This window comes from Nonomuraea maritima (assembly GCF_900100395.1).
Classification (GTDB): domain Bacteria; phylum Actinomycetota; class Actinomycetes; order Streptosporangiales; family Streptosporangiaceae; genus Nonomuraea; species Nonomuraea maritima.
The window spans coordinates 55,876-111,376 of sequence record NZ_FNFB01000022.1 but is presented as its reverse complement, the minus strand read 5'-3'; the positions used below and the strand labels follow the sequence as shown (position 1 = coordinate 111,376).

Genomic DNA, 55,501 nt, shown 5'->3' with positions numbered 1-55,501 from the left:
CCAGGCGCAGCGCGGTCGGCCCGTCGTCGGGCGCGGCCAGGGCCAGGTCGGTACGGGTGCCGAACCTCTGGGGAGAGTGGCTCCACGGATCGGCGGGGGCTTTGGCCAGGATCTCGGCCGGGATGGCCCAGGATTCCAGTCGCTCCCGCCAGCGTGCGGCGAGTTCTTCGGCGTCCATGAGGACGAGCATGCCATGCATGCCCGTGGTTACCCGCGGGTAGCATTCGAGAGTAAGGTTACTCGCCGGTACAAACCCCTCGGTTCAAGGAGATCGACGCCCATGGGCCACTACAAGAGCAACCTGCGCGACCTTGAGTTCAACCTGTTCGAGGTGTTCGGCAGACGCGAGATCCTCGGCACCGGGCCCTTCGCGGACGTGGACGAGGACGTCGCCCGCACGATCCTGGACGAGGTCAACCGGCTGGCGACCGGCGTGCTCGCCGACTCCTTCGAGGAGGGCGACCGCAACCCGCCCGTGTTCGACCCGGCGACCAGCTCGGTGAAGGTGCCCGAGGGCTTCAAGAAGTCGTACCAGGCGCTGGTTGAGGGCGGCTGGGCGCACCTCGACCTCCCCGTCGGCCTCGGCGGCCCCGGCATCCCCCGCAGCCTCGCCTGGGCCGCCGCCGAGATGGTGCTCGGCGCGAACCCCGCCCTGTACATGTACGCGGCCGGCCCCAACTTCGCGTACACGCTGTGGCGGCTCGGCACCCCCGAGCAGAAGCGCTTCGCCGAGCTGGCCATCGAGCGTGACTGGGGCGCCACGATGGTGCTGACCGAGCCTGACGCCGGCTCCGACGTCGGCGCCGGCCGGGCCAAGGCCGTGCGGCAGCCCGACGGCACCTGGCACATCGAGGGCGTCAAGCGCTTCATCACCAGCGCCGAGCACGACATGACCGAGAACATCTTCCACCTCGTGCTGGCCCGCCCCGAGGGCCACGGCCCCGGCACCAAGGGCCTGTCGATGTTCCTGGTGCCGAAGTACCACGTCGACCTCGAGACCGGCGAGCTCGGCGAGCGCAACGGCGTCTACGTCACCAACGTCGAGAAGAAGATGGGCCTGAAGGTCTCCACGACCTGCGAGCTGACCTTCGGCGACAAGCACCCGGCGGTCGGCTGGCTCGTCGGCGACGTGCACGAGGGCATCAAGCAGATGTTCATGGTCATCGAGCACGCCCGCATGATGGTCGGCACGAAGGCCATCGCCACGCTGTCCACCGGCTACCTCAACGCCCTCGAGTACGCCAAGGCCCGCGTGCAGGGCGCCGACCTGACCCGCATGACCGACAAGGCCGCCCCGCGGGTGACGGTGACCCACCACCCGGACGTGCGGCGCGAGCTCATGCTGCAGAAGGCGTACGTCGAGGGCATGCGAGCCCTGGTGCTCTACACCGCCACGTTCCAGGACACCCTGCTGGTCGACCCGGACGACCGTGACGCCCACGAGATGAACGACCTGCTGCTGCCGTTGATCAAGGGCGTCGGCTCGGAGCGGTCGTACGAGCTGCTCTCGCGCTCGCTGCAGACGCTGGGCGGCTCGGGCTACCTGCAGGACTACCCGATCGAGCAGTACATCCGCGACGCCAAGATCGACTCCCTGTACGAGGGCACGACGGCGATCCAGGGCATGGACCTGTTCTTCAGGAAGATCCTGCGCAACCAGGGGGCCGCGGTCGGCCGGCTGCTGGCCGAGATCGGCGCTTTCGCCGGGTCGGACGCGGGCAACGGCCGGCTGAAGGAGGAGCGCAAGCTGCTCGCCGAGGCCGCCGCCGAGGTGAAGGCCATGGGCGACACCATGGCGGGCTGGGCGCTCGGTTCGCTGGAGGCGCCGGCCGAGGTCCACAAGGTCGGCCTGAACACGACCCGGTTCCTGCTCGCGCTGGGCGACCTGGTGATCGGCTGGCTGCTGCTGCGCCAGGCCGAGGTGGCGCTGGCCCGGCTGGCCGAGCGCGAGGACCCGTTCTACCAGGGCAAGGTCGGCGCGGCGTCGTTCTTCGCGAAGACCGTGCTGCCCCGGCTGGCCGCCGAGCGGCAGGTGCTCGCCTCCACCGGCCTGGAGCTCATGGAGCTCCCTGAGGAGGCCTTCTAGGGGGAACGTCGGCAGGACGCCCGCCCACAGGGGCGGGCGTTTTGTCATGAAAAGTGGGGACTCGACGGAATAGCGGGCGGCTGGGTCTTGTAGCGTCCCGGCCATGAGTTCGTCTACCCACGACCACCCGCTGCCTCCGCCGCGGATCGAAGAGGTGTCCGACGGCGTCTACGCCTACCTGCAGCCCGACGGGAGCTGGTGGATCAACAACACCGGCTTCCTCGCCGGGCGGCGCGGCGTCATCTGCGTCGACGCCTGCTCGACCGAGCGCCGTACGCGGGCGTTCCGCGAGGCCGTCGGCACGGTCAGCGACCGGCCGATCACCACGCTGATCAACACCCACCACCACGGCGACCACACCTTCGGCAACTGGCTGTTCCCCGAGGCCACGATCGTGGGCCACGAGGGCGTCCGCGAGCAGATCATCGCCGACGGCGTCCCGAGCTACCTCGGCGCCTGGTCGCCGGACGTCGACTGGGGCCACCAGGACCCGGTGCCGCCGTTCCTGACCTACACCGAGGGCGTCACCGTCCACTCCGACGACCTGCGCTGCGAGGTCCGGCACGTCGGCGTCGCCGCCCACACGACCAACGACTCGTACGTGTGGATCCCCGAGCGGCAGCTGCTGTTCTCCGGCGACCTCGTCTTCAACGGCGGCACGCCGTTCGTCATGATGGGCTCCGTCGCGGGCGCGATCCAGGCTGTCGAGCACCTCAGGGGGCTCGGCGCGCAGACCATCGTGCCCGGGCACGGCGGCGTGTGCGGGCCGGAGGTGTACGACCGGGTCGAGGGTTATCTGCGGTTCGTCCAGGAGACCGCGCGGCGCGGCAAGGAGGCGGGGCTGACCCCGCTGGAGACGGCCCGCGAGACCGACCTCGGCGAATGGGCCGGCCTGCTCGACTCGGAGCGCATCGTGGGCAACCTGCACCGCGCGTACGCCGAGCTCGACGGGCAGCCGCTCGGGGCGCCGATCGACCTGGCCGCCGCGGTGTTCGACATGATCACCTACAACGGCGGCAGGCCGTTGTCCTGCCTGGCGTGAACACCGCCCTGACCCGGGTATGACCCTGGCTGTACTCGCCGTTTGCCTGGAGGCAGCCCATGGGTGTCGGGGTCAGCATCTTCTTTCTCACGCTCGGCGCCATCCTGAGGTTCGCGATCGAACCCGACGTGTTCGGAGAGGCCGTCCACATGGATATCGTGGGCCTCATTTTCATGATCGTCGGAGGGGTCGGCGTCGTGCTGAGCATCGTGCTGGCCCCGAGGCGGGGCCAGACGTCGGACGGCCGGCTCATGCACCGCGAGAACCGGCCGCCGGAGGTCTAGAGGCGAAGCTGCGCGGCCGCGCGCGAGGCCAGGATCGGCTTGATGCGCTCGGCGATGACGGCCTGGTGCCGGGGGTCGTCGCGGTAGACGAGGTAGTCGTCCTCGCTGTCGAAGTCGGCCACCACCGCGAAGTCGGCGTTGCCCTGGTTGATGCCCGCGTCGGCCGAGGCGGTGAAGGCGCGGATCTGCGGGATGAGACCGGGCAGCTCGGCGAGCCCGGCGGCCACGGCGGCCTTCTGCTCGTCGGTCGCTTCGTCGGTCCAGGTGAACAGCACGATGTGGCGGATCATGCGGTCACTTTATCGACGTGCCGAGGTATTCGAGCGAGCGGCCCGCACTCCGGCCGGGGGCGGGAGTAACGACCCCCCGCGCTCTCGGTGGGGACGGGATGTATTCGAAGCGGCCGCCCCGCGCTCTGGGAGGGCGGGTGCGGGTGTCCCGCCACGGCGGCCGCGCGGAAGAGGGGTCCTTCCGCGCGGCCGCCGGTGCCGGGTTCAGCTCCAGGCGATCATGCGCAGCGGGTCCTCCAGCATGGCGCCGACGTCACGCAGGAAGAACGAGCCGAGGTCGCCGTCCACGATCCGGTGGTCGAACGAGAGCGACAGGGTCGCCACCTTGCGCACCGCGAGCTCGCCGTCGACCACCCACGGCATGTCCCTGATCTGGCCGAAGGCAAGAATGGCCGCCTCGCCGGGGTTGATGATCGGGGTGCCGCCGTCGACGCCGAACACGCCGACGTTGGTGATCGTGATCGTGCCGCCCGCCATCTCGGCCGGCTGCGTACGTCCGGCCCTGGCCGTCTCCGTGAGCTCGGCCAGCGCCTGGGCCAGCTCGGGCAGCGACAGCAGGTGAGCGTCCTTGATGTTGGGCACCACCAGGCCACGCGGGGTGGCGGCGGCGATTCCCAGGTTCACGTAGTGCTTGACCACGATCTCGGGGTTCTTCTCGTCCCACTCCGAGTTGATCATCGGGTGGCGGCGCGCCGCGATCAGCACCGCCCTGGCCACCAGCAGCAGCGGCGAGACCTTGACCTCGGCGAACTCGGGCAGCTGCCGCAGGCGCCGCACCGCCTCCATCGTCTCGGTCATGTCGACCTGCAGGAACTCGGTCACGTGCGGGGCCGTGAACGCGCTGGTGACCATGGCCGTGGCGGTCATCTTGCGCACGCCCTTGACCGGGACGCGCTCCTCCCCCTCCGACCGGGGGACGGTCGTGCGGGGAGCGGCCGTGCCGCGCTGCGCCGCGGCGTGCACGTCGTCACGGGTGATCGAACCCGAGGGGCCCGTGCCCGTGACGGACGACAGGTCGACGCCCATGTCCTTGGCCAGCTTGCGTACCGGGGGCTTGGCCAGGACGGACGGGCGCGGCGGCGCGGGCGGCGGGGTGGCGACCTCGACCCGCGACGGGTTGGCCACCGGGGTGGCCGGGATGCCGCGCGCGGCCTCCTTGCGGGGACGCCGCCTGGTGGCGCCGGTCTTGACGCCGTAGCCGACGAGGACCGACTGGCGTTCCTCCTTCGGCGCCGGGCTGCCGTAGGCGCCCGGTTCGACCGCGCCCTCCGCCGGCGGGTTGGGCACCAGGTCCTCGACCCGCGCGGCCGTCTCCTCGGCCGGGCTCACCGGCTCGCCGCCCGGCTCCGAGGTCTCGACGGCGATGATCGGCGTGCCCACGTCGACCGTGCGGCCCTCGTCGGCGAGCAGGCCCGCGACCACGCCGTCCCACGGGATCGGCAGCTCGACGATGGACTTCGCCGTCTCGATGTCGACGACGATCTGGTTGACCTTGACCTCGTCACCCGGCTTGACGTGCCAGCGGACGATCTCGGCCTCCGTCAGGCCCTCCCCGACGTCGGGGAGCTTGAACTCACGTCGCATCGTCATCCCCTCAGTAGCCGAAGGCACGGTCGACGGCGTCGAGCACGCGGTCAAGGTCGGGCAGGTAGTGCTCCTCCAGCTTCGACGGGGGGTAGGGGGTGGAGAACCCGCCGACGCGCAGCACCGGCGCCTCCAGGTGGTAGAAGCACTGCTCGGTGATCCGGGCCGCGAGCTCCGCGCCGAAGCCGCTGTTGACCGGCGCCTCGTGCACGACCACGGCCCGCCCGGTACGGCGTACCGACTCCATGACGGCGGGCTCGTCCAGCGGGTTGAGCGAGCGCAGGTCGATGACCTCCAGCGAGCGCCCGTCCTCTGCCGCGGCCGCCGCGGCCTCCAGGCAGGTCTTGACCATGGGGCCGTACGCCAGCAGCGTGACGTCGGACCCCGCGCGTACGGTCGTGGCCGTGTGCAGCGGCTTCCACCACTCGGTGGAGGCGGTGTCGATGTCGGCCTTCTCCCAGTAACGCCGCTTCGGCTCGAAGAAGATCACCGGATCGTCGCTGCGGATCGCCTGCTGGATCATGGAGTACGCGTCGGCCGGGTTGGAGCAGGACACGACGCGCAGACCGGCCGTGTGGGTGAAGTACGCCTCGGGCGACTCGCTGTGGTGCTCGACCGCGCCGATGCCGCCGCCGCAGGGGATGCGGACGACGACCGGCAGCTTGATCGCGCCGAGCGAGCGCATCGGCATCTTGGCCAGCTGCGTGATGATCTGGTCGGCGGCCGGGAAGACGAAGCCGTCGAACTGGATCTCGCACACCGGACGGTAGCCGCGCAGCGCGAGACCGATCGCGGTGCCGATGATGCCCGACTCGGCCAGCGGCGTGTCGATGACGCGGTCCTCGCCGAAGTCCTTCTGCAGCCCGTCGGTGACCCGGAAGACGCCGCCGAGCTTGCCGACGTCCTCTCCCATGATGAGGACCTTGGGGTCGTCCTCCATGGCCTTGCGCATGCCCTCGTTGAGCGCCTTGGACAGGGTCATCACGGTCATGACGCCGCTCCCTCGGGGGTAAGGGCGAGTCGGCTTCGCTCAGTCACGGAACCCCTCCAAGTACGTGGCGAACTGGGCGCGCTCCTGCTCGATGAGGGCGTGGGGCTCGCTGTAGACGTGGTCGAAGATGGCGAGCGGCTCAGGGTCGGGCATCGCCAGGCAGCGTCTGCGCAGGTCAGCGCCGAGCTGGTCGGCCTCGGCCTCCACGGCGTCGATGAACTCCTGGTCGGCCAGCTCGTTCTTGAACAGGTAGGCCTTGACCCGCTCGATCGGGTCCTTGAGCTTCCATGCCTCGAGCTCGCTCGCCACGCGGTAGCGCGTCGGGTCGTCGGTGGTGGTGTGCGCCCCCATGCGGTACGTGAACGCCTCGACGAGCGTCGGCCCCTGCCCGGTGCGGGCCGCTTCGAGCGCCTTGCGCGTCACGGCGAGGCAGGCGAAGACGTCGTTGCCGTCGACGCGGACGCCGGGGAACCCGAAACCGGAGGCGCGGCGGTAGAGGGGGATGCGGGTCTGCTTCTCCAGCGGCTCGGAGATGGCCCACTGGTTGTTCTGGCAGAAGAACACGATCGGCGCGTTGGTGACGCTCGCCCAGATGAACGACTCGTTGACGTCGCCCTGGGAGGTGGCGCCGTCGCCGAAGTAGACGATGGTGGCGGCGTTCGCGTCGTCGCGCTGGACGCCCATGGCATAGCCGACGGCGTGCAGCGTCTGGCTGCCGATCACGATCGTGTAGAGGTGGAAGTTGTGCTCCTTGGGGTCCCACCCGCCGTGGTTCACACCCCTGAACAGGCCGAGCAGCTTCACCGGGTCGACCCCGCGGCACCAGGCCACGCCGTGCTCGCGGTAGGTGGGGAAGGCCATGTCGGAGTCGGTGAGCGCGCGGCCAGAACCGATCTGGGCCGCCTCCTGGCCCAGCAGTGAGGCCCAGATGCCGAGTTCGCCCTGGCGCTGCAGGGCCACGGCCTCCAGGTCGACGCGCCGGACGAGCACCAGGTCGCGGTAGAGCGACCGGACCTCCTCGGGCGTCAGGTCGATGTCGTAGTCGGGATGCTCGACCCGCTCCCCTTCGGGGGTTAGCAGCTGGACGAGATCCGGGGGTGCCTCAGCACCTCGAGAGGCGTCGATTGTCACGTGCCACTCCTGCTGGTCAGGGCCGGTCGTCGATGGGGTTGCCACCTTAGCCAGGCCGCCTTCGCGACGAACCTCAAGGTGGGGGTTCGTACGCTATTGGGGCCATCGTGGCAGACATCACAGCCCGGTGCGCAAGCCCCATGTCCTCCCCGTTCCCGATGTGCAGTCGGCCACACGCGCCTCCATCGCGTCCTTCCGCGCCGGTAGGCTGTCTTTCCCAACATCCCGCCATTCCAGGAGGAACGCAGTGGCCCGCGTCATCGTGGACGTCATGCTCAAGCCGGAGATCCTCGACCCGCAGGGTCAGGCGATCGCCAGGGCGCTGCCCCGGCTCGGTTTCTCCGGTGTGTCGTCCGTGCGCCAGGGCAAGCGCTTCGAGATCGACCTGGAGGGCCCGGCCGACGACGCCGCGCTCGCCGAGGTGCGCAAGATGGCGGAGACGCTGCTGGCGAACACTGTGATTGAGGACTACACCGTCCGGGTTCAGGGGTAGAAGTCACTTTTGGGGCACTGATTTCCCCGTGGGTGGTTAAAGTGGGATTCTGGCGTGCCACAATCCCACGGGCTTGCCAACACTAAATAACAACAACGTGATTTTGCGGTTAGCCCCGATTTCACAGGGAAACCTACTCCAGGTGACATTCCGGAGCCCGGAGGAGTCCGGTGGATATTGAGTTCTCGTTGGCCCTGCCTCGGGATGCGATCGGCATACCGATGGTCAGGCGGGTGCTGGGCGACGCCATGCGTTCACTCAACGTGAGTGAGACCTGCATCGCCGACATGCTGCTCGCCGTGTCCGAGGCTTGCTCCAACGCGGTCCGGCACGGAGGGCCGGCCAACCGCTACGAGGTGTCGGCGTCGATCGGCTACGGCCAGTGCGACGTCCGCGTCGCCGACAACGGCGACGGCGTGCCGACGATGCCGCCGTGCTTCCCGCCGCCCGACACCGAGAACGGCCGCGGCCTGCTGATCATGCGATCGGTGGTCGACGAGATCTCCTTCGGCATCACGCCCGGCCGGGGCACCACGGTCCACCTGCGCAAGCTGCTCGCCTGGGACGACGAGGCCGAGGCCCGCCCCCGCGAGCTGGCCGCCGTCTGACCCCGCGCCCCTTCTGACCTGCGTCTCCTCGGGCGCCCCGAGTCGATACGGACCACGGCGCCGTACCCGTTAGGCTGATGAGACCGCCGCTGACCACCGTCCACCCCGAGTGACGGTGGCGCGTGCGCGCGCATCCTCGGAGGGGACGACTGTCATGAGCGCTGCCCGTGTGGGCGTAGTCACGTTTCCAGGAACTCTCGACGACCAGGACGCCGCCAGAGCCGTACGCCTCGTCGGCGCTCAGGCGGTCCCGCTGTGGCACGCCGACCGCGACCTGAAGGGAGTCGACGCCGTCTTCCTGCCCGGCGGCTTCTCCTACGGCGACTACCTGCGCTGCGGAGCCATCTCGCGGTTCGCGCCGCTCATGGAGGAGCTCGTCCCGGCCGCCCAGGCCGGCCTGCCGGTGATCGGCACGTGCAACGGGTTCCAGATCCTGTGCGAGGCGCACCTGCTGCCCGGCGCGCTGGTCCGCAACGCCTCGCTCCACTACGTCTGCCGCGACCAGAAGATCCGCGTCGAGCAGACCGCGACCGCCTGGACCAACTCCTTCGCCTCCGGCCAGGAGATCGTGCTGCCGGTCAAGCACGGTGAGGGCCGCTACGTGGCCTCCGCCGACACGCTGGCCGCGCTCGAGGCCGGCGGCCACGTCGTCTTCCGCTACGTCGACGGCAACCCCAACGGTTCGCTCAACGACATCGCCGGCATCCGCAACGAGGCCGGCAACGTCGTCGGGCTCATGCCCCACCCCGAGCACGCGGTGGAAGAGCTGGTCGGCGCCCCGAGCACCGATGGCCTGGGCTTCTTCACGTCCATCCTCAAGAACCTGGTGAACGCATGACAGACAGTGTCCAGCGGGCAGCGGAGACCCCTGACGAGCCGATGCCCTTCGCCGAGCTGGGGATGAAGCAGGACGAGTACGACCGGGTCAAGCAGATCCTGGGCCGTCGTCCGACGGGCGCCGAGCTGGCCATCTACAGCGTCATGTGGTCCGAGCACTGCTCCTACAAGTCGTCGAAGGTGCACCTGCGCCAGTTCGCCACCAAGGCGCCGAAGTCCGAGGCGCTGCTCGTCGGCATGGGCGAGAACGCCGGCGTGGTCGACATCGGCGACGGCTGGGCGGCCACGTTCAAGATCGAGTCGCACAACCACCCGTCCTACGTCGAGCCGCACCAGGGCGCGGCCACCGGCGTCGGCGGCATCGTCCGCGACATCATGTCGATGGGCGCGCGCCCGATCGCCGTCATGGACGCCCTGCGCTTCGGCGCGGCCGACGCGGTCGACACCCGCCGGGTGCTGCCGGGCGTGGTCGAGGGCATCAGCCACTACGGCAACTGCCTGGGCCTGCCCAACATCGGCGGCGAGGTCGTGTTCGACCCCTGCTACATCGGCAACCCGCTGGTCAACGCGCTGTGCGTGGGCCTGCTGCGCAAGGACCAGATCAAGCTGGCCACCGCGCCAGGCCCCGGCAACAAGGTCGTGCTGTTCGGCGCCTCCACCGGCCCCGACGGCATCGGCGGCGCGTCCGTGCTGGCGAGCGCGACGTTCGAGGATGAGTCGCAGGCCAAGCGGCCCGCCGTGCAGGTGGGCGACCCGTTCATGGAGAAGCTGCTCATCGAGTGCTGCCTGGAGCTGTACGCCGCCGACGTCGTCGTCGGCATCCAGGACCTCGGCGCGGCCGGCGTCTCCTGCGCCACCACCGAGCTGGCCGCCAAGGGCACCGGCGGCATGGACGTCGACCTCAACCTGGTTCCGCTGCGTGACCCCTCGCTCAGGCCCGAGGAGATCCTCATGAGCGAGTCGCAGGAGCGGATGATGGCCGTGGTCCGGCCCGACGACATCCCGGCGTTCATGGCGATCTGCGCCAAGTGGGACGTCCCTGCCACCGTCATCGGCGAGGTGACCGACACCGGCCGCCTGGTGATGACGTGGGACGGCGAGGTCATCGTCGACATCCCGCCGGGCACCGCCGCCGACGAGGGCCCGGTCTACGAGCGGCCGTTCCACGAGCCCGCCGGGCAGGCCGCGCTCAACGCCGACACTCCCGACCACCTGGAGCGCCCGGCCGATCTGCGCGAGACGCTGCTGAAGCTGCTCGGCTCGCCCAACCTGGCCTCCAAGGAGTGGGTGACCTCCCAGTACGACCGCTACGTCCGGTCCAACACTGTGCTGGCGCAGCCGGCCGACTCCGGCATGCTGCGCATCTCCGAGGCCATCGCCGGGGCCGAGCCGACGACCCGCGGCATCGCGCTGTCCACCGACGGCAACGGCCGCTACGCCAGGCTCGACCCGTACGCGGGGGCGCAGCTGGCGCTGGCGGAGGCGTACCGGAACGTGGCGGTGACCGGGGCCAAGCCGCTCGCCGTCACCAACTGCCTCAACTTCGGCTCCCCCGAGGACCCCGAGGTCATGTGGCAGTTCGCCGAGGCCGTACGCGGGCTGGCCGACGCCTGCAAGACGCTCGGTGTGCCGGTGACCGGCGGCAACGTCTCCTTCTACAACCAGACGGGTTCGACGGCCATCCACCCGACGCCCGTCGTGGGCGTGCTCGGCGTCATCGACGACGTCGCCAAGCGGGTGCCGACCGGGTTCACCGCCGAGGGGCTGCGGGTCGTGCTGCTGGGCGACACGCACGACGAGTTCGGCGGCTCGGAGTGGGCGCACGTCGTCCACGGTCACCTGGGCGGGCTGCCGCCGCGGGCCGACCTGGAGGCCGAGCAGGCGCTCTCGACCGTGCTCGTCGAGGCGGCCGCCCGTGGGCTGCTGGAGGGCTCGCACGACCTGTCCGACGGCGGTCTCGCCCTCGCGCTCGCCGAGTCCTGCCTGGCGCAGGGCGTCGGGGCGTCCGTCGAGCTGTGCGGTGACGCGTTCACCGAGCTGTTCAGCGAGTCGGCGGCACGCGCGCTCGTCGCGGTGCGGCCGGAGGCGTACGACGAGTTCGCCGCGCTGTGCGCCCGCCACGACGTGCCCTGCTACGGGCTGGGCGTCACCGGCGGGGCTTCGCTGGTCGTGAAGGACAGGTTCGAGGTGCCTGTCGAAGAACTGCGGGCGAAGCACACGGCGACGCTGCCCGCACTGTTCGGCTGATGATCCACCGAAGGACCGGTACGGGGTTCGTACCGGTCCTTCGGCATTTGACCAGCTATTGGTAAGCAATTGAGTAAAAGTACGCATTGGTAGGTACTTGGTCTTAGGGATAATCAGGTTTGTGTCAACCCCTGATCAAGCCCCGTACCTGCCGTCGGCCACCCAACCCGTACGAGGTGTGGTCTGGCTCATCCATCTGGCACTACCGCTCCTCGGGTTGTGGCTGCTGCTGGCGCAACCCTCGGTCAACATCTTCTGGCAGCACAACCCCAGCCACTTCTGGATGATCCTCGTGGTCGCCGGCATCAGCGTCGTGCTCGGCTTCCAGGTCAGCGAGGCGTCGCGCAGGCGGCGGGACGCGCGGCTGATGCTCGTGTCCATGGTGTTCCTGAGCAGCGCCGGGTTCCTGTTCCTGCACGGCCTGGCCACGCCGAAGATCATCCTGCCCGCGGGTTCCGTCGGGTTCGATCTCGACCACCAGGTGGGGCTCACGGTCGCGGCCGCGTTCGCGTTCGCCTCGGCGCTGCCGCTCGGCGAGCGGGCCGCCAAGGCGGTGCTCGACTCCCAGCACATCATCCGCGCCGCGCTCATCGGATTCATGGTGCTCTGGGGCGTCGTGTCGCTGGTGCCGGGCCTGACGCCGCTCAGCGACCCGCCCTCGATCTCGCCGATCCACTGGGTGCCGTGGGCGTCGGCGCCCGCCCTCGTGCTGTTCGTCGCGGCCGGCGTGATGATGTTCATGCTGCACCGGCGGCGGCCCTCGGCCATGCTGGTCAGCCTCATGACCGCGTACGCGCTGCTGGCCGAGGCGGTCGTCGCGGGCATGTCGCAGCTCAACTGGCACCTGTCGTGGTGGGAGTGGCACCTCCTGCTCACGCTGGCCTTCGTCTTCGTCGCCTACAGCGCCTACCTGCAGTTCAGGCGCGAGGGGTCGAGCGCCGGCCTGTTCGACTCGGTGGCGCTGTCGAGCACCGTACGGCGCATCCGGCGCGACTACGACGAGGCGCTGGAGGAGATGGTCGAGCACGTACGCCGGGGCGAGCCGCTCGCCGCGCAGCGGCTGTCGGGCAAGTTCCGGCTCAACGAGGGCCAGGCCGCGGTGCTCGACCGGGCGGGCGAGGCGCTCGCCCGCGAACGCGAGCTGACGGAACGGCTCTCGGCGCTCGTCGAGGTGAGCGCGCAGACCAGGGTCGGCCTGCCCGAGGACGAGCTGCTGACCTCGTCGCTCGACCGGGTGCGGCAGGCGTACGGCGACGTCAAGATCGCTCTTGTGTCGGAGGGCAAGGCGCAGGTCGGGTCGCGCGAGTACACGTTCAAGGACACGAACCCGATCCGCCGCGGCGAGCTGCTCGCCTTCCCGCTCACCGTCAAGGGCAACCTGGCCGGCGTGCTGGAGGTGCCCGTGGGCGGCACGCGCCAGGACGAGGCGCTGGCGGCGACGCTGGCCGGCCAGCTGTCCATCTCGCTGGAGAACGCCCGGCTCTACCGCGAGCTGGACACCCTGTTCCACCAGTACATGTCACCCGACGTGGCGCACGCCCTGCTCGCCGACCCGTCGCAGGCGGCGCTCGGCGGCGAGCTCAAGGAGCTGACCGCGCTCTTCGCCGACCTCAAGGGCTTCACGACGTTCTCGGAGAAGGTCACGCCCGCCGAGATCGTCGAGATGCTGAACCGCTACCACACGGCCGCCGTGCCGTGCATCCTCAACAACGGCGGCACGATCGTGCAGTTCGTCGGCGACGCGCTGCTGGCCCTGTTCAACGCGCCCGCCACGCAGCCCGGCCACGCGCGGGCGGCCTGCCAGGCGGCCCTCGAGATGCAGCGGGCCGCCGAGCAGGTGGCCGAGGAGATGGCCTGGAAGCGCGACGACATCGAGTGGCCACGGTTCCGCGTGGGCATCAACACCGGCCCGGCGCTGGTCGGCAACATCGGCAGCCCCGAGCTGCGCGGATTCAACGCGATGGGTGACTGCGTGAACGTGGCCGCCCGGCTGGAGGGCATCGCCGAGCCCGGCACGGTCGTCATCGGCCAGACGACGCTGCGGCAACTGGGCGACGGCGCTCAGGTGCAGTCGCTCGGGCCGCTGAGCCTGAAGGGCAAGGAGGAGCTGGTCACCGCGTACGTTCTAACCGACCTGCAATAAAAGAACAATGTCCGGCTTGCCATAATCGGGCGCATGGTTCCAGAGCCTGGAGAGTTCCTGTCCCTGTTGACCGCCGAGGAGGTCGCGGCTCTGCGCGCGGCCGGGCACGTCCGAAAGTGGGAGCGGGGCACCACCGTCATCCAGGAAGGTGACACGTCCGACTGGGTGATCGTGTTGTTGGAGGGCCGGGTCAAGGTGTCCTCGCACACCGACAGCGGCACCGAGGTCGTGCTGGCCGTACGCGGTCCCGGCGGCATCCTGGGTGAGCTGTCGGCCATCGACGGGTCGCCCCGTTCCGCCACGGTCACCGCGTTGGAGCCGGTCGCCGGCCTCGTCGTGCGCGACTTCGCCACCTTCCTGGAAGGGCACGGCCGCATCGCCGTGCTCCTCATGCAGTACGTCAGCTTCCGGCTGCGCGACTCCGACCGCAAGCGCATCGAGTACGGCGCGTACGACACCACCGGCCGGGTCGCCACCCGGCTGCTGGAGCTGGCCGAGCGCTACGGCGAGCAGACCAGCGCCGGGGTGCGGGTCGCACTGCCCCTGTCGCAGGACGAGCTGGCCGGCTGGACGGGATCGTCGCGCGAGGCGGTCAGCAAGGCGCTGCGCATGCTGCGCGACCGAGGCCTGATCGAGACCGGCCGCCGCCGCGTCATCATCCACGACATCGAGGGCCTCAGGCAGCGCGCCCGGTAACCCCCGTCACAAACCGGTCGTACGTCGTACGTCATAGTGGAGGTCATGGTCGCGGTCACCCCCAGAGAAGGCAGCAACCTCCGCTATGCCTGGCAGGTCTGCGCGGTCACCAGTCTGGGCCTCGTCCTCATCGGCATCGCCGGCAGCACGCTGAACGTGGCGCTGCCCGCGGTGGTCCGGCACTTCCACGCCGACGCGACCCAGTCGAGCTGGATCCTGCTGTCGTTCCTGCTCGTCAACACCGCCAGTGTGGTGTTCTTCGGCCGGGTGGCCGACCTGCTCGGCAGGCGGGAGGTCTACCTCGCCGGCTTCGCGCTGTTCACCGTGGCCTCGCTGCTCGCGGGCCTGTCGCCGGACGTGTGGTTCCTCGTCGCCATGCGCGTGCTGCAGGCCGTCGGGGCGGCCATGATCCTGGCGAACGGCACCGTGATCATCACCGACGCCTTCCCCCCGGAGAAGCTGAGCCAGGGCATGGGCGTCTACTTCGGCGTGATGTCGGTGGCGCAGCTGGCCGGACCCACGGTCGGCGGCCTCATCGCCGACACCGCGGGCTGGCAGTGGATCTTCTGGGTGAACGTGCCCGCCGGGCTGCTCGCCCTCGTCGTGGGCGCGCTGATCCTGCACAAGACACCGAGGCAGCCGAAGCTGCCGGTGGACGGGCTCGGCAACCTCCTGCTGTTCGCCGCGATGTCGGCGGCGCTGCTGGCCCTGTCGGAGACGGGTACGAGCGGGCTGACCAGCCCGGTGGTGCTGGCAGGAGCGGCGGTGTTCCTGGCGCTGGTGCCGCTCATCGTGCTGGTGGAGCGGCGGGCGGCGAACCCCGTGCTGCGGCTGCAGCTGTTCGCCGGGCGGCTGCTCGCCTGCGCGAACCTGGCCTCGTTCTGCAACTCGCTCGCCCGCTCGGCGCTGGTGCTCGTGGTGGCGCTGTACTTCCAGGCCGCCCGCGGCGTCGACGCCTTCGAGGCGGGGCTGAGCGTACTGCCGGTGCCGATCGGGCTCGGGCTGGCCTCGCCGCTGGTGGGCGTCCTCGGGCGGTGGGTGTCGCCGTACGCGCTGTCGATCGGTGGCGCGGCGCTCAGCGCGGCCGGGCTCGGCACGCTGATGCTGACGGCCGATCCGGCGACGCCGTACTGGGTGATCGCGATCGGGCTGTTCGTGGCGGGCTGCGGCAGCGGAACGTTCCTCACCGGCAACACCACCCAGGTCATGCAGGCGCTGCCGAGCGGCAGTCTCGGCGTGGTCAACGGCTTCCGCGTCATGATCATGAACGTGGGCATCGTGATCAGCGTCGGCCTGTCGTTCAGCGTGCTGTCGAGCTCGGTGAGCCCGGAACTGCGTGCCCAGGTGTACGCGGGCACGCTGTCCACGCTGTCGCCGGTCGCGGTCGAGCAGCTGATGGGCGGGTTCCAGCGGACGTACGGGATGCTCTTCGCCGTCGCGGTGGCGGGCGCCGTGCTGGCCGCGTGCGCACGCACCCGGCCGGCCCGGCGGTCAGCCGGCCTGGAGGACGCCCGCCAGGCGTGACTCCACGTCGCGGTAACGCGCCACCGGCACGAGATGCACCCCCGCGAACGCGCCCGAGTCGCGCAGCGCGAGGACCTGCTCGCAGGCGGCCTGCACGCCCGCCATGCGGTCGGCGGCCACCTTGCGCACGAGGTCGTCAGGGATGTCGATGTCGGGGATGGCGGCGGCCAGGCCGCGCGCGTGGTTCTCGCTGGCCAGCACCATGACCCCGGCGTAGACCGGCAGGTCGACCGGGTGCTCCTCGCGCCAGCGCAGCTGCGCCTCCACCGAGAAGCTGACCTGCGAGAACAGGAAGTCGGCCGTACGCTTCCACGCGGGCACGGCCCGCAGCGCGGTCGCCGCCCCGAGCCGGAAACCGGGCGAGAACTCCCGTGCCTCCTCGATCATCGACCGGACCGTGAGGTCGCTCGTCCGGTTGCCGCTCCTCGGCTTGTCGCCGTACACGAAGAGGAACCGCTCGACGCCGTACGCGGCAGCCGTCAGCAGGTCGCGCTGGAAGCCCAGCAGGTTGCGGTCGCGCGAGTTGAGGCAGGCGATGCCGCGCCCGCCCATCTGCTCGACCTCGTGCGCCACGGCCACGCTGGAGACCGTCGCGCGCCCGATGTGGTTGTCGGGGATGAGGAACGCGTCGGCGATCGTGGTCAGCGTGCCGATCTGGTGGCGTACGCGCTTCAGGTCGGGCTTGGTGGGGGGCTCGATCTCGCAGATCACCTCGAAAGACATGATCGCGACTCTAACCCGCGCCGCCTCGGCGGCGGGCCGCCAGGGCCTCGATACCGGCCAGCACCAGATCGACGCCGAACGTGTCGTACGTCGTCGCCGACCCTCCCGTCAGCGGGCCGGCCATCTCCACCAGGTGGGGGTAGCGCTGCGGGTCGAGCGACTCCAGGCCGAGCCGCTTGGCCCGCCTGATCTGCGCGACCTCCTCGTCGGTGTGGCCGGCCAGGTGGTGGACGGGCGCGTCGGCGATGGCGACGGCGCTGTTCAGCAGGTATTTCGCGAGCAGGCAGCTCTCGTCGGCGTCGAAGCCCGCCTCCTTGGCCAGCCCCAGGGTGCCGTCCCAGACGACCAGGAAGCTGGGCACCTCGGAGGGGTCGATCTGGTCGAGCACCTGCCTGGCGCACGGGTGGGCGCGCAGGGTGCGGATGAGCCCTTCGGTCAGGTCGCGCAGCCGCTCCTGCCAGGGCCGCTCGTCGGCGGGCTTGAGCGCGAAACCGCTGACGAGGTGGTCGGCCATGCCGACGAGCAGGCGTTCCTTGTTCTTGTAGTGCCAGTAGAGCGCCATCGGCGTCACGCCGAGGTCGGTGGCCAGGCGGCGGATGGTCAGGGCGTCGATGCCTTCCGCGTCGCCGATCTCCACGGCCCGCTCGGCGATGGCCTGTGCCGTCAGTTTCCCCATCACGGTTGACAACTATACGGCGTACAAGAAACTATACGGCGTACAAGTACGGTGTATAGGAGGCTCCGGCATGCGTTGGTGGATCCTGGCCGCGGTGACCGCGGGCAGTTTCATGACTTTTCTCGACAACAACGTCGGCAATGTGGCGTTGCCGACCATCCAGCGAGACCTCGGGCTGACCATTTCGGGGCTGGAATGGATCACGAGCTCGTACATTTTGGTGTTCGCCGGATTGATGTTGGCGGGCGGGCGGCTGGCCGACGTGTTCGGCGCCCGCAGGACGTTCCTCACCGGGCTGGCCGTCTTCACCGTCGCGTCCCTGGCCGCCGGGCTGGCGCAGTCGGGCGGCATGCTCGTCGCCGCCCGCGCGGTGCAGGGGCTCGGCGCCGCTTTGCTCACCCCGACCGCCCTCGTCCTGATCCGCGAGGTCTTCCCCGACCCGAGCGAGCGCGGCAGGGCCGTCGGCATCTGGAGCGCCGCCGGGCCGCTGTCGATGGCGCTCGGCCCGGTCACGGGCGGCTTCATCAGCGAGTACCTGCACTGGAGCTGGATCTACCTGATCAACGTGCCGATCGGCGTGGTCACGTTCGTGCTGGCACTCCGGACGCTGCCCGCGTTCACCCGCGCCCGCCGTGACCTCGACCTGCCCGGCCTCGCGACCTCGGCCCTGGCCCTGTTCGCCCTCACGTACGCGCTGATCGAGGGCGAGTCGGCGGGCTGGACCTCCCCCGGCATCCTGGCCGCGTTCGGCGTGTCCGCGGCGGCCGGGGTGGCGTTCCTGCTGGCCGAGCGGCGGGCCGGCGAGCCGATGGCCGACATCTCACTGTTCCGGTCGCGCGTGTTCAGCGGCGGGCTGCTCACCAGCGGGCTGTGGTCGTTCGGCGTGTTCGGCATCTACTTCTTCAGCGCCCTGTGGCTGCAGAACGTGCTCGGCTTCTCCCCCACCCAGGCGGGCGCGTCCTTCGTGCCGATGGCGCTGGTCATGGGCGTGGTGGCGGTCCTGTCGCAGCGGATCAGCGGGTGGCTCGGCATCGGCCGCACGGTCGCGCTCGGCATGGCGCTCATGGGCGTCGCGATCTTCCTGCTCTCCCGGGTCGGCGCCGACGGCACGTACGCCGCCGTCGCCCCCTGGTTCGTGCTGTACGGCCTCGGCGCCGGCCTGCTCGTGCCGCTGACGGCCGCGGTGCTCGGCAGCATGCCCGTCGGCCGGACGGGCGTCGCCTCGGGCATGCTCAACGTCTCCCGTGAGGTCTTCGGGCTGCTCGGCATCACGGTGCTGGGCGCGTTCCTGACGTCCGCGCAGAGCGGCAGCGACCAGCCGCCGCTGCTCGCCTTCCTCGACGCGTACGGCTTCACCCTCGTCATCGCGTCCGCCGTGGTGCTGGCAGGCATCCCTCTGGCCCTCTGGGCGCTGCGCCCGGAAGCCCCCAGAGGCGAGAAGGAGCCTCAGGCGGCCGCGACCGTCGGCTCGTCGAACTGAGTGCGGTACAGCTCCTCGTAGCGGCCCCCCGCGGCGAGCAGGTCGGCGTGGGTGCCGCGCTCGACGACCCGGCCGTCCTCGATCACCAGGATGAGGTCGGCGGCCCGGACGGTGGAGAGCCGGTGGGCGATCACCACGGCGGTCCTGCCCGCCAGCGCCTCGCCGAGCGCCGCCTGCACGGCCGCCTCGGAGGTGGAGTCGAGCGCCGCCGTGGCCTCGTCCAGGATGACCACCCTGGGCCTGGCCAGCAGCAGCCGGGCGATGGTGAGCCGCTGGCGCTCGCCGCCGGACAGCCGGTAGCCGCGCTCGCCCACCACGGTGTCGAGCCCGTCCGGCAGCGACTCCATCAGCGGGGCCAGGCGGGCGCGGACGACCGCGTCCCACAGCTCCTCCTCGCCGGCGTCCGGCCTGGCCAGCAGCAGGTTCGCCCGGATCGTGTCGTGGAACAGGTGGCCGTCCTGGGTGACCATGCCGAGCGTGGCGCGGATCGACGCGGCGCTCAGGTCGCGTACGTCCGCCCCGCCGAGCCGTACGGCGCCGGAGTCGACGTCGTACAGGCGGGGCAGGAGCTGGGCGATCGTGGACTTGCCCGCTCCCGACGAGCCGACCAGGGCCACCATCTGCCCCGGTTCGGCCCGGAACGACACCCCGTGCAGCACCTCGGAACCACCGCGTGAGTCGAGCGTCGCGACCTCCTCCAGCGAGGCCAGCGACACCTTGTCGGCCGCCGGGTACGAGAAGCGCACGTCGTCGAACTCCACCGACACCGGCCCGTCCGGCACCGGGCGCGCGTCCGGCTTCTCCTTGATGAGCGGTTCCAGGTCGAGCACCTCGAACACCCGCTCGAAGCTCACGATGGCGCTCATCACGTCCACGCGGGCGCTGGCGAGGGCGGTCAGCGGGGCGTACAGGCGGGTGAGCAGCATGGCCATCGCCACCACCGCGCCCGGCGCGAGCTGGCCGCTCAGGGCGTAGAAGCCGCCGAGACCGTACACGAGGGCCAGCGCGAGGGCCGAGACGAGCGTCAGCGCGGTCACGAAGGCGTACTGGGTCATGGCCGAGCGCACGCCGATGTCGCGCACCCGGCGGGCCCGGCGGGCGAACTCGGCCGACTCGCTCGCGGGGCTGCCGAACAGCTTCACCAGCGTCGCGCCAGGCGCGGAGAACCGTTCCGTCATCTGCGAGCCCATGGCCGCGTTGTGGTCGGCCGCCTCGCGCCGCAGCCGGGCGATCCTGGTGCCCATCCGCCGAGCGGGCAGGACGAACACCGGCAGGAGCAGCAGCGCGAGCAGCGTGATCTGCCACGAGATGCTGATCATGGCGGTGAGCGTCAGCACGAGCGTCACGACGTTGCCCGACACACCCGACAGGGTGTCGGTGAAGGCCCGCTGCGCCCCGATCACGTCGTTGTTGAGGCGGCTGACCAGCGCGCCGGTGCGGGTCCTCGTGAAGAACGCCACCGGCAGGCGCTGTACGTGGTCGAAGACGGCCGTGCGCAGGTCGAGGATGAGGTTCTCGCCGAGGCCCGCCGACAGCCACCGGGCCAGGAACCCGAGCCCCGCCTCGGCGACCGCCAGCACCGCGATGAGCCCCGCCACGCTCACCACGACGCCGAACGGCTCGCCGTTGAAGATGGCGTCCACCACGCGGCCGGCGAGCAGCGGGGCGGCCACCGCCAGGCCGGCCAGCACCACGCTCAGCAGCAGGAACAGCGCCAGCTTGCGCCGGTGCGGCCGCGCGAAACCCAGGATGCGCCGGACGGTTTCCCGGGAGACGCGGCGGCGGTCCGGCTGGTTGTTCATCGCGTACAACTGGTGCCAGGCGGTCATCTCCATGCTCATGACATGGACGGTAGAGGCTCAACTTAACTTGAGGTCAACTGCCGATCCGCTCGCCGCCCTCGTGCCACACCACCGCGACCGACGGGCGCGGCTGCCGGTCGTCGGGCCAGCGGCTGGCCGGACGGTCGGGGGTGGCGCCGCTGACCTCGCCCGGGTGCTGCACCGCCACGAAGACGCTGAGCTGGTCCTCGGTCACCATCGGGCCGCACGTCTCGGCGCCGACCGGGACGCTCAGGAACTGCCGCAGGTGACCGCGCTCCTCGCCCCGCACCGGCATCACGAACAGGCCGTCGTTGGCGCCGAGCGCGTTGCCGTCCGTGGAGATCCACAGGTTGCCGTCGCGGTCGAACGCGAGGTTGTCCGGGCAGGAGATCGGCGAGACCTTCGACTTGTCGTAGCCGGCGAAGTAGGTGGCCGGGTCCTTCGGGTCACCGCACACCAGCGGCAGCGACCAGGCGAAGGACGTCGCGGCCGCGTCGCCGTCCCGCTCGACGATCTCCAGGACGTGGCCGTGCTTGTTCGCCGCGCGCGGGTTGGCCGCGTCGACCTCCGCCGGTGTCCGGCGGGTGTTGTTGGTCAGCGCCACGTACACGCCGCCGGTGACCGGGTTGCGCTCCACGTCCTCGGGACGGTCCATCTTGGTGGCGCCCGCCCTGTCGGCCGCGACCCGCGTGTGGACCAGCACCTCCACGGCCGACATGCCCTCCACGTACGACCTGTCGCCCGACACCAGCCGGATCCACTCGCCGGCCGGGCCCGTGAATCTGGCGGCGTACAGGGTGCCCTCGTCCAGCAGCGTGCGGTTGTGCCGGTCGAAGCCCTGGATGTAGCGGTCGTTCGAGACGTACTTGTAGACGTACTCGTGGCGTGAGTCGTCACCCATGTAGACGACCAGGCGGCCGTCACGGGAGAGCGTCGTGTTGGCGGCCTCGTGCTTGAACCGGCCGAGCGCGGTGCGCTTGACCGGCGTCGAGCCGGGGTCGAACGGGTCGATCTCCACGATCCACCCGAACCGGTTGGCCTCGTTCGGGTGCTTGGCGAGGTCGAAGCGCTCGTCCACCCGGTCGAACCGGCGGCTGTCGGCCGGGACGCCCGAGGGGATCGTGTACCGGGCGATGTACGACCGCTGCGCCTCCGGCACCTTCCTGCCGTTGACGAAGTACTGGTCGATGTTCTCCTCGGCGGTCAGCACCGTGCCCCACGGGGTCGTGCCCCCCGCGCAGTTGTTCAGCATGCCGACGGGCCTGACGCCCTCGGGGTCGGCGGCCGTCCGCAGCAGGTCGCCGCCCGCGGCCGGCCCGCTGAAGCGCATCGGGGTGTGCGCGGTGATCCGCCGGTTGTAGCGCCGGGCGCCCTTCGTGACCAGCTGCCACCGGCCGGTCGCGCCGGCACGCTCGATCTCCACGACCGAGCCGCCGTGCGCGGCCATCGCGATCCTGATCTGCTCCTCGGTCGCGGACGTCCCGTTCGTGTACCCGCGGAACATCAGACTCTCGGCCGTGTACTCGTGGTTCACCCACAGCAGCGCACGGTCGCGGCCCATCGGGAACATCGTCACGAAGTCGCAGTTGTAACCGAACTGCTTGCCCTGCGCCTCGGCGCTCTGGTCGTCGAAGTCGAACGCGGGAGCGCCGGGCAGCACCGGGTCGCCCCAGCGCACCACGACGGACGACCGGTAGCCGTCGGGGACGCGCAGCGCGTCCTCCGTGTTCGGCGGAACCGGCTCGAAGCTCAGGCCGCCGTCGGCGGGCGCACCCGCCTCGTGTTCCGCGGCCGGCACCGGGTCGGCGCACGCCCTCGCCGTGCCCGCCACGAGCGCGCCCAGGACGCCCGCGCGCAGCACGCCGCGGCGCGACAGCGCCTCCTCGACCACGTCGCAGAAGTAGGCGTTGCCCGAGGTGTTGGCCACCTCGTGCGCGCAGGCGTTGCCGCAGCGGAATCTGCAGGTCAGCGCCGAACGGCCGGTTGTGTGAGGGAGCCACCGCCTGCCCTCGGTGGGGTTCGTCACAGGTCCTCCATCGTCGCGCCGAAGACGACACTCCTCGTCCTGATGAACGATTGCCGCGACACAATGGTGGCGTGCCACCACGCAAGATGGATGAGGAAAAGTTGAGGTCGGCGCTCGACGCCCAGCTCGTCGCCCTGGAGGAGCCGCCCTACGACGGCCCCGCCGCCGCCCTTCCCGGCGCGCTCGTCGCCGCCGTGCTGACCGCCTACGAGCGGGGGCTGCGCCCCGAGCGCGACGCCGCCAGGTTCGCCGTGCGTCACCTGCTCGACCGGCTCGCCACCGCGGCCCCCGGCCGCACCGTCGAGGTGCGCGTGCCGCCGTACGCCGCCGTCCAGGCCATCGCGGGCCCCCGCCACACGCGCGGCACCCCGCCCAACGTCGTGGAGATGGACGGCCACACCTGGATCGCGCTGGCGCTCGGCCGCATGACGTGGGACGAGGCCATGGCCAAGGGCGCGGTCTCCGCCAGCGGATCGCGCGCCGACCTGTCGGAGCATCTCCCCCTCTAGCGACTCTCCGTCCAGGGCAACCGCTCCTGGACGCACCGGTCGGCCTCCGGCGTCGGCAGATGGGCGCAGGCCTCCACCACGTTCCAGAACCAGATCGCCACGATCGCGAACAGCACCAGCGACAGCGCGCTGATCACGATGCCGGCGATGGCGCGGCCCCTGCCGACGCGCTTGGCCAGCGCCACGCAGCCGAAGATGATCGACAGGATCGCCGTGATCACCCCGGTGAAGCAGACGAACACCAGGAACGGGCTCGCCACACCGAGGACGAGCGAGGCGGTCGCGAGGCCGCTGCCCTGCCGGGGCGGTCCGTAGCCGCCGCCCGGCCCGCCGTAGGGCGATCCAGGAGGCGGCGGGGGCGGGTAGCCGGGCGCGCCTCCGTACGGGCTGGAGGGGGTCGTCCCCGGCACCGCCGGCCCCTCGTCGCGCGGCGCGCTCCCGTACGGCGGGACACCTCCCCCGCCCTCCCCCTGGCCCGGCGTGTCGTGCGCCGCGGCCTCCGGCTCCTCGAACCGCGACGGCCCCTGGCGAACGGGTCCCTCGTCCTGCGGCGGGTGGTTCTCCCAGCCGGGGTAGGGCGGCGTGCCACCCGGGACCTGGAACACCTGGGTGGCCTCCTCGTCGCCACCGGCAGGCGGCCGGGTCTCCGGCGCGGTGGGCAGATCCGGATGAGCCGACTCTGCCGGACGCGGCTCGACAGGCGGCTCCGCTGGTTCGTCCCCGGATCCGCCCGCGTCGGGGCGGCTCTCGGCGTCGCCACCGGGGCGGTCCTCGGGGCGGTTCTCGTCGCGCGGGCTGGGCGAGTTCGGATCCCCAGGTGTGGTCACGTCTGCGTCTCCCGACGGGTTTGCATACCGGATGATTCACCCTTACGCGGAAGGCCCCCGTTAAACCGCATGACACGGTAAGACCCTGCCGAAACTTCGGTCGCCTTGTGCCAAAACACCAGGCGACCGGCAAGATGAGGGCATGCTGGACGAGACCCTGATGTACGCCTTGATCAAGGTTGTCAGGACGAGCCGCAAGCGGCCGGCCGCCGCGATGGTCCGCTCGGACTCCACCCGGGTCAGGAGATGCTGCTCAACCAGCTGTGGAAAGAGGACGACCTCACCAGGGCGAGCTGATCGCCCGGCTGGGCGTCGAGCCGCCGACGAACGCGCCCTGCTCGCCCGCCTCGTCCGGGCCACGCCGTTCTCGCCGGGGGCGAACGAGCCTTGCCGGCACGACAGCGACTCCAGTCAGCTGCCTCTTCCTCGGCTCGGCCGCCAACCGCGACCTCACGGGAGAGATCGTCCGCGACGGATCGAACGCCGGGAGGTCCGCTCACGCACAGTGATCATCGGCCCTGGTGCGCGAGCATGGAATCGGGCAACCTAAACTGAGCATGTGCTGAAGGGCGACGGCCGGCTCGGCCATGACCTGGACCCCCACGACCGCGCACCAAAAGACGCCTGTGGCGTCTTCGGCGTCTGGGCTCCGGGCGAGGAAGTTTCCAAGCTCACCTACTACGGGCTGTACGCGTTGCAGCACCGCGGCCAGGAGTCCGCGGGCATCGCGGTCAGCGAGGGTAGCCGCATTCTCGTCTACAAGGACATGGGCCTCGTGGCCCAGGTCTTCGACGAGTCCGTGCTCGGCACCCTGCGCGGACATCTGGCCATCGGCCACTGCCGCTACTCCACCACGGGGTCCAGCGTGTGGGAGAACGCGCAGCCGACCCTGAGCTCCACCGAGGTCGGCGGGCTCGCGCTGGCCCACAACGGCAACCTCATCAACACTCCAGAACTGGCCGAGCGGGTCAACCCCGACACCATCCGCGCCACCACCGACACCGAGGTCCTCACCTCGCTGCTCGCGCAGGACCGCAGCCGTTCCATCGAGGACGCCGCCGCGGAGCTGCTCCCGCAGGTCAAGGGCGCCTACACGCTCGTGTTCATGGACGAGAAGACGCTGTACGCGGCCCGCGACCCGCAGGGCATCCGCCCGCTGGTCCTCGGCCGGCTCGAGCGCGGCTGGGTGGTGGCCTCCGAGACGGCCGCCCTCGACATCGTGGGCGCCACGTTCGTCCGCGAGGTCGAGCCGGGCGAGCTGCTCACGATCGACGAGCGTGGCGTCCGTTCGCGGCGCTTCGCCCTCGCCGAGCCGAAGGGCTGCCTGTTCGAGTACGTCTACCTCGCCCGCCCCGACACCACCATCGCCGGGCGTGGCGTGCAGGTCACCCGGGTCGAGGTCGGCCGCGTGCTGGCCCGCGAACACCCGGTCGAGGCCGACCTGGTCATCCCCACGCCCGAGTCCGGCACCCCGGCGGCCGTGGGATACGCCGAGGAGAGCGGCATCCCGTACGGGCAGGGCCTGGTGAAGAACTCCTACGTCGGCCGCACGTTCATCCAGCCGTCGCAGACGATCCGCCAGCTCGGCATCCGGCTCAAGCTCAACCCGCTGCGCGAGGTCGTGGAGGGCAAGCGGCTGGTCGTCGTCGACGACTCCATCGTGCGCGGCAACACCCAGCGGGCGATCGTCCGGATGCTGCGCGAGGCGGGGGCCCGCGAGGTGCACGTCCGCATCTCGTCGCCGCCGGTCGCCTGGCCGTGCTTCTACGGCATCGACTTCGCCACGCGGGCCGAGCTGATCGCCGGTTCGCTGTCGGTCGAGGAGATCCGAGCCTCGCTGGGCGCCGACTCCCTCGGCTACATCTCCCTGGAGGGCCTGACGCAGGCCACCACCATTCCGTCCGACCGGCTGTGCCGCGCCTGCTTCACGGGCGAGTACCCGATCGCGATCGACCAGGACAACGTCGGCAAGTTCGTGCTGGAGAGCAAGGCGTGACCAACCAGAGCAGCACCTACGAGGCCGCCGGCGTCGACATCGCGGCGGGCGAGCGGGCCGTCGACCTGATGAAGGACAAGGTCGCGCGGTCGCGGCGCCCCGAGGTGGTCGACGACGCCAGCGGCTTCGCCGGCCTGTTCGACGCCTCGGCCCTGCTGCGTTACCGGCGTCCGCTGCTGGCCACCTCGACCGACGGCGTCGGCACCAAGGTCATGATCGCCCAGCGGTACGGCAAGCACGACACGATCGGCATCGACCTGGTCGGCATGGTCCTCGACGACCTCGTGGTCTGCGGGGCCGAGCCGCTGTTCATGACCGACTACATCGCCTGCGGCAAGGTGGTGCCCGAGCGCGTCGCCGAGATCGTCGGCGGGGTCGCCGAGGGCTGCCGCCTGGCCGGCGCCGCGCTCGTGGGCGGCGAGACCGCCGAGCACCCGGGCGCGATGGGCCCCGACGAGTACGACCTCGCGGGGGCCGGAACCGGCGTGGTGGAGGCGTCCGACATGCTCGGGCCCGAGCGGGTCGCCGAGGGTGACGTCGTGCTGGGGCTGGCCTCCTCAGGCGTCCACTCCAACGGCTACTCCCTGGTGCGTCACGTGCTGCGTGAGGCTGAGCTGTCGCTCGACGCGGTGCTGCCCGAGCTGGGCCGTCCGCTCGGCGAGGAGCTGCTGGAGCCGACGCGCATCTACTCGCTCGACTGCCTCGAGCTGGCGCGCGCGGTCGAGGTGCACGCCTACGCGCACATCACCGGTGGCGGCATCGAGGGCAACCTGTCGCGGTCGCTGCCCGGCCACCTCGACGCGGTGCTCGACCGCTCGTCCTGGACACCGCCCGCGATCTTCGAGGTGCTCGCCGGGCACGGGCGCATCGCCCAGCCCGACATGGACCGTACGTTCAACCTGGGTGTGGGCATGGCGGCCGTGGTGGCCGCCGACGCGGCCGACGAGGCGATGCGGCTGCTCGCCGCACGTGGCCTGCCCGCCTGGGTCCTGGGCGAGATCGTCCCCGGTACGGGCCAGGCCCGCTACCGCTGACGTTCAGGAGGGAGCGCGCCCGACAGCGCCCTCCCTCCACCCCGGCAAACGTCGGTGACGTCAGCCGCCCTCCACAACAACAGCCCTCTCGCCCTCCGAACCCTGTCCGCGAGCCCGGAGCCCACCCCGGCCCCGGACGGCCTCGACCACCCCGAGAGAGCCGAACCCAACACGCCGGCAAGCCATCAGCGCACTGGTTCGGCGGGTGGACACGCACCCGCCACCCATCACCCATGGTGGAAACCCGAGACCCCCGCGCGCGCCGCCCATCACTCCCCTGGAACAGCGAGAAGCCGTGCGCGCCGGAAAGATGTACGCGGGCGAGAAGCCGCGCCGCACCGGAAGGTGTTCGGGGGCGGGTGGGCACTCGGACGTCGAGGGGTGCCCTGCGCCCTGGGGCTGCCGGGGCAGTGGGAAGCCGGGCGGCCCGGGGAGGTCACGCGGGCATGCGCGGGCTGCCCCTGTGTCGATGGGGCGGAATGGTTACCCCGTCACGTGACGAAAGCCCCACGGTTACCCGTGGGGCCCGACGAACGTGGGCGAGGATCCCGGCGGGTTAGCGCCGGGCCCTCGTTCACGTCACCCAGAAGAACGGCTATCGACGACCGGAAGGACGGCTGTCGTCGTCGTCTCCGGCGCCGTAGTCATCGGCGTAATCGGCATAGCGATCCGCCAGCTCGTCGTTGAGGTCGTCGGCGTCGTCGTTGCGGCCGGGGTCTCCGACCCCGAGTTCGTCGCGAAGACGGTCAAGATCCGTGCCACCGCTGTTGTACTTCAGCTGGCGAGCAACCTTGACCTGCTTGGCCTTTGCTCGGCCGCGCCCCATTGGCTCGACCCCCTCGTGTGGGGTCGTCCCCGACCCCTCGTCGCTAACGCACCACACACTGACGCCGCCTACGTTTGGGCGCCAGCCTATCGTTCGCCTATTACCGTACCTGTTTTGCGCTCAGCTCGGTACGTCGTATGGGCGCGGGGCGTCAGCGGCCCAGCCAAATGGCCCGAATGCGCCCGACTTCCGACATTCTGCGCTCTGCCAGCCTATCTGCTGCGACCGCCGGCGGGACGCCCTCCTCAGCGGCGATCTCGAAGATCTTCAGAGTCGTGTCGTAGATCTGAGCGGCCTTGGCTCTGGCGCGTTCCATGTCGAAGCCGCCGATCTCGTCGGCGACCTGGATCACGCCGCCGGAGTTGACGACGTAGTCGGGCGCGTACAGGATGCCGCGGTCGGCGAGCTGCTTCTCCACGCCCGGGTGGGCGAGCTGGTTGTTGGCCGCGCCGCAGACGATCGCGGCGCGCAGGGAGGCCACGGTGTCGTCGTCGAGCGCCCCGCCGAGCGCGCACGGCGCGTAGACGTCGATGTCGGAGGTGATCAGCGCCTTCGCGTCGGCCACGACGTCGACCTCGGGGTGGCGCCTGCGCACGGCCTCGACGGCCCGCGCGCTGACGTCGCAGACCACGACCTCGGCGCCGTCCTCGCGCAGCAGCTCGACGAGACGGTGGCCGACCTTGCCGACGCCTTCGACGCCGACCCGCCGGCCACGCAGGGAAGGCGTGCCGAAGGCCCGCTCGGCCGAGGCCCGCATGCCCTGGAACACGCCGAACGCGGTCAGGATGGAGGAGTCACCGGCCCCGCCGTTGGCGACCGTGCGCCCGGTCACGAAACGCGACTCGCGGGCGACGATGTCCATGTCCTCGCTGTAGGTGCCGACGTCGCACGCGGTGATGTAGCGCCCGCCGAGCGACTCGACGAACCTGCCGTACGCCCGCAGCAGCGCCTCGCTCTTGTCACGGGTCGGGTCGCCGATGATGACGGCCTTGCCGCCGCCGAGGTCGAGACCCGCCAGCGCATTCTTGTAGGCCATGCCCTTGGCCAGGTTGAGCACGTCGGCCAGGGCCGCCTGCTCGTTCTCGTACGGGTAGAACCGCGTGCCGCCGAGGGCCGGGCCCAGCGCCGTGTTGTGAATGGCGATGATGGCGCGCAGGCCGCTCTGCTCGTCGGCGCAGAACACGACCTGCTCGTGGACGTCCTTGTGGGACGTGCCGAAGACGTCGGTCACTGTGGTGACTCCCTGTCCGGTCCGCCGCCCCTTCGCGGCGGAGATCCCTCTCAGAGTAGTGACGCAGGACGATGCACGCGGAATCGCTTCGTGACACGATGCCTCCGTGCTGCCCTATGCCGCCTACCTCCGTGTCTATGAGCCACTGACCGCGTTCCCAGAGCCGGAGCGCAAGGTGTGGGCCGACTACGCCGACTCACGTGACCGCCCGCGCCGCGCGAACGCGCTCAATGCGGAGCACGGTGAGTCGGTCATGCGCCTGCTCGGCGTGCCCCCTCAACCCGTTCCCGCCCAAGAGAGTCCCAACGCCTATCTCCGGCGTGTCGAGGACCGACTGTACGTTTGCCCCTGGCAGACCCGTTTGCGCTCGTGGCTGGCCTTCTCACGGCTTCGTGGCACCACGCCGGTCAAGGTGCTGGACCACTTCGTGCCCAAGGCGGTCGCCGAGCAGACGGCCGACGACTTCGACCGCTACAAGAGAAGGTCAGGCTCGGGCGCGCTGCGCACCCACATCCGTACGACGGCCTGGCACGTTCCCGTGTCGTGGTTCGTGCCGTTCGACGGCAACGAGCGCTGGCTGGTGCTCGGCTCGGCCAACCCGGGCCAGGACGTCACGACGACCACGGGCCGCAACCTCATCTATGTCACGTCGATGGCGCAGGCGAGGAGGCGGGCCGCGCGGGCGCTCAGCGTGCTGCGGCGGCATCTCGGCGAGGCCGCCGACCGCCTCGACGTCGAGGACGTCGCCCGGTGGCTGGAGGAGTTCCACCCGCACTCGCTGGTCGAGCTCGACTACGGCGGGCTCGTCCATCTGATGGACGACGACGCGCTGCAGGCCGATCAGTCGGTCGCGGAGCTCTCGGCAGCCCTGACAGGTCTGGACACGGGTCAAGAAGAACTTGCCTACGCCATGTACCAGAGGGTGATCCTGCGGTGGAAGTCAATGCAACTACTGGAATCTGCCAACTGAGCCCCAATACGGCTGTCTGACCTGCATGAGTAGGTCACGTCTCACGGCTGCTCTCTTCTGCGAACTGAGTAGTTTGCCGTTTTCACTGCGATACCACGAACCGTGTCGCTAGAATCACCGAGCGTGACATGGCCACGGGGGGCGGGCAGTTGGGTCAAAGAAGGGCTCGCCAATCGCTCAGCGTGGCGGTATGGTCACATCGGGTGATGCCGCATATGGCTCAGAAAAGCCGCACGCTCTGTGCCATAGGGGGACATCCGTGACACGCGCAAAGGCAGTCACAGGATCGCTAAGCCGGTCCACACGGAGGAGAGGCCGCACAAATGTCAGCTCGTACACCCGAGGCCGAGCCACTGCTCACGCCCGCTGAGGTCGCGACCATGTTCAGGGTCGACCCCAAGACCGTTACCCGGTGGGCCAAAGCGGGCAAGTTGACGTCGATTCGCACCCTCGGCGGGCACCGGCGTTACCGCGAGACCGAGGTGCGAGCGCTGCTCGCGGGGATTCCGCAGCAGCGCTCCGAGTAACGGCACGGTCGTCACGGACCTCAGGGGGGTTCTAAGGGTGGACCTGGCCGGCACCGGAGGCCCGGTCCACCACTGTGACGACATGACGTCGCGACGGAAGTTGGCGCCGCCCGCCCGGCGCCATCCTTCCCGTCACGCCAGCCGCTCGACCAACCTGGCGACGCCGGGGTCATGAGCGGCGGCGACCCCTAGGAGCGCGACCATCTGGTCGACCAGCATCCGCTCAAGAGCAGGACGGTCGACGTCGCGATGCTCCAGCCAGTCGAGTCCGGCCGCCTCCACGCAGGCGATCCACGATCGCAGGGTCGTGCGCAGCGCGGGGCCCGCCTCCTCGACACCCATCTGCTTCTGCACCAGACGCGTGAGCCGCAGCCGCACGCCGTCGACGATCTCGCCGACCTCGCCCGTCCTGTTGGCCGGGCCGCCGCGCAGCAACGCCGCGAAACCCGCCGCGTGCTCCTCGACGAAGTCGAAGTACCGCTGCAGCCCGGCGGCCAGCTCGTCGAGCGCCCTGCCGCCGCCCTGCGCCTGCAGCCGCGACTCGAGCTGCAGCGCCGCGCTGCGCAGCGCGGCCACGTAGAGCTCCTGCTTGCCGCCGAAATAGTGGTAGACGAGGGCGCGCGACGCTCCCGCCGCCGAGGCCACGTCGTCGATGGAGACGTCTTCCGGATCGCGGGCGCCGAACAGTTCGAGCGCCGCCGCCATGAGTTCTTCCCTGCGGCGGTCGACAGTGAGCCTGCGCCGCGCCGGACGGGTCGTCTCGGCTGACTTGCCGGGTGTCACCCCTGCACAGTAGCCGACCGGACATCGTCCGAGTTCCCTCGCAAATGTCCGGCCTCACGGGCGAAGGAGCCGTCCGTGACGGGAGTTACGCCGATCCGTTACGGAGGCCGTACCCTGCGGCGCACTCGATCGTTGGTGAGACAGGTGCCCATATCCGCATCGCGGGGGAGACACATGTCAGGACCGCCCGTCAACACGTCCATCGCTGAGAGAGAGGTAGACGCACTGCCTCGGCCCAGACCGACCATACGCAATGTCGCCGAACGTGCCGGCGTGTCCAAATCGCTCGTCTCTCTCGTGCTGCGCGGGTCACCGCACGTGAGCGAGCACCGTCGCCAGGCCGTGCTGCAGGCCGCCCGCGAGCTCGGCTACCGGCCGAACGCGGTCGCCCGCAGCCTGGTCGAGGGACGTACCCATCTGGTCGGCGCGCTCGTCGCCGACCTGCACAATCCGTTCTACGCCGAATTCCTCGACGGCCTCCAGGAGAGCCTGCACGGCGACGGCCTGCGCATGCTCATCGGCAACAGCCAATGGGACCCGGCCTTCGCGGACGAGGCCGTGGAGGCGTTCCTCGAACTGCGGGTCGACGGGCTGGTGCTGCTCGGCATCGCCCCGACCAGCGAGACGCTCATCGAGGCGACCTCCTACACCCCCACCGTCGTCGTGGGGGAACGTGACATCACCGTCGACGGCGTCGACATCGTGGTCGACGACGACCAGCACGGCGCCCGCCTGGCCATCGACCACCTGGTCGAGCTCGGTCACAAGCGGATCGCCCACATCGAAGGCCGGCGGGCGTCACGCTGCGAGGGCTACCTCGTGGCGATGCGCAGGCACTCGCTGGCGCCGTACATCATGGTCGAGGCCGCGGAGTCCAGCGAGGACGGCGGCAGGCAGGCGGCGCTGGCGCTGCTGACCCGCGACCCCAGGCCAACGGCGATCTTCGCCGCCAACGACGTGGTCGCGCTCGGCGTGCTGTCCGCCGCGAGCGAGCTGGGCCTGCGCGTGCCCGAGGACCTCTCGGTGGTGGGATACGACAACACCCACCTTGCGGCGTCCAACCACGTCTCGCTGACCTCGGTCGACCAACCTCGCCGCACCATGGGCAGGTCGGCGGCGGCGCTGCTGAGCGACCGGATCGGCGACCACGGCAAGCCCGCGCGGCTGCGGGAGATCCGGCCGGAGTTAGTCGTGCGACGGAGCACGGGGCCCGCCTAAGAGAGCCTCAAAGTCGGGTCAAGCCGTGCGGAGGCACGGTCGCGCGGCTGTTAACTCGTCAGGGTCATGCTGTGGCCGGCTCAGGTCCGGTCAACGTCTGATCCGGGGGGAACAGTCATGCGTGATCCGGAACTGGTGTCATGCGCCCAGCGCGCCGCGGCCGAGCTCGAGCGCGCCTGGGGGCACTGGCGGGCGGGCAGGGGACGCGGCGTGGACGGCGGCGCGGAGTCCGTCGCCAGCTACGTCGCCCACTCGCTCGACCACCCGTGGGGCCGGCCCCGCGTCGTCCTCGGTCTCGATGCCGAGGACGCGCGGGAGCTGGCCGCCCTGCTCGAACGGCAGGAGGTCGGCGAGCACGTCTGGTGAGGACGTGTGGCGGGTCTCACGCATCGTCCCAAGCCCGGTTCGGCTGAACCTCTCAGTCGCACCAAGTGGCCTGTCGTAACTTGGACGGTATGCGTGCACTACCCGCCCTGATCCTCGCCCTCTGCGGCCTGACCGCCTCCGCGTGCGGCGCCGGCTCCGATGGCGCCACGGCGGGTCAGGCCACCCTCACCCCAGTCCCCACCGTCACCGCGACGGTCACCGTCACGGCAACGGACGAGCCGCCCGCGATCGACACGGCGGCTCCAGAGCAGCCCGAGGTCAAGCCGCTCGACGGCAAGGTCATCGTCATCGACCCGGGCCACAACGGCGGCAACTACCGCGACCCGCAGGCCGTCAACCGCCTGGTCGACGTGCTGACCCAGCGCAAGGCCTGCGACACGACCGGTACCGCGACCAACGACGGTTACAGCGAGGCCGCCTTCACCTGGGACGTCTCCAAGCGGCTGCGCAAGCTGCTGCGCCGGCGCGGCGCCACCGTCGAGTTCACCCGCTCCGACAACGACAGCGTCGGGCCCTGCATCACCGAGCGGGCCGCCATCGGCAACGAGGCGCGCGCCGACGCCGCGATCTCCGTGCACGCCGACGGGTCGGCCGCGGCCAACCACGGTTTCCACGTCATCATGCCGAAGAGGATCGGCGGGCCGGTCGACCGCGTCGTGGCCGCCTCCCGCAGGCTGGGCCTCGCTGTGCGCGACGCCTTCCACGCGGGCACGGGGGTGCCGTACTCGACGTACATCGGCAGGAAGGCGCTCGACTACCGCAGCGACCTCGGCGGGCTCAACCTGTCGACGGTGCCGAAGGTCTTCGTCGAGTGCGGCAACATGCGCAACGCCGCCGAGGCCGCCCAGTTCCGCGACCCGGAGTTCCGGCAGCGGATCGCCCTGGCGCTGGCCGACGGATTGCAGCACTATCTGCACTCATGATTCCTCGCCCAGAGCTGCTCCATGACCTTTCCGCCGCCTGCGTGCTGAGCACGGGCGCGACGGTGTCCGGCGACCTGGTGGACGCCGTACGCCTGGCGCTGCCCGGGCTCGACCTGCGTCCCGGCGACTCGGGCGAGATCGACGTGCGGCGCGACCCGTCGCTCGGCGAGGAGGCGTACCGGCTGACGGCCGGGTCGCGCGGGGTGGAGATCACGGCGGGCGGCCGGGCGGGGGCCTTCTACGCCGCGCAGTCGCTCCACCAGCTGCTGCCCGACGTCTCCTACCGGTTCTCGTCCGGCGCGTCGTGGGAGGTGCCCGGCGTGCGGATCGAGGACGCGCCGCGGTTCACCTGGCGCGGACTGCACCTCGACGTGGCGCGGCACTTCTTCCCCAAGCGCGAGGTGCTGCGGCTGATCGACCTCATGGCGGTGCACAAGCTCAACCGGCTGCACCTGCACCTGGCCGACGACCAGGGGTGGCGGGTGGAGAGCCGGGCCTACCCGCGGCTGCACGAGGTGGCCTCGCACCGCCCGCGTACGGTGACCAGCCACTACCGCGAGGCGGCGACCTACGACGACGTGCCGCACGGCGGCCACTACAGCCTCGACGACCTCGCGGAGATCGCCGCGTACGCGCGGGCGCGCTGCGTCACGGTGGTGCCCGAGATCGACGTGCCGGGGCACGCGTCGGCGATCCTCGCGGCCTACCCGGAGTTCGGGGCCACCGGGGAACGGCACGAGGTGCTCGACCGGTGGGGCATCTCCCCCGCCATCCTGTCGCCGCTGCCGCCGACCGTCGAGTTCCTGGTGACGCTCTTCGACGAGCTGCTCGGGGCGCTGGGCGAGACCCCGTACGTGCACATCGGCGGTGACGAGGTGGTGCTCGACCACTGGGCGGCATCGGCCGAGATCACCGCCTACCGCGAGTCGCTGGGCCTCGCCACGGCGAACGAGCTGCAGGCCTGGTTCCTGCGCCGGCTCGCCGACGCGCTCGCCGAACGGGGCGCGCGGGCCGTGGTGTGGGACGAGGCGTTCGTCAGCGGCGGGCTGCGCGACGACACGATTGTCATGCCGTGGCGCGGCATGGGCGTGGGCCGCCGGGCGGCCGCCGCCGGGCACGACGTCGTGGCGACGCCGGTGTTCCCGCTGTACTTCGACTACGCCGAGGCCGCCTCGCCCGACGAGCCCATGGCCATCGGCGACGCGATCACGGTGGACGACGTGGCCGCGTTCGACCCGGCGCCCGGCGACTGGAGCGACGCGGAGCTGGCCCGCGTGCTGGGCGTCCAGGCGCAGCTGTGGACCGAGCGGGTGCCGGACGCCCGTACGGTCGACTACCGGTTGTGGCCGAGGGCGTGCGCGGTCGCGGAGGTGGCCTGGGCGGGCCGGACCCGCGACGGGTTCGGCGAGCGGCTGGCGCGCCACCTCGGCAGGCTCGACGCCCTCGGCGTCGAGTACCGCCCGCTCGCGGGGCCGCTGCCGTGGCAGCGGCGGCGGCCGCACCGGACCGGCCAGGTGCGGGTACGCGACACGATGGCCCGCCTGGAGGAGATGACGCACGACGCCGAGTCGACCCGGCCGAGCGTGTGAGTCAGAACGCGGGACGGTCGTTGAGCAGGAGCTGGAACAGCCGGTGGTCCTGCCAGCGGCCGTCGATCGCGAGGTAGCGCGGGGCGGTGCCGTACGGCTCGAAGCCGCACTTGCGCAGCACCGTCTGCGAGGCGACGTTGTCGAGCAGGGTGCCGGCCGCGATGCGGTGCAGGCCGAGGTCCTCGTCGGCCATCCGGCAGACCTCGCGCACGGCGGCGGTGGCCAGGCCACGGCCGTTCAGCTCGCCGTCGATCCAGTAGCCGAGGTTGGTGCTGAGGAACGGGCCGCGGACGGTGTCGTTGAGCGTCATGCGGCCCACGACGCGGTCGCCGTCGGCCAGCACCCAGGCCGTCGCGTCGCCCCTGGCCTGCTTGGCCAGCAGCGCCTCCAGCATCTCGGTCTGGACCTTCAGCGTGTAGAACGACTCGGACCTGCGCGGCTCCCAGCGCCGCAGGTGGTCACGGTTGCGGATGTACGCCTCGGTCACGGCGGGGGCGTCGTGCTCGGTGACCAGGCGCAGGACGACGCCGCCGGGCAGGGCGACAGGCTTGATCGTCATGCGGTGCGCCCGATCGCCTCGGTGATCGACTTCATGCCGTGGCGGCGTACGCGTACGGCGAGCTGCCGGTGGATGCGGGCGGCCCAGAGCGGGCCGCCGTAGATCCAGCCGCTGTAGCCCTGGACGAGGGTGGCGCCGGCCAGCAGGCGTTCCCAGACGTCGTCGACGTCCTCGACCCCGCCCGCCGACACCAGCGTGAGGCGGTCGCCGACGCGGGCGCGCAGCCGCCGCAGCACCTCCAGCGAGCGCTTCTTGAGCGGGCGGCCGGACAGCCCGCCCTGCTCGCCGGAGTGGCGGATCGTGGTGTTCGTCGCGATGATGCCGTCGAGGCCGATTTCCAGTGCCAGGTCGGCGACGGCGTCGATGTCGTCGTCGGCCAGGTCGGGGGCGATCTTGACCAGCAGCGGGGTGCGGCGCGGCGTCGCGTCGGCGACCTCCTTGACCGCGGTGAGCAGCGGGCGCAGCAGCGTGACGGCCTGGAGGTTGCGCAGCCCAGGGGTGTTGGGCGAGCTGACGTTGACCACGAGGTAGTCGGCCAGCGGGGCGAGCGTCCTCGCGCTCGCGACGTAGTCGCCGACGGCCTCGGACTCGGGGACCACCTTGGTCTTGCCGATGTTGACGCCGACCACGACCGGGACGCTCCGCGGCCGGCGCAGCCTGCGGGCCGCGGCGAGTGCGCCCTCGTTGTTGAAGCCCATCCGGTTGATCAGCGCCCGCTGCCGCGGCAGCCGGAACAGGCGCGGACGCGGGTTGCCCGGCTGGCCGTGGGCCGTGATGGTGCCGACCTCGACGTGGGAGAAGCCGAGCGCGGCGATGCCCTCGGCGCAGGCGGCGTCCTTGTCGAAGCCGGCGGCGAGGCCGAGGGGGCCGGGGAAGTGCACGCCGAACGCGCTCACGCGCAGGGCCGGATCGTGCGGCGCGTAAGCCTGGTGGAGCAGGCGCTTGAGCAGCGGCAACCGCGCGAGGAGCGCGAGGCCGGCGACAGTGAGACGGTGCACGGCCTCGGCGTCGAAGCGCTGCAAGACCTGCGTGAACACGAGGCGATACATCACGCGTCAGGCTACCAAGCCCGCCTCGTGGGCGATGATCGCGGCCTGCACCCTGTTGCGCACGTCGAGCCGGGTGAGGATGGCGCTCACGTACGCCTTCACGGTGCCCTCGACGATGTGCAGCTCGCGGGCGATCTCGGCGTTGGACAGGCCGGCCCCGAGCAGGGCGAGCACTTCGCGTTCGCGTTCGGTGAGCGCCTCGACGCGGTCGCGGGCGAGCGCGCCCCGCGCCATCCTGCCGCCCGCGAGCCGGCTGATGACGCGCTGGGCGACCTTGGGCGACAGGTACGCGGCCCCGTCGGCCACCGCGTGGATGCCGGCGATGAGCTCGCGCGGGTCGCCCGACTTGAGCAGGAACCCGCTGGCGCCCGCGTCGAGCGCCTTGGCGATGTAGTCGTCCTCGCCGAACGTGGTGAGGATCACCACGGCCGTCGCCGGGGCGTGCCTGCGGATCTCGGCCGCGGCTGCCAGGCCGTCGAGGCGGGGCATGCGGATGTCGAGCAGCGCCACGTCCGGGCGGTGGCTGATGGCGAGGTCGACCGCCTGCCTGCCGTCGCCCGCCTCGGCGACGACGTCGAGCTCGGGGTCGGAGGAAAGGATCGCGCGCACGCCCGCGCGCATCATGGTCTCGTCGTCGGCCAGCAGAATCCGGATCACCTTCCTATAGTGGCTCACATGGCCCAGGTGAAGGTGTACGGCCGGCGCGACGTCTGGTCCGGGCGGCAGCGGGAGCTGTCGGACCTCGTCCAGGCGAGCCTGGTGAGCGCGTGGGGGCTGCCGCAGGACAAGCGGTTCCACCGGTTCCTGCTGCTGGAGGCCGACGACCTCGTCTGCCCGCAGCGCGGCGACCATTACGTGATCCTGGAGATCGTCTGCTTCGCCGGGCGCAGCGACCACGCCAAGCGGGCCCTCGTCCGGGAGCTGTACGCGCGGTGGCCGTACGCGCCCGAGGACCTGGAGATCACGATCATCGAGATGCCGGTGACGAACTGGGGCATCCGGGGTGTTCCCGCCGACGAGCTGACCCTCTCGTACGAGGTGGAGGTCTGAGGACGGCTCAACCGCGGCCTGGCGGTATGGTCCGACTCATGAGCACTCACTATGACGTCGTCGTTCTCGGCGCGGGTCCGGGAGGATACACGGCCGCCGTCCGCGCCGCCCAGCTCGGACTGCGCACCGCGGTCGTCGAGGAGAAATACTGGGGTGGCGTCTGCCTGAACGTGGGCTGCATCCCGTCGAAGGCGCTGCTGCGCAACGCCGAGCTGGCCCACATCTTCACCAAGGAGGCCAAGACCTTCGGCATCAGCGGTGAGGTGACCTTCGACTACGGAGCCGCCTTCCAGCGCAGCCGCAAGGTGGCGGACGGACGCGTCAAGGGCGTTCACTACCTGATGAAGAAGAACTCCATCACGGAGTACGACGGCCGCGGCACCTTCCTGGACGCCAACACGCTCCAGGTGAACGGCGAGACGATCACGTTCTCGAACTGCATCATCGCCGTCGGCGCCACGACCCGGCTCATCCCCGGCACGCAGCTGTCGGAGCGGGTGGTGACGTACGAGGAGCAGATTCTCTCCGAGGAGCTGCCGAGCAGCATCATCATCGCGGGCGCGGGCGCCATCGGCGTCGAGTTCGCGTACGTGCTGCACAACTACGGCGTCAAGGTGACGATCGTCGAGTTCCTCGACCGGATCGTGCCGCTGGAGGACGCCGAGGTCTCGGCCGAGCTGGCCAAGCGCTACAAGCGGCTCGGCATCGAGGTGATGACCTCCACCCGCGTCGACGCCATCGAGGACGCCGGCGGCACGGTCAAGGTCACCGTCACCAAGGACGGCCAGACGCAGGTGCTCGAGGCCGACAAGGTGATGCAGGCCATCGGGTTCCAGCCGCGCGTCGAGGGCTACGGCCTGGAGAAGACGGGCGTCGCGCTGACCGAGCGGGGCGCGATCGAGGTCGACGGCCGCTGCCGCACGAACGTGCCGCACATCTTCGCCATCGGCGACGTCACCGCCAAGCTGATGCTGGCGCACGCCGCCGAGGCCATGGGCATCATCGCCTCCGAGACCATCGCGGACGCCGAGACGATGGAGCTCGACTACGTGATGATCCCGCGGGCGACGTACTGCCAGCCGCAGGTGGCGAGCTTCGGCTACACCGAGGCGCAGGCCCGCGACCTGGGCTACAACGTGAAGGTGGTCAAGTTCCCGTTCACGGCCAACGGCAAGGCGCACGGCCTCGGCGACCCCAACGGCTTCGTCAAGATCATCAGTGACGACACGCACGGCGAGCTGCTCGGCGCCCACCTCATCGGCCCCGAGGTCACCGAGCTGCTGCCCGAGCTGACCCTGGCCCAGCAGTGGGACCTGACGGTGCACGAGATGGCCCGCAACGTGCACGCGCACCCGACGCTCGGCGAAGCGGTCAAGGAGGCCATCCACGGCCTCGCCGGTCACATGATCAACATGTGACGACGGTCCTCGCGTGATCGGTACGGTGTGGCCGTACCGATCACTTCGGGGTCATCCTGAACGTGTAGTAGTCGACCTGATCGTCGTCCCGTACGAGGCTGCGCGTGGCCACCGTCTCCGACGCGAAGCCCGCCTCGCCGGCCAGGCGGCGCAGGTGCCCGAGGTCTCCCGACGTGCCGAAGGAGACCAGCATCCGCCCGTGCGGCGTGAGGCGGTCGCGGGCGCCGGCGAAGAACGCGGCCATGGTGCGGTAGCCCTCGTCGGTGCTGGCCCGCTCGAACATGTCGCGCGGCGCGAACCAGCGGAACGGCGGGTCGAAGACGATCAGGTCGAACCGGCCGTCCACCGCGCTGAACACGTCGCTGAGCCGCACCTCCACCCGGTCGGCGACGCCGTTGCGCGCCGCGTTGCGACGGGCCGCCTCGACGGCGGCCGGGCTGACGTCCACGGCCAGCACCTCTGCGGCCTTCGAGGCGGCCAGGACGGCGTTGACCCCGCTGCCGGTGCCCATGTCGAGCACGCGGTCGCCCTCGGCGACCTCGGCGAGCACGGCCTCGCCGAGCACGTGTGACATGCCGGCGATCGGCTGCACGCCCGGCGGCACCACGATGGTCCGGCCGAGATAGGCGAACGTCTGCTCCTCCGCGCCCTCCTCGCGGGCGGCCCGGTAGGCGTTCTCGTGCCAGCGGCGGATCTGCTCGACGCGTTCGGGCGGGAGTGTGGGGACGTAGTCGTCCGGCATGAATCGCCCCTTTCAGGACTTCTCACGAGATCTTCAGAATGCGCTGAGAGTCCTCTGAGAGTCCACAGGGACGGTGAAACCGGACGTTGCAGACTTCACTTCGGACGGTGGTCACCGCACATGGCCTCAACTTCTCTTCGTACCGCCATCACCCCCACCTCAGCGGTACGCCTCGGGCTGCTGGCGCTGACGGCGATCGGCATCGCGGGCGCCGCGCTGGAGCTCGCCTTCGAACGGCACTGGCAGACGTTCACGCAGCTCATCCCCTGGGTGGCGCTGGGGGTGCTCGTGGTCGCGCTGGCACTGGTCGCGTTCGGCCCTGCGCGGACGGCCGCCGTGGTGCGCGTGCTGGCCGGGGTCGTCCTGCTGGCGTCGGCGTACGGGGTGTTCATGCACGTGTCGGTCAACCACGGCATGGGCGGCATGATCCCCGACTGGGACACGCTCTCGCCGCTCACCCAGTGGTGGTATGCGCTGACGAAGAGCGTCGGCGCCGCCCCGCCGCTCGCGCCCGGCATGCTCGCCCAGAGCGCCCTGCTGCTGCTTCTCGCCACCCTCGTCCCGAGGCGCCGCCTCCACGAGGTAAAGGCGTGACAGCCGCGAACTTGGGCAGGGATCTACCCGGAAGCCGCCATTCGACGTATCTTCCAGGTTCCGGCGCGGACTGACGAAGGGCTCGTGCGGCTTCACGCGATGGGAGGCGGCGACAGGTGGGTTTCGTGCAGGGGCTGCAGGCGATCGTCCGTACGCCGCGCGGCCGTTCCGACCTGGCCCGGCACTTCCTCGTCAGCTTCGGCGCCGTGGCCCTCCTCGTCCTGGCCGCGCAGGCGGCGGGGGCGCGCTTACCGGACGCCGCGGCGCTGGGCGTGCCCGTCGTCGCCGGCCTGATCTGGGCGCCGGCGCGCGCCTACCCGCGCTGCCCCGTCACGCGGCAGCTCACCCACCCTGACGTGACGGTCACCGTACGGGTGGGCGACCCACTCGCCCTCGACGCCGACCTCGTGATCGGCTTCGCCGACACGTTCGACACCGACCTGAGCGGGCTGCGCGGGCAGCTGCTCGGCCGCATGTACGACGGCGACCTCGAACGACTCGACAGCGAGCTGGACCGGGCCCTCGCAGCGGTCGTCCCGCGCTCGGTCGAGACGCGCGCGACCAAGCCGCGGGGCAAGCTCAAGCGCTATCCGCTCGGCACGGTCGCGACGATCGGCTCGCCCTACCGCAAGGTGCACTGCGTGGCCTCCGTACGGGTGGACGCGGACGTGACCGCGCGGGCGTCGGTGGACGACCTGTGGCTGAGCCTCGGCCGCCTCTGGGCGGCGATCGCCCGCGAAGGGCCCGTCGACCGGGTCGCGGTGCCCATCGTGGAGGCCGACCCGGACCTGCTCATCAAGATGGTGGTGCTGTCGTTCGTGGCCCAGGCGCGCACGCGCGCGGTCGCCCGCGAGCTGACGCTCGTCGTCCGCCGTCCCGACGCCGGCGCGGTCGACCTCCTGGAGACCAGGGCGTTCCTCGCCGCCTTGTAGTTCTTTCAGCCGAGGCGGGCCGGCAGGTCGAAGACGGAGGCGAGGCGGCGCCCGTCCGGGACGGAAGCGCTGCGGCCGGGGTCGATGAGGAAGGCCGTCATGCCGTGGCGCTCGGGGCCCTCGTAGTCGGGCCCGTAGGTGTCGCCGACGAAGACGGCGGCGGACGCCTCGATGCCGAGCACGTCGAGCGCCGTGGCGTAGATCTTCGGGTGCGGCTTGCGCCAGCCCACCTCGACCGAGGTGACGACCGCGTCGAACGCGTCCAGGAGGCCCATGTTCGCGAGGTGGCCGGGCACGAGCGGCGGGTGGTGGGTGTTGGACACGACGGCCAGGCGGTGGCGGGCCGACAGCTCGGCCACCAGGTCGGCGAGCCCCGGCAGGTAGTGGACGCCGGCGCTCCACTCGCGTACGTACGTGGCGACGAACTCCTCGGTCTCCTCCGGGGCGGGCTGCCTGCCGAGGACCTCGCGGAGGAACGCCGTGCCAGGCTCCAGCATCGAGAACTCGCGGTCGTCCTGATCGCTCAGCCCGTCGAAGACGGCGCAGGCGTCGGACCAGACGGTGAGGAACCCGTCGTAGGACACGGTCGCGCCGAGACTGCGCAGGAGGGCGTGGGTCGCGTCGTAGCCCTGGTCGGTACGGCTGGGCGAGTAGTCGACGAGCGTGCCGAAGAAGTCGAACAGGATGTGGGTGGGGCGCATGCGGCCATCCTGCCCGGAGGCCGGGCGGTCGGTCCGCGCCGGGTCCCGGCCCGCGCGCCCCGAGCAGGAGGCGCGGGCAGGAGGTACGGCCGGGAGAGAGGTCGCGGCCGTGCAGGCGCGCGATCGGGTGGTCAGGGCTCGATGACGGGGGCTGCCTGGTCGGCGAAGGTGACGATGATGTCCTTGCCGTTGCTGTAGCTGACCACCGGGCGCTGGAGGGCGTCGCCGGCTCGGCGGGCGGCGGCCTGGAACAGCTCCACCGTGTCGGGGGTGTCGGCCGTCACGCGGAAGCGGCCGCTCGTGCGGAGGTGCTCGGCGATCAGCTCGGCGAACGCCGTCGCGCCGCGGACCTTCTCGTCGGGGGTGAGCGGCGTACGGGGGCGGGAGGGCGGGATGTCGAGGGGCACTGCTGGTCTCCTTCGGGATCGCCGTCGTCCCAGGATGCCATGTCCCGGCTCAGGCCCTGCGGCGGCGGCGAACGGCGTACCCGATGAGCGCGCAGACGACGACCAGGGCTCCGACCACCGCCCAGGGGATGGTCCACGCGTACGCCGTGGACACGACGGGGGCGAGCGGGGTGATCGAGTTCGCCGCGTCGGTCAGCAGCGGCACGACGTGGACCTTCCCCGTCAGCCGCAGTGCGGGAGCCACGCCGGAGACGGGCACCGAGACCTTCCACCGGTCGCCGGGCAGTAGTTCCGGGGTGTCGGCGACCTTGCCCGCGTCGACGGTGAGGCTGTCGAACGGACCCGACAGCGACACCTGCTGCCGCGCAGACACGATGGCGTTGCCGGTGTTGCGGACCGTGTAGGTGACGGTGGCCTCGCCGGTGCCGAGCGGGTTGGCCGTCCCGGTGTAGTCGACCCGTACGTCCTGCACCGAAAGGCGGGGTTCGAGCGTCCCGCCGACGCGCAGCCAGACCCGGATGCCGCGCCGCTGGGTGCCGTCGCCTCCGGCGGGCGTGGTGACGATGCCGCCCATGTAGTCGCCGGGCGCCGCGCCGTCGGGCACGGTGAGCGTGAACGGCACCTCGGCCGACGTCCCCGGCTGGACCGTCACGTCGGCCTGCTCCGGGCGGATCCACGCGCCGAGGCCCTTCTGCTCGGCGTCCCTGGTCCGCAGGTCGAGCTGTCCCCCGTCGCCGGTGAACGCGTCCGCGGCGTAGACGGACAGGTGGAGCGGTGTGGTGCCCGGGTTGTCGACCGTGAGACCGTCCTTCAGCTCGCCGCCCGGGTCGAGCGCGTAGGTGTAGTTCTGCCGACCGTGGCCCAGGTCGTTGGAGGCCGTGGCGACCGTCCAGGTGTCACCGTCCGCGGCCATGGCCGGCGCGGCGAGGCCGAGCACGCTGAGCAGCGCCACGAGGGCGGCGAATGCGGTGGTCGGGCGCGGGCTGGTCGGACGCATCTGGTCTTCCTCGGACGATCTTGAAGTTGCTGATGTGCGGATGGGGTGGGTGCCGGCGGCACCCACCCCATGGGTGAAGCGTTGCGGATCAGCGTGATCCGGGCCGGCTACTGGAGCCAGCTGGTCTCGGTCGTGGCGACCTTGTCACGGCCGGGCTTGCCGGGCGCGGGGTGGCCAGGCTCGGGGTGACCGGGCTCGGGGTGACCGGGCTCGGGGTGACCGGGCTTGCCGGGACCGTCGCCGGGCTTGCCAGGCTTGCCAGGACCGTGGCCGGGCTCGCCGGGCTTGCCAGGACCGTGGCCGGGCTCGCCGGGCTTGCCGGGACCGTGACCCGGGTTGCCGTGGCCGGGGTTGTCGTGACCGGGGGTGCCGTGGCCAGGGGTGTCGTGGCCCGGGGTGCCGTGGTCGTCACCGCGGAAGGGGTTGATGACGACCTTGTCGACGAGCGAGCCGACCGGCTGCGCCGGGGAGGCGCCGCTGTCCGGGCCGCACCAGTCGACCTTGCCGAGCTCGACGGCGGCGTTCGGGCCGTTGCAGTCGCCGCTGCGGACGTTCTCGACGACCAGCTTGTCCTTGCGCACCTGCACCTTGACGTAGGTACGGACGTGCTCCTGGTTCTCGACCGAGTTCGCCCAGTGGCGGTTCGGGTCGAGGGGGTCGGGACCGTAGTTCGGGTCCTCGGTGACGTCCGGCTTGGTGAGGTCGTAGTACTTCGAGCCGGACGCGGAGTTGGCGGTCACGTAGATGACGCCGCCAGGGCCGGCCTCGACCTGCGGGGCGCCGGGCTTCTCGTTCGGGTTCGCCTTGGCGCCGTTCTTGATCACGTAGCTACGGCTGTAGCTGTGGTCGTGACCCTGGAGGACCAGGTCGACACCGAGGTTGGAGAACGCCGTCGGGAAGTCCTTGCGGCGGAGCTGGTTGTCACCGTCGTTGGCGTGGTCGGCCGGCGAGTAGATCGAGTGGTGGTAGACCAGCACGGTGTACTTGGCGTCGTTGCCGTGCTCCTTGATCACCTTGCTCACGTAGTCGATGTGCGCGGCGTCGGAGTCGTTGGCGTAGGCGTTGCTGTTCAGGTCGATGAACAGGACGTTCTTGTAGGTGTACCAGTAGTCGCCACCGGAACGGGTGCTCGGGTCGCCGTTGTAGAACGGGGTCGAGCGGTCGGTGTTCGGCGTCCAGAAGTGCTGCTCGTACGCCTTGCCGCCGACGTCGTGGTTGCCGATGGTGGCCGCCCACGGGTACTGGCGCAGCTGGTCGGGACGCAGGAAGTCGTTCCAGTTCGTCTCGTTGTTGCCGCTCTCGACCTGGTCGCCGCCGGACACCAGCAGCTCGGCGTTCGGGGTGGCGGCGGTCGCCACGCGCAGGGTGTCGACCCAGCCGTCGCCGTCGCGGGTGGAGTTGCCCGACGAACCGATCTGCGGGTCACCGAAGAACAGGAAGTCGAAGTCGCCGGTGAACTTCTGCGTCTTGAAGCTGTAGACGGGGGACCAGGCGCCGTCGCCGCCGACCCGGTAGGAGTACGAGGTGTTCTCCTTGAGGCCGTTGATCGTGGCGTGGCCGTTGTAGCCGCCGTTGACGACGTTCGCCGTCACCGTGGCCGGGATCGTCACGACGTGCTTCGGGAACTCGCCCTTGCGCACCTCGGAGGTCAGAGCGACCTGGACCACCTTGGCGTCGCCGTCCGCGGCGTACCACGACACGACGCGCTGGGTCTCGTTGGCGCCGACGCCGAGGACGACGCCGGTCGGCGCGGCGCCGGCCGTCGCCTGGGCGGCGGAGGCGACGCCGCTGCCCAGGAAGGCACCGAGACCGATGACCGCCGCGGAGGCGGTCACTGCGGCGCGGCGAAGGAGCTGCCCGCGCCCGTTGTCAAACTTCATCAGGGTTTGTCCGTTCAAGTACTGAGAGGGTACTGATGAGCTGATTAACCGTTTCGAGCCTTGGTGACGGCCAGGTGAACGACGAGCGGGCTCACGCTGGCGCCTGAAGGAAGATGTGAAGATTTTTCACACCCCGATCAGCCGCTCCACGAACCACACCAGCCCCATCACGGCGACCCCCGTGGCGATGGCCCCGGTGACCCACAGCCCCGCGACGGGTCTGCGGTGGCGCAGCAGCGCGAGCAGCGGGAAGACGACGATGATGATCCCGAGCTGGACGACCTCGATGCCGACGTTGAAGACGAGCAGCGACCACAGCAGGGTCCAGGACATGGGCTGGTCGATGCCCAGCGCGGAGGCGAAGCCGAGGCCGTGGATGAGGCCGAAGCAGAAGACCACCGCGAGCCGGCTCCAGCCCGCGCGGTCCAGGCTGAAGTGGCCGCGGCCGAGGTCCTCCGGCTCGGCGGCGTGCGAGCGGCGACGCCACAGCCGCCACAGGTGCCAGCCCGCGACGACGGCGATCGACAGCGCGATGATCGGCTCGACGATCGCCGACGGCACGTCCACCAGGCCGAGGGCGGCGAGGATGAACGTCACCGAGTGGGCCAGCGTGAAGCTCGTCGCGGCCAGCACGATCTCGCGCAGGCGGCGCGAACCGGCGATCAGCGCGAGCAGGAACAGGATGTGATCGATGCCGGTGAGCAGGTGCTCGGCGCCGAGCGTGAAGAACTCGCCGAACCGCTCGGCGAACGACTGCCGCGTGGAGAACGACGGGTGCTGGGCGTCGAGCGCGGCGCTGCCTGAGGTGAGGTCGAGATCGTAGGTGACGACCGTCTTGGTGTCGCGGACGAACTGCTCGGCGTCGGGGAAGAGCCCGCTGCGCACCTCGTGCGCCTCGGCGGCCGGGCACGTGTGGTCGAGCGCCAGTTTCGCGTACGGCACCCCGTCGCGCGGCTCGACGCTGAAGCCGCCGTCCTTGGCCGGGGTGCACGCCTTGCCGTCGGCCGTCACACCGAACCGCTTGGTCACGTACGCGAGCACCGTGTCAGCGTGCGCTTCGAGCGCGGCCGCCTGCTCGGCCAGGTCGCCGTCGTCGAACGCCGCGGTGCCCTGCTTGAACAGCGCGTCGTCCTTGGCGGCGTCCGCCGCGGAGACGACGAGCAGGTCGTACTCCAGGCCGAGCACGGAACGCACGTGCCCCGCGCCGGGTGAGGTCAGGTCGACGTACACGACCGAGGTGAACCCGTGGGCGGAGGCGGGCGCGGCGCCGAACAGGACGAGGGCGGCGGCGGCGAGGGCCGCGGCGACGGCGGTGACGGTGGCCCCGGCGCGGAGCCGGGCGACGTGGTACATGTGACTCCTCATTCGGTGTGGCCACCGCAATCTCGTCGCCCGAGATGAACGAATGAGGTCACATACGGAAACCGGCGATGAACCTCAACAGGCAGCAAACCTCCGCATATCGAATAACCAACGACAATGCGGTAGGAATTAGACGCTCGTTTCTGCCCTCGGAGGACCTCATCCCCATGCGCTCGCGTTTCGCATTGCCGGCCGCGGCCGTAGCGATCGCCGTGCTGGCCATCGGATGCGGTACGGGTGACGACTGGTCACAACCGCACGCCGAGCCCACCCCCATCGGCACCCTCGGCTCCGGGTTCGTCACGCCGTCCACCCCGCCGAGCCCCGAGGCGACGATCACGCCCACCCCCGGTTCGTGGGACGGCGTACGCCCCTCGGCGGGCTACCGGGTCGTGCTGCTGACCGCGGGGGACGACGCCCAGACGCGCACCCTCGTGGACGCCGTCACCGGCTGGGCCGAGGAGAACGAGGTGGACATGAGAACCATCGAGCCCACCGACCCGCACCAGTACATCGCGAGCATCAGCCAGGCGATCAAGCTCAAGCCCGACCTCGTCATCAGCGCCGGGAACGACCTCATCGACCCGCTGACCACCGTCACCGCCAACCACCTCGACCAGCAGTTCCTCGTGGTCGGCGCGGAACTCGCCGAGCCCACGGAGAACGTCACCGCCGCCGACTGGGCCGGCGCGTCGTTCCGCGGCGAGGGGCTCGGCATGTCCTCGACGTACGATGCGGCCAGCTTCACCCCCGAGCGCGCCGCACGGGCCGTCCGTGCGGGCGTCGCCGCCGTGCTGAGCCGCTGGACCGGCATCGTCGTCTGGCTCGACTGACGGCGGCGGTTGACCCGTAGAGTCGGGTCATATGGGGATCGAGGGGTCGTTCTGGCGGGCGATCGCCGTCTACCGCATCGCCTCGCTGGGGTACGCGGTGCTGCTGCTGGCGAGCGCGGGCGGCTTCGAGCGCCCTCTCGTGAGCTGGCTCGTGGCGGGCGTGATGGCGGCCTGGACCGCGATCGTCACGCTCGTCCGTCCGAACCCGGTGCTCCTGACGCTGGACGTGCTCGTCACCCTCGCCTGCATGCTGATCTCGCCGTACGTGCAGGGGCCCGGCACGCCCACGCCGGCGGGTCTGATGCCGCTCACGGCGACCTGGGTCGCCGGACCGGTCCTCGCCTGGGCGGTGTACGGCGGGCGGCGGGCGGGCGCGGTCTCGGCGATCGTGCTGTCACTCGCCGACCTGTGGCTGCGCGGCCTGCCCGGCTGGCCGCTGTCCACTCCTGTGAACGGTGCCGTGCTGCTCATCCTGGCCGGTACGGTCGCCGGCCACGTCGCCCGGCTGGCCAAGGACGCCGAGGAACGACTCCAGCGGGCCGCCCGGCGGGAGGCGGCCACCCGCGAGCGCGAACGGCTGGCCCGTGGCATCCACGACTCCGTCCTCCAGGTGCTCGCCCTGGTGCAGCGCCGCGGCCTGGAGATCGGCGGCGAGGCCGCGGAGCTGGGACGGCTCGCCGGGGAACAGGAGGCGGCGCTGCGCGAGATGGTCCGCGCAGGGCCGCCCGCCGACGACCTTGACATGGACCGGGACACACGGCAGGGCGGGGGCGTGGGTGGGGAGGTTGTCGATGTCGGTGCGCGGTTACGTCGGCTGAGCACGCCGCTGGTCACCGTCGCCACGCCCGCGACCCCGCTGCGGCTCCCCGCTCACCAGACGGGCGAGGTGCTCGCCGCCGTGGGCGCGGCACTCGACAACGTCGCGCGCCACTGCGGCGCGAACGCGCGCGCGTGGGTGTTCGCCGAGGACGACGGCGCACGGATCATCGTCACGGTACGCGACGAGGGCCCGGGGTTCCCCGCAGGACGTCTCGCGCAGGCCGAGGCCGAGGGGCGGCTCGGCATCGCGCAGTCCGTCAGGGGCCGGATCGCCGGCCTCGGCGGCACCGTCTCCATCACGTCCGTCCCCGGCCGGGGAACGGAGGTCGAGCTGGCCGTCCCGTACGGGACTACAGTGACGGCATGACCCCCCAACTGCAGGTGATGGTCGTCGACGACCACCCGATGTGGCGGGACGCGGTCGCCCGCGACCTCGAGCAGGCGGGTTACTCGGTGGTGGCGACCGTGGGCGAGGGCCGCCAGGCGCTCCGCGTCGCCGTGGCCGTACGTCCCGATGTGGTCATTCTCGACCTGCGACTTCCCGACCTGCCGGGCGTGGAGGTGGCCAGAGGGCTGGCCGCGTCCGAGCGTCCGCCCCGGGTGCTCGTGCTGTCGGCGAGCGGTGAGCAGGAGGACGTGCTGGAGGCGGTCAAGGCCGGCGCCTCCGGCTACCTGGTCAAGTCGGCGAGCCGGGAGGAGTTCCTGTCCGCCGTGCGCCGCACGGCGGAGGGCGAGCCGGTCTTCACGCCCGGCCTGGCCGGGCTCGTGCTCGGCGAGTACCGCAGGCTGGCCGGCCGGCAGCCCTCGGCGGGAGGCCCCCGCCTCACCGACCGGGAGACCGAGGTGCTCCGTCTCGTCGCCAAGGGCCTGACCTACCGGCAGGTGGCCGAGCGGTTGACGCTCAGCCACCGCACGGTCCAGAACCACGTGCAGAACACCCTCAGCAAGCTGCACCTGCACAACCGGGTCGAACTCGTCAGGTACGCCATCGAGCGCGGCCTCGACCAGACGTGACTCCGGAGCGCTGCGGACGATCCCGGCAGCGCCTCAGAGGCTGTCGGCCTTGTACGGGTCGTGCTCGGAGAGCAGCTTGTCGAGGCGCGCCTGGTCGATGCGGCTGGCCATGTTGGCCACCTCGTGCCGATCGCGGATGCACTTGGCCAGGACGAACGCCGACGTCACCGTGTAGAGCACGGCGATCGCCAGGAACGCCCTGATCCAGGCGTCGATCGGGAGGTAGATGACGCCGAGGGTCACGCTTCCGAGCGCCACCCCGAACGAGATGACGCACTGTGCGAAGTAGGCGGTGGTCATGCTGGGCTGGACTGGTTTGCTCATGTTCCCAGCCTCGCCCCGCGGTGGCCCGGCCGCCTGAGTACACCTACTCAGTTACTGGTGAGTAGCTTCGCTCACCAGGCGACGACGCCCTGGTTGCTGGGCTGGATCGTCCCCACCTGAAGCGACTTGACGGTGATGCCGGACCGCTCGGGGTCGGGGAAGCCCTCCAGGGTCGCCGGCACGAGCGGGCCGCCCTTCTCGAGCCCGACCTTGATGGTGTTGCCGGTCGGGCAGTCGTCCGCGTCCTTGCCGCAGATCGTCCACTTGATGCCGGCGAACGCTCCTCCGTCCGGGTTCAGGTCGATCGGCAGGGCGGCGCCGGGCTGCGGGACGTCCTTCGTGGGCACGTCCACCGTCTCGTCGGCGGCGTTCACGAGCGCGATCACCGGCGAGCCGTCGACGTGGCAGACGTGGCCGGAGACGTTCTTCAGGTGGAGCAGGGCCATCCGGGTGTCGCCCTCGCGCCGCTGCGGCTGCTCGGTGAGCGTCGCCTCGATGTCACCCGCGGTGCAGTCCGGCGCCCCCGCCGCACTGTCCGGTGCGCTGCTCTCCCCCGTGCTGTCCCCCGTGCTTTCCGCCGGGCTCTGGCTCTGTGCGGCGCTCTCGCTCGGCGCGGCGGCCTGGGTCGGCTCCGATGACGCCCCGCAGGCCGACAGGCCCGCCAGTGCGGCGAGGACCACCGCCGCCTTGCCCCCGTTGATCACCCAGCGCTTGTTCGACCCCGTCATGCATCCCCCTGTGTACCCGCCACATGTACCGGCGGCCTTTCAGAAAACGGGGCAACTCTACGCCAACGCCGCATTCAGCACGTTCACTGGACGATCTTCCAGTCGAGCTCGCCGTTCAGCACCCCGGGCTGCCAGTAGCCGACCGAGCCGCCGGTCTCCATGGCGTCGGCGGTGGCCTTGAGCAGGGCGTAGTACGAGCGGATCCGGATCCCTCCTGGCTCGGATTCCATCGAGTCCTCCAGGTCGATCTCGCCGACCTTCTTGTGCACGAGGTCGATCACGAGATAGTTACTGGTCTCGCCGTAGCCGACCGGCAGCATGCTCCCGTCCCACCCTACGGAGCCTGGATCGCCGTCGCCGATCGCGTCGTGGAAGGCGCACATCTCCAGCCAGCTTGCCGCGATCGTCGACGCGCTCAGGGGCGCGGTGCCCAGGAAGCCGAAGTACCGAGCGTCCTGCACGTCGACGCTGCCGTCGTGGCGCAGGAGCGAGGCGCGCAGGTCGTCGGGGAAGCGGCGGCCGGTGGCCGCCTCCGCCGCCGCGATCGTCCTGGGCCTCGCGGGACGGCCCAACGTGCGGTGGGTGCGCGGCGCGTTCTTCCGCAGCCACCCCTCGATCCGCCGCCACTGCCGGTTGACCGCCCTGGTGACCTTCGGAGGGACCTTCCTTACGCGTGCCGGGACGCGCTCGGGCCGGCAGTCGGTGTCGGACAACATCTCGGAGGACTCCTCACCGAGAGACTCGGTGGATGTCCCGTAGTCCGCCCCGATCGAGGGGTAGACGGCCGCCTCGGTACGGGTTTGCTCCGGGTGCGAGAAGACCGCCGACTCCATGACCTGGGTGCCGGCGGCCAGCAGGACGACCGCGAGCGCGACCCCGCCCCAGCGGGTGAGGCGGCGCCTGGTGGCCTCGTCGACGGGCTTGCGCGGCGGGCGCGGCGACGGGGACGCGAGGCTCTCCAGCAGGGGCGACCTCGTGGCGTACCGTTCGAGGTCCTTCGCGGTGGGCGTGCCGAGGATCGGCCGCTCGGGCCAGCGCGGCGGCGCCTCAGGTGGCGCGGCGGCGGGGACAGCGGCTGGAACAACGCCCACCCGGCGCGCCGCCGCCGGACGGCGGCGGAAGCGGGCGGCCAAGGCCGGATGGCGGCCGGCCGAGGCCGGCGTGCGGCGGGAGCGTACGGCCGAGGCCGCCAGCGCCGCGACCACCGCGGCCGCCACGAGGGCGAGCACGCACCATAACCCTCGGTTCCTGATCATTCGCCGCACGCCCGGCAGCGTATCCGGAAACCTCACGCGGGAACGCCTCCTCCGGCGAGGAGGCGTTCCGTCTCGGGCGGTCAGGCGCGCGGGCTGATCCGTACCACGACGCTCTTCGAGGTCGGGGTGTTGGACGTCTCCGCGACGGAGTCCAGCGGGACGAGCACGTTGGTCTCCGGGTAGTAGGCCGCGCAGTTGCCCCGCGGGGTCGAGTAGGCGATCACCCGGAACCCCTCGGCCCGGCGCTCGCCGTCCGGCCACTCGCTGACCAGGTCGACCATCGACCCGTCGGCGATGCCGAGCTTCGCGAGGTCGTCGGGGTTCACGAACACGACCCGCCGGCCCTGGTGGACGCCGCGGTAGCGGTCGTCGAGGCCGTAGATGGTGGTGTTGTACTGGTCGTGGCTGCGCAGCGTCTGCAGCAGGAGGCGCCCTTCGGGGATGCGCAGCACCTCCAGCGGGTTGACGGTGAAGTTGGCCTTGCCCGTGACGGTGTTGAAGCGCCGCTCGTCGCGAGGGGCGTTCGGCAGGGCGAAGCCGCCCGGCGCGCGGACGCGGGCGTTGAAGTCGTCGAAGCCGGGCACCACGCGCGCGATGCTGTCGCGGATGGCGTCGTAGTCCGACTCGAAGCTCTCCCACGGGAGGTCGTCGGCGCCGAAGAGGGCGCGGGCGAGCCTCGTGACGATGGTGACCTCGGACAGCAGGTCGGGCGACGCGGGACGCAGCCGTCCCCTGGAGGCGTGGACCATGCCCATGGAGTCCTCGACGGTGACGAACCGGTCGCCGTCGCGCTCCGTACGGCCGAGGGTGGGCAGGATGAGCGCCTCGTCGCCGCACACCGCGTGCGAGCGGTTGAGCTTGGTCGACACCTGCACGGTCAGCTCGGCCTTGCGCAGCGCCGCCTCGGTCACGTCGGTGTCGGGGGTCGCGGACACGAAGTTGCCGCCCATGGCGATGAACACCTTGGCCCGGCCGTCGCGCAGCGCCCTGATCGAGTCGACGACGTCGTGGCCGTGCTCGCGCGGCGGCTCGAAGCCGAACTCGTCGCGCAGCGCGTCGATGAACGCCGCCGGGGGCTTCTCGTAGATGCCCATCGTGCGGTCGCCCTGGACGTTGGAGTGCCCGCGCACGGGGCACACGCCGGCGCCGGGGCGTCCCATGTTGCCGCGCAGCAGCAGGAAGTTGACGACCTCGCGGATGGTGGGCACGGAGTTCTTGTGCTGGGTGAGTCCCATCGCCCAGCAGACGATGACCGACTTCGCGCCGAGTACGTCCTTGACGGTGTCGTCGATCTCCGTCCTGGACAGGCCGGTGGCCTCCTCGACGTCGTTCCAGTCGAGGGCGCGGACGTGCTTCTCCCAGTCGTCGAAGCCGTGCGTGTGCCGCTCGACGAACTCGCGGTCGATCACCGTGCCGGGGGCGGCGTCCTCGGCCTCGAGGAGCTGGTGCGACAGCGCCTGGAAGAGCGCGAGGTCGCCGTTCAGCCGGATCTGGAGAAACCGGTCGGCGATCTGGGTGCCGTTCCCGACGACGCCGCCGGGCTTCTGCGGGTTCTTGAACCGCAGCAGGCCCGCCTCGGGCAGCGGGTTCACCGCGATGACCCGGGCGCCGTTCTTCTTGGCACGCTCCAGCGCCGAGAGCATGCGGGGGTGGTTGGTGCCGGGGTTCTGCCCGACGACGAAGATGAGGTCGGACTTGTGGAGGTCCTCGAGCGAGACCGTGCCCTTGCCGATGCCGAGCGTCTCGGTGAGCGCCGAGCCGCTGGACTCGTGGCACATGTTGGAGCAGTCGGGCAGGTTGTTGGTGCCGAACCGGCGCACCAGGAGCTGGTAGACGTACGCGGCCTCGTTCGACGTGCGGCCGGAGGTGTAGAACAGCGCCTCGTTCGGATCGTCGAGCTTCTTGAGGTGCTCGGCGATGACGGTGAACGCCTTGTCCCACGACACCGGCACGTAGTGGTCGGAGCCGGCGGGCTTGTGCATCGGCTCGGTGAGCCGGCCCTGCTGGCCCAGCCAGTAGTCGGAGCGCCGCGCCAGTTCGCTCACGGAGTGCTCGGTGAAGAACTCGCGGGTCACCCTGCGGAGGGTGGCCTCCTCCGCCACCGCCTTGGCGCCGTTCTCGCAGAACTCGGCGAAGCTGCGGTGGTCGCCCTCGGGCCAGGCGCAGCCCGGACAGTCGAAGCCGTTCTTCTGGTTGACCTGCGCCAACGTCAGGAGCGTGCGCTTGGCACCCATCTGCGCGTACGAGATCTGCAAGGAGTGGACGACACCCGGGACACCTGCGGCCCACTGTTTGGAGGGCCCAACGTGCAGTGCTTCGTCACCAACGTCATGCTGTGGGGCCTTTTTAGCCACCCGTCACTCCATTTCCGGCTAACCAGATTTGTCCGAAATACTGCACACTGGTCCCACTGCTTTGGATGAGGGATGACCGACCCCATGACGTGGTCGCTCCACGCAGTGGGTTGACTACTGTCAGATAACCTAGACAAGTAGTAACAATGCCGACATAATACCCATCTATGCCGGAAGATGGTCAAACGTTGAAAAATCCCCCCTCTGGCGGGTTCTTGAGCCGGTCACGCTCGGTGGCGGCTCCCACTTGGAGCCGGTGGCTCGTACCCCCCGCAGCGCTCTCCGTACACCTCGCCATCGGTCAGGCGTACGCCTGGAGCGTCTTCAAGCCGCCGCTGGAGTCGAGCCTGCACCTGTCGGGCACCCAGAGCGCTCTGCCGTTCCAGCTCGCCATCGTCATGCTGGGCCTGTCGGCCGCGTTCGGCGGCCCGCTGGTCGAGCGGAACGGGCCGCGCTGGGCGATGTTCGTCTCGATGGTCTGCTTCTCGCTGGGCTTCCTGATCTCCGCGCTGGGCGCGGCGACCGGGCAGTACTGGCTGGTGGTCGTCGGGTACGGCTTCGTGGGCGGCATCGGCCTCGGCATCGGCTACATCTCGCCGGTGTCCACGCTGATGAAGTGGTTCCCTGACCGTCCCGGCATGGCGACCGGCATCGCGATCATGGGCTTCGGCGGTGGCGCGCTCATCGCCTCGCCGTGGTCGTCGCAGATGCTGAGCTCGTTCGGGGCCACCCAGGGCGGCATCGCTGAGGCGTTCGTCGTGCACGGCGTCGTCTACGCGATCTTCATGTCGCTGGGCGTGTTCCTCGTCCGGGTGCCGCGCGAGGGCTGGCGTCCCGCCGGGTGGAAGCCCGCGGAGAAGAACGAGCGGGCGCTCATCACGACGGCGAACGTCTCGGCGCGCAACGCGATCCGCACGCCGCAGTTCTGGTTCCTGTGGATCGTCCTCTGCTTCAACGTGACCGCGGGCATCGGCATCC

General features: G+C 70.7%; 54 protein-coding genes (2 of these 54 running past the window's edge). 28 read left to right on the top strand and 26 right to left on the bottom strand.

Annotated features, from left to right (window positions below; genetic code table 11):
- Positions 1–178: the 5' end (the start) of a class I SAM-dependent methyltransferase gene (locus tag BLR04_RS28365; RefSeq protein ID WP_245740612.1), read on the bottom strand. Its footprint begins 620 nt before the window's first position; the window shows 178 of its 798 coding nt (coding positions 1–178); its start codon is at positions 176–178; its stop codon lies off the left edge, out of view.
- 102 nt (positions 179–280) lie between these two features.
- Here BLR04_RS28365 and BLR04_RS28360 point away from each other — a divergent pair, with 102 nt between their 5' ends.
- The 3 genes from BLR04_RS28360 (at position 281) to BLR04_RS28350 (ending at position 3,412) form a co-directional block, all read left to right on the top strand.
- On the top strand, positions 281–2,086 hold the full coding sequence (locus BLR04_RS28360) for an acyl-CoA dehydrogenase (protein WP_090770938.1): 1,806 nt from the start codon (positions 281–283) through the stop codon (positions 2,084–2,086).
- A gap of 103 nt (positions 2,087–2,189) precedes the next feature.
- Complete coding sequence (locus tag BLR04_RS28355; RefSeq protein ID WP_090770936.1) at positions 2,190–3,128, top strand: MBL fold metallo-hydrolase; 939 nt, start codon at positions 2,190–2,192, stop codon at positions 3,126–3,128.
- A 59-nt stretch (positions 3,129–3,187) separates the two neighbouring features.
- Entirely contained in the window at positions 3,188–3,412 is a 225-nt protein-coding gene (locus BLR04_RS28350; RefSeq protein ID WP_090770934.1) for a hypothetical protein, read from the top strand.
- Here the strand turns inward: BLR04_RS28350 and BLR04_RS28345 are convergent.
- From BLR04_RS28345 to pdhA, 4 genes are all read right to left on the bottom strand, one after another.
- Positions 3,409–3,702, bottom strand: a complete 294-nt coding sequence (locus BLR04_RS28345) for a Dabb family protein (protein ID WP_090770932.1) — start codon at positions 3,700–3,702, stop codon at positions 3,409–3,411. The two genes, BLR04_RS28350 and BLR04_RS28345, sit on opposite strands and share 4 nt — an antisense overlap.
- Before the next feature lie 204 nt (positions 3,703–3,906).
- Positions 3,907–5,286, bottom strand: coding sequence for a dihydrolipoamide acetyltransferase family protein (locus tag BLR04_RS28340; protein ID WP_176903324.1), 1,380 nt, complete (start codon positions 5,284–5,286; stop codon positions 3,907–3,909).
- Positions 5,287–5,296: 10 nt separating this feature from the next.
- Positions 5,297–6,277 (bottom strand): alpha-ketoacid dehydrogenase subunit beta, encoded by a 981-nt coding sequence (locus BLR04_RS28335; protein ID WP_090770928.1) that lies wholly within the window; start codon positions 6,275–6,277, stop codon positions 5,297–5,299.
- Positions 6,278–6,316: 39 nt separating this feature from the next.
- The gene (pdhA, locus tag BLR04_RS28330) at positions 6,317–7,408 is read right to left on the bottom strand and encodes a pyruvate dehydrogenase (acetyl-transferring) E1 component subunit alpha (RefSeq protein WP_090770926.1); all 1,092 of its coding nucleotides are present in this window, start codon (positions 7,406–7,408) and stop codon (positions 6,317–6,319) included.
- Between the two features lie 247 nt (positions 7,409–7,655).
- Between pdhA and purS the strand changes: the two genes are divergently transcribed.
- The 7 genes from purS (at position 7,656) to BLR04_RS28295 (ending at position 15,956) form a co-directional block, all read left to right on the top strand.
- Positions 7,656–7,901, top strand: coding sequence for a phosphoribosylformylglycinamidine synthase subunit PurS (gene purS, locus BLR04_RS28325; protein WP_090770924.1), 246 nt, complete (start codon positions 7,656–7,658; stop codon positions 7,899–7,901).
- Between the two features lie 170 nt (positions 7,902–8,071).
- Positions 8,072–8,509 (top strand): ATP-binding protein, encoded by a 438-nt coding sequence (locus tag BLR04_RS28320; RefSeq protein WP_245740611.1) that lies wholly within the window; start codon positions 8,072–8,074, stop codon positions 8,507–8,509.
- 154 nt (positions 8,510–8,663) lie between these two features.
- The gene (gene purQ, locus BLR04_RS28315; RefSeq protein ID WP_090770920.1) at positions 8,664–9,347 is read left to right on the top strand and encodes a phosphoribosylformylglycinamidine synthase subunit PurQ; all 684 of its coding nucleotides are present in this window, start codon (positions 8,664–8,666) and stop codon (positions 9,345–9,347) included.
- Positions 9,344–11,593 carry a phosphoribosylformylglycinamidine synthase subunit PurL gene (purL, locus tag BLR04_RS28310; protein ID WP_090770918.1) on the top strand — a complete coding sequence of 750 codons (2,250 nt, stop codon included), beginning with the start codon at positions 9,344–9,346 and terminating at the stop codon, positions 11,591–11,593. The genes purQ and purL overlap by 4 nt, the downstream gene beginning before the upstream one ends.
- Before the next feature lie 121 nt (positions 11,594–11,714).
- On the top strand, positions 11,715–13,736 hold the full coding sequence (locus BLR04_RS28305) for an adenylate/guanylate cyclase domain-containing protein (protein ID WP_245740610.1): 2,022 nt from the start codon (positions 11,715–11,717) through the stop codon (positions 13,734–13,736).
- Positions 13,737–13,769: 33 nt separating this feature from the next.
- Complete coding sequence (locus BLR04_RS28300) at positions 13,770–14,432, top strand: Crp/Fnr family transcriptional regulator (RefSeq protein WP_090770916.1); 663 nt, start codon at positions 13,770–13,772, stop codon at positions 14,430–14,432.
- 45 nt (positions 14,433–14,477) lie between these two features.
- Entirely contained in the window at positions 14,478–15,956 is a 1,479-nt protein-coding gene (locus tag BLR04_RS28295; protein ID WP_090770914.1) for an MFS transporter, read from the top strand.
- Here the strand turns inward: BLR04_RS28295 and BLR04_RS28290 are convergent.
- Both BLR04_RS28290 and BLR04_RS28285 read right to left on the bottom strand, forming a co-directional pair.
- A complete protein-coding gene (locus BLR04_RS28290; RefSeq protein ID WP_090770912.1) occupies positions 15,924–16,679 on the bottom strand; it encodes a methylenetetrahydrofolate reductase in 756 nt (251 codons plus the stop codon). The two genes, BLR04_RS28295 and BLR04_RS28290, sit on opposite strands and share 33 nt — an antisense overlap.
- A 10-nt stretch (positions 16,680–16,689) precedes the next feature.
- Entirely contained in the window at positions 16,690–17,355 is a 666-nt protein-coding gene (locus BLR04_RS28285; protein ID WP_090770910.1) for a TetR/AcrR family transcriptional regulator, read from the bottom strand.
- A gap of 70 nt (positions 17,356–17,425) precedes the next feature.
- Here BLR04_RS28285 and BLR04_RS28280 point away from each other — a divergent pair, with 70 nt between their 5' ends.
- Entirely contained in the window at positions 17,426–18,835 is a 1,410-nt protein-coding gene (locus tag BLR04_RS28280) for an MFS transporter (RefSeq protein WP_090770908.1), read from the top strand.
- Here the strand turns inward: BLR04_RS28280 and BLR04_RS28275 are convergent.
- The gene (locus BLR04_RS28275) at positions 18,802–20,676 is read right to left on the bottom strand and encodes an ABC transporter ATP-binding protein (protein ID WP_090770906.1); all 1,875 of its coding nucleotides are present in this window, start codon (positions 20,674–20,676) and stop codon (positions 18,802–18,804) included. The genes BLR04_RS28280 and BLR04_RS28275 overlap by 34 nt on opposite strands.
- Before the next feature lie 34 nt (positions 20,677–20,710).
- The gene (locus BLR04_RS28270; RefSeq protein ID WP_090770904.1) at positions 20,711–22,684 is read right to left on the bottom strand and encodes a PhoX family protein; all 1,974 of its coding nucleotides are present in this window, start codon (positions 22,682–22,684) and stop codon (positions 20,711–20,713) included.
- A gap of 86 nt (positions 22,685–22,770) precedes the next feature.
- Between BLR04_RS28270 and BLR04_RS28265 the strand changes: the two genes are divergently transcribed.
- A complete protein-coding gene (locus BLR04_RS28265) occupies positions 22,771–23,193 on the top strand; it encodes a sterol carrier family protein (protein WP_090770902.1) in 423 nt (140 codons plus the stop codon).
- Here BLR04_RS28265 and BLR04_RS28260 read toward each other — a convergent pair.
- Positions 23,190–24,020 carry a DUF4190 domain-containing protein gene (locus BLR04_RS28260; RefSeq protein ID WP_090770901.1) on the bottom strand — a complete coding sequence of 277 codons (831 nt, stop codon included), beginning with the start codon at positions 24,018–24,020 and terminating at the stop codon, positions 23,190–23,192. The two genes, BLR04_RS28265 and BLR04_RS28260, sit on opposite strands and share 4 nt — an antisense overlap.
- Before the next feature lie 559 nt (positions 24,021–24,579).
- Between BLR04_RS28260 and purF the strand changes: the two genes are divergently transcribed.
- Entirely contained in the window at positions 24,580–26,016 is a 1,437-nt protein-coding gene (gene purF, locus BLR04_RS28255) for an amidophosphoribosyltransferase (RefSeq protein WP_090770899.1), read from the top strand.
- Positions 26,013–27,050: a phosphoribosylformylglycinamidine cyclo-ligase gene (gene purM / locus BLR04_RS28250; RefSeq protein ID WP_090770897.1), complete on the top strand. Its 1,038-nt coding sequence runs from the start codon at positions 26,013–26,015 to the stop codon at positions 27,048–27,050. The genes purF and purM overlap by 4 nt, the downstream gene beginning before the upstream one ends.
- A 595-nt stretch (positions 27,051–27,645) precedes the next feature.
- Here purM and BLR04_RS28245 read toward each other — a convergent pair.
- Both BLR04_RS28245 and BLR04_RS28240 read right to left on the bottom strand, forming a co-directional pair.
- The gene (locus tag BLR04_RS28245) at positions 27,646–27,876 is read right to left on the bottom strand and encodes a DUF3073 domain-containing protein (RefSeq protein ID WP_090770895.1); all 231 of its coding nucleotides are present in this window, start codon (positions 27,874–27,876) and stop codon (positions 27,646–27,648) included.
- Positions 27,877–28,027: 151 nt separating this feature from the next.
- Positions 28,028–29,107: a Glu/Leu/Phe/Val family dehydrogenase gene (locus tag BLR04_RS28240; protein ID WP_090770893.1), complete on the bottom strand. Its 1,080-nt coding sequence runs from the start codon at positions 29,105–29,107 to the stop codon at positions 28,028–28,030.
- 106 nt (positions 29,108–29,213) lie between these two features.
- Here BLR04_RS28240 and BLR04_RS28235 point away from each other — a divergent pair, with 106 nt between their 5' ends.
- Complete coding sequence (locus tag BLR04_RS28235; protein ID WP_090770891.1) at positions 29,214–30,077, top strand: DUF8083 family protein; 864 nt, start codon at positions 29,214–29,216, stop codon at positions 30,075–30,077.
- Between the two features lie 323 nt (positions 30,078–30,400).
- Positions 30,401–30,604 carry a developmental transcriptional regulator BldC gene (bldC, locus tag BLR04_RS28230; RefSeq protein ID WP_013133571.1) on the top strand — a complete coding sequence of 68 codons (204 nt, stop codon included), beginning with the start codon at positions 30,401–30,403 and terminating at the stop codon, positions 30,602–30,604.
- A gap of 132 nt (positions 30,605–30,736) precedes the next feature.
- On the opposite strand, the gene BLR04_RS28225 is transcribed toward bldC, so the two are convergent.
- Positions 30,737–31,387, bottom strand: coding sequence for a TetR/AcrR family transcriptional regulator (locus tag BLR04_RS28225; RefSeq protein WP_090770890.1), 651 nt, complete (start codon positions 31,385–31,387; stop codon positions 30,737–30,739).
- Between the two features lie 174 nt (positions 31,388–31,561).
- Here BLR04_RS28225 and BLR04_RS28220 point away from each other — a divergent pair, with 174 nt between their 5' ends.
- The 4 genes from BLR04_RS28220 to BLR04_RS28205 all read left to right on the top strand — a co-directional run bounded on the left by BLR04_RS28220 (position 31,562) and on the right by BLR04_RS28205 (position 35,504).
- Complete coding sequence (locus tag BLR04_RS28220) at positions 31,562–32,605, top strand: LacI family DNA-binding transcriptional regulator (protein ID WP_281191710.1); 1,044 nt, start codon at positions 31,562–31,564, stop codon at positions 32,603–32,605.
- Positions 32,606–32,722: 117 nt separating this feature from the next.
- Positions 32,723–32,971: a hypothetical protein gene (locus BLR04_RS28215; RefSeq protein ID WP_090770888.1), complete on the top strand. Its 249-nt coding sequence runs from the start codon at positions 32,723–32,725 to the stop codon at positions 32,969–32,971.
- A gap of 89 nt (positions 32,972–33,060) precedes the next feature.
- The gene (locus BLR04_RS28210) at positions 33,061–33,915 is read left to right on the top strand and encodes an N-acetylmuramoyl-L-alanine amidase (protein WP_090770886.1); all 855 of its coding nucleotides are present in this window, start codon (positions 33,061–33,063) and stop codon (positions 33,913–33,915) included.
- Positions 33,912–35,504 carry a beta-N-acetylhexosaminidase gene (locus tag BLR04_RS28205; protein WP_090770884.1) on the top strand — a complete coding sequence of 531 codons (1,593 nt, stop codon included), beginning with the start codon at positions 33,912–33,914 and terminating at the stop codon, positions 35,502–35,504. The genes BLR04_RS28210 and BLR04_RS28205 overlap by 4 nt, the downstream gene beginning before the upstream one ends.
- A gap of 1 nt (position 35,505) precedes the next feature.
- Here the strand turns inward: BLR04_RS28205 and BLR04_RS28200 are convergent, their stop codons facing one another.
- The 3 genes from BLR04_RS28200 to BLR04_RS28190 are packed head-to-tail and all read right to left on the bottom strand — an operon-like array spanning position 35,506 to position 37,769.
- The gene (locus BLR04_RS28200; protein ID WP_090770882.1) at positions 35,506–36,063 is read right to left on the bottom strand and encodes a GNAT family N-acetyltransferase; all 558 of its coding nucleotides are present in this window, start codon (positions 36,061–36,063) and stop codon (positions 35,506–35,508) included.
- The gene (locus tag BLR04_RS28195) at positions 36,060–37,112 is read right to left on the bottom strand and encodes a quinone-dependent dihydroorotate dehydrogenase (RefSeq protein WP_090770881.1); all 1,053 of its coding nucleotides are present in this window, start codon (positions 37,110–37,112) and stop codon (positions 36,060–36,062) included. Before BLR04_RS28195 ends, BLR04_RS28200 begins: the two co-directional genes overlap by 4 nt.
- 6 nt (positions 37,113–37,118) lie before the next feature.
- Positions 37,119–37,769 (bottom strand): response regulator, encoded by a 651-nt coding sequence (locus tag BLR04_RS28190; protein ID WP_090770879.1) that lies wholly within the window; start codon positions 37,767–37,769, stop codon positions 37,119–37,121.
- Positions 37,770–37,787: 18 nt separating this feature from the next.
- On the opposite strand from BLR04_RS28190, the gene BLR04_RS28185 reads away from it, so the two are divergent.
- Together BLR04_RS28185 and lpdA are read left to right on the top strand one after the other, a co-directional pair.
- Positions 37,788–38,162, top strand: coding sequence for a tautomerase family protein (locus BLR04_RS28185; RefSeq protein WP_090770877.1), 375 nt, complete (start codon positions 37,788–37,790; stop codon positions 38,160–38,162).
- A gap of 38 nt (positions 38,163–38,200) precedes the next feature.
- A complete protein-coding gene (gene lpdA, locus BLR04_RS28180) occupies positions 38,201–39,580 on the top strand; it encodes a dihydrolipoyl dehydrogenase (protein ID WP_090770874.1) in 1,380 nt (459 codons plus the stop codon).
- A 40-nt stretch (positions 39,581–39,620) separates the two neighbouring features.
- On the opposite strand, the gene BLR04_RS28175 is transcribed toward lpdA, so the two are convergent.
- A complete protein-coding gene (locus BLR04_RS28175) occupies positions 39,621–40,322 on the bottom strand; it encodes a methyltransferase (protein WP_090770872.1) in 702 nt (233 codons plus the stop codon).
- A 120-nt stretch (positions 40,323–40,442) separates the two neighbouring features.
- Here BLR04_RS28175 and BLR04_RS28170 point away from each other — a divergent pair, with 120 nt between their 5' ends.
- Entirely contained in the window at positions 40,443–40,916 is a 474-nt protein-coding gene (locus tag BLR04_RS28170; protein WP_090770870.1) for a hypothetical protein, read from the top strand.
- Between the two features lie 125 nt (positions 40,917–41,041).
- Positions 41,042–41,848 carry a macro domain-containing protein gene (locus BLR04_RS28165; RefSeq protein ID WP_143022249.1) on the top strand — a complete coding sequence of 269 codons (807 nt, stop codon included), beginning with the start codon at positions 41,042–41,044 and terminating at the stop codon, positions 41,846–41,848.
- A 5-nt stretch (positions 41,849–41,853) separates the two neighbouring features.
- On the opposite strand, the gene BLR04_RS28160 is transcribed toward BLR04_RS28165, so the two are convergent.
- The 5 genes from BLR04_RS28160 to BLR04_RS28140 form a co-directional block, all read right to left on the bottom strand.
- Positions 41,854–42,549: an HAD family hydrolase gene (locus BLR04_RS28160; protein WP_090770866.1), complete on the bottom strand. Its 696-nt coding sequence runs from the start codon at positions 42,547–42,549 to the stop codon at positions 41,854–41,856.
- A 131-nt stretch (positions 42,550–42,680) separates the two neighbouring features.
- Positions 42,681–42,956, bottom strand: a complete 276-nt coding sequence (locus BLR04_RS28155) for a hypothetical protein (RefSeq protein WP_090770863.1) — start codon at positions 42,954–42,956, stop codon at positions 42,681–42,683.
- 49 nt (positions 42,957–43,005) lie between these two features.
- On the bottom strand, positions 43,006–43,953 hold the full coding sequence (locus BLR04_RS28150) for a WxL protein peptidoglycan domain-containing protein (protein WP_090770861.1): 948 nt from the start codon (positions 43,951–43,953) through the stop codon (positions 43,006–43,008).
- A gap of 107 nt (positions 43,954–44,060) precedes the next feature.
- Positions 44,061–45,833: a fibronectin type III domain-containing protein gene (locus BLR04_RS28145; RefSeq protein WP_143022248.1), complete on the bottom strand. Its 1,773-nt coding sequence runs from the start codon at positions 45,831–45,833 to the stop codon at positions 44,061–44,063.
- A 126-nt stretch (positions 45,834–45,959) separates the two neighbouring features.
- On the bottom strand, positions 45,960–47,186 hold the full coding sequence (locus tag BLR04_RS28140; RefSeq protein WP_090770859.1) for a HupE/UreJ family protein: 1,227 nt from the start codon (positions 47,184–47,186) through the stop codon (positions 45,960–45,962).
- Between the two features lie 176 nt (positions 47,187–47,362).
- Between BLR04_RS28140 and BLR04_RS28135 the strand changes: the two genes are divergently transcribed.
- The 3 genes from BLR04_RS28135 to BLR04_RS28125 are packed head-to-tail and all read left to right on the top strand — an operon-like array spanning position 47,363 to position 49,861.
- A complete protein-coding gene (locus tag BLR04_RS28135) occupies positions 47,363–48,028 on the top strand; it encodes a type 1 periplasmic-binding domain-containing protein (RefSeq protein WP_090770857.1) in 666 nt (221 codons plus the stop codon).
- Between the two features lie 31 nt (positions 48,029–48,059).
- The gene (macS, locus tag BLR04_RS28130) at positions 48,060–49,214 is read left to right on the top strand and encodes a MacS family sensor histidine kinase (RefSeq protein ID WP_090770855.1); all 1,155 of its coding nucleotides are present in this window, start codon (positions 48,060–48,062) and stop codon (positions 49,212–49,214) included.
- Positions 49,211–49,861 carry a response regulator gene (locus tag BLR04_RS28125; protein WP_090770851.1) on the top strand — a complete coding sequence of 217 codons (651 nt, stop codon included), beginning with the start codon at positions 49,211–49,213 and terminating at the stop codon, positions 49,859–49,861. The genes macS and BLR04_RS28125 overlap by 4 nt, the downstream gene beginning before the upstream one ends.
- Positions 49,862–49,894: 33 nt before the next feature.
- Here BLR04_RS28125 and BLR04_RS28120 read toward each other — a convergent pair whose 3' ends face one another.
- The 4 genes from BLR04_RS28120 to BLR04_RS28105 form a co-directional block, all read right to left on the bottom strand.
- Positions 49,895–50,185 carry a YiaA/YiaB family inner membrane protein gene (locus tag BLR04_RS28120; RefSeq protein ID WP_090770849.1) on the bottom strand — a complete coding sequence of 97 codons (291 nt, stop codon included), beginning with the start codon at positions 50,183–50,185 and terminating at the stop codon, positions 49,895–49,897.
- A 71-nt stretch (positions 50,186–50,256) separates the two neighbouring features.
- Positions 50,257–50,913 carry a DUF4232 domain-containing protein gene (locus tag BLR04_RS28115; RefSeq protein ID WP_090770847.1) on the bottom strand — a complete coding sequence of 219 codons (657 nt, stop codon included), beginning with the start codon at positions 50,911–50,913 and terminating at the stop codon, positions 50,257–50,259.
- 83 nt (positions 50,914–50,996) lie between these two features.
- A complete protein-coding gene (locus BLR04_RS28110) occupies positions 50,997–52,142 on the bottom strand; it encodes an SMI1/KNR4 family protein (protein WP_090770845.1) in 1,146 nt (381 codons plus the stop codon).
- 107 nt (positions 52,143–52,249) lie between these two features.
- Complete coding sequence (locus BLR04_RS28105) at positions 52,250–54,523, bottom strand: FdhF/YdeP family oxidoreductase (RefSeq protein ID WP_090770843.1); 2,274 nt, start codon at positions 54,521–54,523, stop codon at positions 52,250–52,252.
- Positions 54,524–54,756: 233 nt separating this feature from the next.
- Between BLR04_RS28105 and BLR04_RS28100 the strand changes: the two genes are divergently transcribed.
- Positions 54,757–55,501: the 5' portion of an L-lactate MFS transporter gene (locus BLR04_RS28100; RefSeq protein ID WP_425413456.1), read on the top strand. The gene runs 599 nt beyond the window's last position; only the first 745 of its 1,344 coding nucleotides appear in the window; the start codon lies at positions 54,757–54,759; its stop codon lies off the right edge, out of view.

Excerpts from the sequence above, each read along its gene's own strand:
- BLR04_RS28355 (WP_090770936.1), top strand. The coding sequence starts at position 2,190 with ATGAGTTCGTCTACCCACGACCACCCGCTGCCTCCGCCGCGGATCGAA.
- BLR04_RS28120 (WP_090770849.1), bottom strand. The coding sequence starts at position 50,185 with ATGAGCAAACCAGTCCAGCCCAGCATGACCACCGCCTACTTCGCACAG.
- BLR04_RS28175 (WP_090770872.1), bottom strand. The coding sequence starts at position 40,322 with ATGCCGGACGACTACGTCCCCACACTCCCGCCCGAACGCGTCGAGCAG.
- BLR04_RS28125 (WP_090770851.1), top strand. The coding sequence starts at position 49,211 with ATGACCCCCCAACTGCAGGTGATGGTCGTCGACGACCACCCGATGTGG.
- BLR04_RS28210 (WP_090770886.1), top strand. The coding sequence starts at position 33,061 with ATGCGTGCACTACCCGCCCTGATCCTCGCCCTCTGCGGCCTGACCGCC.
- BLR04_RS28160 (WP_090770866.1), bottom strand. The coding sequence starts at position 42,549 with ATGCGCCCCACCCACATCCTGTTCGACTTCTTCGGCACGCTCGTCGAC.
- BLR04_RS28215 (WP_090770888.1), top strand. The coding sequence starts at position 32,723 with ATGCGTGATCCGGAACTGGTGTCATGCGCCCAGCGCGCCGCGGCCGAG.
- BLR04_RS28135 (WP_090770857.1), top strand. The coding sequence starts at position 47,363 with ATGCGCTCGCGTTTCGCATTGCCGGCCGCGGCCGTAGCGATCGCCGTG.
- BLR04_RS28205 (WP_090770884.1), top strand. The coding sequence starts at position 33,912 with ATGATTCCTCGCCCAGAGCTGCTCCATGACCTTTCCGCCGCCTGCGTG.
- purL (WP_090770918.1), top strand. The coding sequence starts at position 9,344 with ATGACAGACAGTGTCCAGCGGGCAGCGGAGACCCCTGACGAGCCGATG.
- BLR04_RS28195 (WP_090770881.1), bottom strand. The coding sequence starts at position 37,112 with ATGTATCGCCTCGTGTTCACGCAGGTCTTGCAGCGCTTCGACGCCGAG.
- BLR04_RS28280 (WP_090770908.1), top strand. The coding sequence starts at position 17,426 with ATGCGTTGGTGGATCCTGGCCGCGGTGACCGCGGGCAGTTTCATGACT.
- BLR04_RS28340 (WP_176903324.1), bottom strand. The coding sequence starts at position 5,286 with ATGCGACGTGAGTTCAAGCTCCCCGACGTCGGGGAGGGCCTGACGGAG.
- BLR04_RS28115 (WP_090770847.1), bottom strand. The coding sequence starts at position 50,913 with ATGACGGGGTCGAACAAGCGCTGGGTGATCAACGGGGGCAAGGCGGCG.
- BLR04_RS28200 (WP_090770882.1), bottom strand. The coding sequence starts at position 36,063 with ATGACGATCAAGCCTGTCGCCCTGCCCGGCGGCGTCGTCCTGCGCCTG.
- BLR04_RS28335 (WP_090770928.1), bottom strand. The coding sequence starts at position 6,277 with ATGACCGTGATGACCCTGTCCAAGGCGCTCAACGAGGGCATGCGCAAG.
- BLR04_RS28170 (WP_090770870.1), top strand. The coding sequence starts at position 40,443 with ATGGCCTCAACTTCTCTTCGTACCGCCATCACCCCCACCTCAGCGGTA.
- purQ (WP_090770920.1), top strand. The coding sequence starts at position 8,664 with ATGAGCGCTGCCCGTGTGGGCGTAGTCACGTTTCCAGGAACTCTCGAC.
- BLR04_RS28295 (WP_090770914.1), top strand. The coding sequence starts at position 14,478 with ATGGTCGCGGTCACCCCCAGAGAAGGCAGCAACCTCCGCTATGCCTGG.
- BLR04_RS28245 (WP_090770895.1), bottom strand. The coding sequence starts at position 27,876 with ATGGGGCGCGGCCGAGCAAAGGCCAAGCAGGTCAAGGTTGCTCGCCAG.
- macS (WP_090770855.1), top strand. The coding sequence starts at position 48,060 with ATGGGGATCGAGGGGTCGTTCTGGCGGGCGATCGCCGTCTACCGCATC.
- BLR04_RS28285 (WP_090770910.1), bottom strand. The coding sequence starts at position 17,355 with ATGGGGAAACTGACGGCACAGGCCATCGCCGAGCGGGCCGTGGAGATC.
- BLR04_RS28265 (WP_090770902.1), top strand. The coding sequence starts at position 22,771 with ATGGATGAGGAAAAGTTGAGGTCGGCGCTCGACGCCCAGCTCGTCGCC.
- BLR04_RS28300 (WP_090770916.1), top strand. The coding sequence starts at position 13,770 with ATGGTTCCAGAGCCTGGAGAGTTCCTGTCCCTGTTGACCGCCGAGGAG.
- BLR04_RS28145 (WP_143022248.1), bottom strand. The coding sequence starts at position 45,833 with ATGAAGTTTGACAACGGGCGCGGGCAGCTCCTTCGCCGCGCCGCAGTG.
- BLR04_RS28350 (WP_090770934.1), top strand. The coding sequence starts at position 3,188 with ATGGGTGTCGGGGTCAGCATCTTCTTTCTCACGCTCGGCGCCATCCTG.
- BLR04_RS28275 (WP_090770906.1), bottom strand. The coding sequence starts at position 20,676 with ATGAGCATGGAGATGACCGCCTGGCACCAGTTGTACGCGATGAACAAC.
- BLR04_RS28360 (WP_090770938.1), top strand. The coding sequence starts at position 281 with ATGGGCCACTACAAGAGCAACCTGCGCGACCTTGAGTTCAACCTGTTC.
- bldC (WP_013133571.1), top strand. The coding sequence starts at position 30,401 with ATGTCAGCTCGTACACCCGAGGCCGAGCCACTGCTCACGCCCGCTGAG.
- BLR04_RS28140 (WP_090770859.1), bottom strand. The coding sequence starts at position 47,186 with ATGTACCACGTCGCCCGGCTCCGCGCCGGGGCCACCGTCACCGCCGTC.
- lpdA (WP_090770874.1), top strand. The coding sequence starts at position 38,201 with ATGAGCACTCACTATGACGTCGTCGTTCTCGGCGCGGGTCCGGGAGGA.
- BLR04_RS28345 (WP_090770932.1), bottom strand. The coding sequence starts at position 3,702 with ATGATCCGCCACATCGTGCTGTTCACCTGGACCGACGAAGCGACCGAC.
- BLR04_RS28290 (WP_090770912.1), bottom strand. The coding sequence starts at position 16,679 with ATGTCTTTCGAGGTGATCTGCGAGATCGAGCCCCCCACCAAGCCCGAC.
- BLR04_RS28150 (WP_090770861.1), bottom strand. The coding sequence starts at position 43,953 with ATGCGTCCGACCAGCCCGCGCCCGACCACCGCATTCGCCGCCCTCGTG.
- BLR04_RS28220 (WP_281191710.1), top strand. The coding sequence starts at position 31,562 with ATGTCAGGACCGCCCGTCAACACGTCCATCGCTGAGAGAGAGGTAGAC.
- BLR04_RS28185 (WP_090770877.1), top strand. The coding sequence starts at position 37,788 with ATGGCCCAGGTGAAGGTGTACGGCCGGCGCGACGTCTGGTCCGGGCGG.